General features: G+C 71.9%; 48 protein-coding genes, 3 tRNA genes, 1 other RNA gene and 4 pseudogenes. 30 read left to right on the forward strand and 26 right to left on the reverse strand.

The genetic code is table 11. The features are described 5' to 3' along the window. Nucleotides 1-57 precede the first annotated feature (57 nt). The 6 genes from RNC47_RS06640 to ffs all read right to left on the reverse strand — a co-directional run bounded on the left by RNC47_RS06640 (nucleotide 58) and on the right by ffs (nucleotide 4717). Entirely contained in the window at nucleotides 58-561 is a 504-nt protein-coding gene (locus RNC47_RS06640) for an OmpA family protein (RefSeq protein ID WP_311596392.1), read from the reverse strand. Between the two features lie 110 nt (nucleotides 562-671). Further along, nucleotides 672-1343, reverse strand: a complete 672-nt coding sequence (locus RNC47_RS06645; RefSeq protein WP_311596394.1) for a DUF5063 domain-containing protein — start codon at nucleotides 1341-1343, stop codon at nucleotides 672-674. A gap of 72 nt (nucleotides 1344-1415) precedes the next feature. After that, nucleotides 1416-2015, reverse strand: coding sequence for a recombination mediator RecR (gene recR / locus RNC47_RS06650; RefSeq protein WP_311596396.1), 600 nt, complete (start codon nucleotides 2013-2015; stop codon nucleotides 1416-1418). Between the two features lie 50 nt (nucleotides 2016-2065). Beyond that, nucleotides 2066-2404 carry a YbaB/EbfC family nucleoid-associated protein gene (locus RNC47_RS06655; RefSeq protein ID WP_311596398.1) on the reverse strand — a complete coding sequence of 113 codons (339 nt, stop codon included), beginning with the start codon at nucleotides 2402-2404 and terminating at the stop codon, nucleotides 2066-2068. A gap of 70 nt (nucleotides 2405-2474) precedes the next feature. Further along, nucleotides 2475-4580: a DNA polymerase III subunit gamma and tau gene (locus RNC47_RS06660; RefSeq protein WP_311596400.1), complete on the reverse strand. Its 2106-nt coding sequence runs from the start codon at nucleotides 4578-4580 to the stop codon at nucleotides 2475-2477. A 38-nt stretch (nucleotides 4581-4618) separates the two neighbouring features. Beyond that, nucleotides 4619-4717: signal recognition particle sRNA small type (gene ffs, locus RNC47_RS06665), an RNA gene on the reverse strand. 84 nt (nucleotides 4718-4801) lie between these two features. On the opposite strand from ffs, the gene RNC47_RS06670 reads away from it, so the two are divergent. Then, nucleotides 4802-4889 (forward strand) — tRNA-Ser (locus RNC47_RS06670). A gap of 89 nt (nucleotides 4890-4978) precedes the next feature. Here RNC47_RS06670 and RNC47_RS37755 read toward each other — a convergent pair. Then, nucleotides 4979-6194 (reverse strand): annotated as a pseudogene (locus RNC47_RS37755) (tyrosine-type recombinase/integrase). Nucleotides 6195-6801: 607 nt separating this feature from the next. On the opposite strand from RNC47_RS37755, the gene RNC47_RS06685 reads away from it, so the two are divergent. Next, nucleotides 6802-8133: an SAVED domain-containing protein gene (locus tag RNC47_RS06685; RefSeq protein ID WP_394814726.1), complete on the forward strand. Its 1332-nt coding sequence runs from the start codon at nucleotides 6802-6804 to the stop codon at nucleotides 8131-8133. On the opposite strand, the gene RNC47_RS06690 is transcribed toward RNC47_RS06685, so the two are convergent. Continuing rightward, nucleotides 8045-9799, reverse strand: coding sequence for a ThiF family adenylyltransferase (locus RNC47_RS06690; protein ID WP_311596406.1), 1755 nt, complete (start codon nucleotides 9797-9799; stop codon nucleotides 8045-8047). The two genes, RNC47_RS06685 and RNC47_RS06690, sit on opposite strands and share 89 nt — an antisense overlap. Continuing rightward, complete coding sequence (locus tag RNC47_RS06695) at nucleotides 9796-10785, reverse strand: SMODS domain-containing nucleotidyltransferase (RefSeq protein WP_311596408.1); 990 nt, start codon at nucleotides 10783-10785, stop codon at nucleotides 9796-9798. Before RNC47_RS06695 ends, RNC47_RS06690 begins: the two co-directional genes overlap by 4 nt. Before the next feature lie 164 nt (nucleotides 10786-10949). On the opposite strand from RNC47_RS06695, the gene RNC47_RS06700 reads away from it, so the two are divergent. From RNC47_RS06700 to RNC47_RS06735, 8 genes and pseudogenes are all read left to right on the forward strand, one after another. Then, nucleotides 10950-11750, forward strand: coding sequence for a hypothetical protein (locus tag RNC47_RS06700; protein ID WP_311596410.1), 801 nt, complete (start codon nucleotides 10950-10952; stop codon nucleotides 11748-11750). 24 nt (nucleotides 11751-11774) lie between these two features. Beyond that, nucleotides 11775-12347, forward strand: coding sequence for a hypothetical protein (locus tag RNC47_RS06705; RefSeq protein ID WP_311596411.1), 573 nt, complete (start codon nucleotides 11775-11777; stop codon nucleotides 12345-12347). A 776-nt stretch (nucleotides 12348-13123) separates the two neighbouring features. After that, a pseudogene (locus RNC47_RS06710) lies at nucleotides 13124-13312 on the forward strand (PIN domain-containing protein); the annotation flags it as partial. A 155-nt stretch (nucleotides 13313-13467) separates the two neighbouring features. Next, nucleotides 13468-13701 (forward strand): hypothetical protein, encoded by a 234-nt coding sequence (locus RNC47_RS06715; protein WP_311596412.1) that lies wholly within the window; start codon nucleotides 13468-13470, stop codon nucleotides 13699-13701. Continuing rightward, nucleotides 13701-14093, forward strand: a complete 393-nt coding sequence (locus RNC47_RS06720; protein ID WP_311596414.1) for a type II toxin-antitoxin system VapC family toxin — start codon at nucleotides 13701-13703, stop codon at nucleotides 14091-14093. The genes RNC47_RS06715 and RNC47_RS06720 overlap by 1 nt, the downstream gene beginning before the upstream one ends. A 783-nt stretch (nucleotides 14094-14876) precedes the next feature. Then, nucleotides 14877-15509: pseudogene (locus tag RNC47_RS06725) on the forward strand (response regulator transcription factor); the annotation flags it as partial. 144 nt (nucleotides 15510-15653) lie between these two features. Continuing rightward, on the forward strand, nucleotides 15654-16544 hold the full coding sequence (locus RNC47_RS06730) for a HAMP domain-containing protein (protein ID WP_311596663.1): 891 nt from the start codon (nucleotides 15654-15656) through the stop codon (nucleotides 16542-16544). Next, nucleotides 16439-16767, forward strand: a pseudogene (locus tag RNC47_RS06735) (sensor histidine kinase). The gene RNC47_RS06730 and the pseudogene RNC47_RS06735 overlap by 106 nt, the downstream one beginning before the upstream one ends. Before the next feature lie 42 nt (nucleotides 16768-16809). On the opposite strand, the gene RNC47_RS06740 reads toward RNC47_RS06735, so the two are convergent. Together RNC47_RS06740 and RNC47_RS06745 are read right to left on the reverse strand one after the other, a co-directional pair. Further along, entirely contained in the window at nucleotides 16810-18849 is a 2040-nt protein-coding gene (locus RNC47_RS06740) for a TerD family protein (RefSeq protein WP_311596665.1), read from the reverse strand. 250 nt (nucleotides 18850-19099) lie between these two features. Then, nucleotides 19100-20452 carry an FAD-dependent oxidoreductase gene (locus RNC47_RS06745; RefSeq protein ID WP_311596416.1) on the reverse strand — a complete coding sequence of 451 codons (1353 nt, stop codon included), beginning with the start codon at nucleotides 20450-20452 and terminating at the stop codon, nucleotides 19100-19102. 126 nt (nucleotides 20453-20578) lie between these two features. Here RNC47_RS06745 and RNC47_RS06750 point away from each other — a divergent pair, with 126 nt between their 5' ends. From RNC47_RS06750 to RNC47_RS06770, 5 genes are all read left to right on the forward strand, one after another. Next, entirely contained in the window at nucleotides 20579-21691 is a 1113-nt protein-coding gene (locus tag RNC47_RS06750) for a helix-turn-helix domain-containing protein (protein ID WP_311596418.1), read from the forward strand. 275 nt (nucleotides 21692-21966) lie between these two features. Then, nucleotides 21967-24381, forward strand: a complete 2415-nt coding sequence (locus RNC47_RS06755) for a sensor histidine kinase (protein ID WP_311596419.1) — start codon at nucleotides 21967-21969, stop codon at nucleotides 24379-24381. Beyond that, the gene (locus tag RNC47_RS06760; protein WP_311596421.1) at nucleotides 24378-24803 is read left to right on the forward strand and encodes a roadblock/LC7 domain-containing protein; all 426 of its coding nucleotides are present in this window, start codon (nucleotides 24378-24380) and stop codon (nucleotides 24801-24803) included. The genes RNC47_RS06755 and RNC47_RS06760 overlap by 4 nt, the downstream gene beginning before the upstream one ends. Nucleotides 24804-24814: 11 nt before the next feature. Continuing rightward, nucleotides 24815-25189, forward strand: a complete 375-nt coding sequence (locus tag RNC47_RS06765; RefSeq protein ID WP_311596423.1) for a DUF742 domain-containing protein — start codon at nucleotides 24815-24817, stop codon at nucleotides 25187-25189. After that, nucleotides 25170-25778, forward strand: coding sequence for a GTP-binding protein (locus RNC47_RS06770; RefSeq protein ID WP_311596424.1), 609 nt, complete (start codon nucleotides 25170-25172; stop codon nucleotides 25776-25778). Before RNC47_RS06765 ends, RNC47_RS06770 begins: the two co-directional genes overlap by 20 nt. An 8-nt stretch (nucleotides 25779-25786) precedes the next feature. Here the strand turns inward: RNC47_RS06770 and RNC47_RS06775 are convergent, their stop codons facing one another. The 5 genes from RNC47_RS06775 to RNC47_RS06795 form a co-directional block, all read right to left on the reverse strand. After that, nucleotides 25787-26671 carry a TauD/TfdA dioxygenase family protein gene (locus RNC47_RS06775; protein ID WP_311596426.1) on the reverse strand — a complete coding sequence of 295 codons (885 nt, stop codon included), beginning with the start codon at nucleotides 26669-26671 and terminating at the stop codon, nucleotides 25787-25789. A gap of 34 nt (nucleotides 26672-26705) precedes the next feature. Further along, complete coding sequence (locus tag RNC47_RS06780) at nucleotides 26706-27509, reverse strand: ABC transporter ATP-binding protein (protein WP_311596428.1); 804 nt, start codon at nucleotides 27507-27509, stop codon at nucleotides 26706-26708. Next, nucleotides 27493-28539 (reverse strand): taurine ABC transporter substrate-binding protein, encoded by a 1047-nt coding sequence (locus tag RNC47_RS06785; RefSeq protein ID WP_311596430.1) that lies wholly within the window; start codon nucleotides 28537-28539, stop codon nucleotides 27493-27495. The genes RNC47_RS06780 and RNC47_RS06785 overlap by 17 nt, the downstream gene beginning before the upstream one ends. Nucleotides 28540-28594: 55 nt before the next feature. Further along, on the reverse strand, nucleotides 28595-29473 hold the full coding sequence (locus tag RNC47_RS06790; RefSeq protein WP_311596431.1) for an ABC transporter permease: 879 nt from the start codon (nucleotides 29471-29473) through the stop codon (nucleotides 28595-28597). Between the two features lie 301 nt (nucleotides 29474-29774). Continuing rightward, nucleotides 29775-30791: an AraC family transcriptional regulator gene (locus RNC47_RS06795; RefSeq protein ID WP_311596432.1), complete on the reverse strand. Its 1017-nt coding sequence runs from the start codon at nucleotides 30789-30791 to the stop codon at nucleotides 29775-29777. 405 nt (nucleotides 30792-31196) lie between these two features. On the opposite strand from RNC47_RS06795, the gene RNC47_RS06800 reads away from it, so the two are divergent. Beyond that, entirely contained in the window at nucleotides 31197-31436 is a 240-nt protein-coding gene (locus tag RNC47_RS06800) for a hypothetical protein (RefSeq protein ID WP_311596433.1), read from the forward strand. Nucleotides 31437-31465: 29 nt separating this feature from the next. On the opposite strand, the gene RNC47_RS06805 is transcribed toward RNC47_RS06800, so the two are convergent. Then, entirely contained in the window at nucleotides 31466-33523 is a 2058-nt protein-coding gene (locus RNC47_RS06805; protein ID WP_311596435.1) for a nuclease-related domain-containing DEAD/DEAH box helicase, read from the reverse strand. 116 nt (nucleotides 33524-33639) lie between these two features. Here RNC47_RS06805 and RNC47_RS06810 point away from each other — a divergent pair, with 116 nt between their 5' ends. From RNC47_RS06810 to RNC47_RS06820, 3 genes are all read left to right on the forward strand, one after another. Then, entirely contained in the window at nucleotides 33640-34128 is a 489-nt protein-coding gene (locus tag RNC47_RS06810) for a MarR family winged helix-turn-helix transcriptional regulator (protein WP_311596436.1), read from the forward strand. Between the two features lie 101 nt (nucleotides 34129-34229). Further along, the gene (locus tag RNC47_RS06815; RefSeq protein ID WP_311596438.1) at nucleotides 34230-35708 is read left to right on the forward strand and encodes an MFS transporter; all 1479 of its coding nucleotides are present in this window, start codon (nucleotides 34230-34232) and stop codon (nucleotides 35706-35708) included. A gap of 68 nt (nucleotides 35709-35776) precedes the next feature. Next, nucleotides 35777-36238, forward strand: a complete 462-nt coding sequence (locus RNC47_RS06820; RefSeq protein ID WP_311596439.1) for a pyridoxamine 5'-phosphate oxidase family protein — start codon at nucleotides 35777-35779, stop codon at nucleotides 36236-36238. Between the two features lie 88 nt (nucleotides 36239-36326). Here RNC47_RS06820 and RNC47_RS06825 read toward each other — a convergent pair. Beyond that, a tRNA-Met gene (locus RNC47_RS06825) sits at nucleotides 36327-36400 on the reverse strand. Nucleotides 36401-36491: 91 nt separating this feature from the next. On the opposite strand from RNC47_RS06825, the gene RNC47_RS06830 reads away from it, so the two are divergent. Together RNC47_RS06830 and RNC47_RS06835 are read left to right on the forward strand one after the other, a co-directional pair. Next, nucleotides 36492-37103 (forward strand): DUF4232 domain-containing protein, encoded by a 612-nt coding sequence (locus RNC47_RS06830; RefSeq protein WP_311596441.1) that lies wholly within the window; start codon nucleotides 36492-36494, stop codon nucleotides 37101-37103. 178 nt (nucleotides 37104-37281) lie between these two features. Further along, on the forward strand, nucleotides 37282-39612 hold the full coding sequence (locus tag RNC47_RS06835) for a rhamnogalacturonan lyase (protein WP_311596443.1): 2331 nt from the start codon (nucleotides 37282-37284) through the stop codon (nucleotides 39610-39612). Between the two features lie 820 nt (nucleotides 39613-40432). Here the strand turns inward: RNC47_RS06835 and RNC47_RS06840 are convergent. The 3 genes from RNC47_RS06840 to RNC47_RS06850 all read right to left on the reverse strand — a co-directional run bounded on the left by RNC47_RS06840 (nucleotide 40433) and on the right by RNC47_RS06850 (nucleotide 44897). Next, nucleotides 40433-41293, reverse strand: a complete 861-nt coding sequence (locus tag RNC47_RS06840) for a terpene synthase family protein (RefSeq protein ID WP_311596444.1) — start codon at nucleotides 41291-41293, stop codon at nucleotides 40433-40435. A 23-nt stretch (nucleotides 41294-41316) separates the two neighbouring features. Then, nucleotides 41317-42483, reverse strand: a complete 1167-nt coding sequence (locus tag RNC47_RS06845; protein WP_311596445.1) for a cytochrome P450 family protein — start codon at nucleotides 42481-42483, stop codon at nucleotides 41317-41319. 155 nt (nucleotides 42484-42638) lie between these two features. Then, nucleotides 42639-44897 (reverse strand): terpene synthase family protein, encoded by a 2259-nt coding sequence (locus RNC47_RS06850; protein WP_394814722.1) that lies wholly within the window; start codon nucleotides 44895-44897, stop codon nucleotides 42639-42641. Nucleotides 44898-45121: 224 nt separating this feature from the next. Between RNC47_RS06850 and RNC47_RS06855 the strand changes: the two genes are divergently transcribed. After that, a complete protein-coding gene (locus RNC47_RS06855) occupies nucleotides 45122-46183 on the forward strand; it encodes a hypothetical protein (RefSeq protein ID WP_311596448.1) in 1062 nt (353 codons plus the stop codon). 18 nt (nucleotides 46184-46201) lie between these two features. On the opposite strand, the gene RNC47_RS06860 is transcribed toward RNC47_RS06855, so the two are convergent. From RNC47_RS06860 to RNC47_RS06870, 3 genes are all read right to left on the reverse strand, one after another. Next, nucleotides 46202-47554, reverse strand: coding sequence for a cryptochrome/photolyase family protein (locus RNC47_RS06860; protein ID WP_311596450.1), 1353 nt, complete (start codon nucleotides 47552-47554; stop codon nucleotides 46202-46204). Beyond that, a complete protein-coding gene (locus RNC47_RS06865; protein ID WP_311596452.1) occupies nucleotides 47551-49065 on the reverse strand; it encodes an SDR family oxidoreductase in 1515 nt (504 codons plus the stop codon). Before RNC47_RS06865 ends, RNC47_RS06860 begins: the two co-directional genes overlap by 4 nt. 84 nt (nucleotides 49066-49149) lie before the next feature. Next, entirely contained in the window at nucleotides 49150-50034 is an 885-nt protein-coding gene (locus RNC47_RS06870; RefSeq protein WP_311596453.1) for a MurR/RpiR family transcriptional regulator, read from the reverse strand. A gap of 101 nt (nucleotides 50035-50135) precedes the next feature. On the opposite strand from RNC47_RS06870, the gene RNC47_RS06875 reads away from it, so the two are divergent. Further along, the gene (locus RNC47_RS06875; protein ID WP_311596455.1) at nucleotides 50136-50336 is read left to right on the forward strand and encodes a hypothetical protein; all 201 of its coding nucleotides are present in this window, start codon (nucleotides 50136-50138) and stop codon (nucleotides 50334-50336) included. A gap of 36 nt (nucleotides 50337-50372) precedes the next feature. Here RNC47_RS06875 and RNC47_RS06880 read toward each other — a convergent pair whose 3' ends face one another. Next, a complete protein-coding gene (locus RNC47_RS06880) occupies nucleotides 50373-51296 on the reverse strand; it encodes an AEC family transporter (RefSeq protein ID WP_311596457.1) in 924 nt (307 codons plus the stop codon). A gap of 88 nt (nucleotides 51297-51384) precedes the next feature. Between RNC47_RS06880 and RNC47_RS06885 the strand changes: the two genes are divergently transcribed. The 3 genes from RNC47_RS06885 to RNC47_RS06895 all read left to right on the forward strand — a co-directional run bounded on the left by RNC47_RS06885 (nucleotide 51385) and on the right by RNC47_RS06895 (nucleotide 53948). Next, nucleotides 51385-52800, forward strand: a complete 1416-nt coding sequence (locus tag RNC47_RS06885) for a M28 family peptidase (RefSeq protein WP_311596459.1) — start codon at nucleotides 51385-51387, stop codon at nucleotides 52798-52800. Between the two features lie 43 nt (nucleotides 52801-52843). Next, entirely contained in the window at nucleotides 52844-53140 is a 297-nt protein-coding gene (locus RNC47_RS06890) for a type II toxin-antitoxin system VapB family antitoxin (protein ID WP_132932216.1), read from the forward strand. A 121-nt stretch (nucleotides 53141-53261) separates the two neighbouring features. After that, nucleotides 53262-53948: a LytR C-terminal domain-containing protein gene (locus RNC47_RS06895; protein WP_311596462.1), complete on the forward strand. Its 687-nt coding sequence runs from the start codon at nucleotides 53262-53264 to the stop codon at nucleotides 53946-53948. A 28-nt stretch (nucleotides 53949-53976) separates the two neighbouring features. Here the strand turns inward: RNC47_RS06895 and upp are convergent, their stop codons facing one another. After that, on the reverse strand, nucleotides 53977-54612 hold the full coding sequence (gene upp / locus RNC47_RS06900; RefSeq protein WP_311596464.1) for a uracil phosphoribosyltransferase: 636 nt from the start codon (nucleotides 54610-54612) through the stop codon (nucleotides 53977-53979). 279 nt (nucleotides 54613-54891) lie between these two features. Here upp and RNC47_RS06905 point away from each other — a divergent pair, with 279 nt between their 5' ends. From RNC47_RS06905 to RNC47_RS06920, 4 genes are all read left to right on the forward strand, one after another. Then, nucleotides 54892-55416, forward strand: coding sequence for a tRNA adenosine deaminase-associated protein (locus RNC47_RS06905; RefSeq protein ID WP_311596466.1), 525 nt, complete (start codon nucleotides 54892-54894; stop codon nucleotides 55414-55416). Nucleotides 55417-55471: 55 nt separating this feature from the next. After that, nucleotides 55472-55909, forward strand: a complete 438-nt coding sequence (tadA, locus tag RNC47_RS06910; RefSeq protein ID WP_311596668.1) for a tRNA adenosine(34) deaminase TadA — start codon at nucleotides 55472-55474, stop codon at nucleotides 55907-55909. Nucleotides 55910-55958: 49 nt separating this feature from the next. Then, nucleotides 55959-56045, forward strand: a tRNA-Ser gene (locus RNC47_RS06915). A gap of 141 nt (nucleotides 56046-56186) precedes the next feature. Beyond that, the gene (locus RNC47_RS06920; RefSeq protein ID WP_311596468.1) at nucleotides 56187-56357 is read left to right on the forward strand and encodes a hypothetical protein; all 171 of its coding nucleotides are present in this window, start codon (nucleotides 56187-56189) and stop codon (nucleotides 56355-56357) included. Nucleotides 56358-56388: the final 31 nt, after the last annotated feature.

Below are 56388 nucleotides of genomic sequence, written 5' to 3' on the forward strand. Positions count from 1 at the left end.
CCCCCTATTGTCCTTCGAAATGGCAGCCGCCGGAACCCGGTCGGTCGCCTCCGAGGGTCAGAGAACGGGCGTCTCGGGCGGAAGAAAGGACGCCACCGCGAATTCGACCCGTCTGTTCTGCGGACGCTGCTCCGGAGTGGGAACGGGAAAGAGCAGGTGGGCCGCGCCGCAGGAGACCCGGAAGATATTGACGGACTGCATGGAGTCGAGGTCCGCCGGCACGACCGCTTCGGCGTCCTGGAGCACCTGCTGAATCCGGTCGAACAGCCACAGGAGGGCGCTCTCACCTCTGTCAACGCTCACCTGGAGCTCGTCCGCGCGCGCCTGCTCCGGCGAGGGGGCGTCGTCCACCCGGTCCGAGTGGGCGATGACCGTCACCGAGCAGAACCTGCCCTCCTCCGGAATCATCTCCGCGCGGGCGGCCTCGTTGACCACCTGCTCCAGAATGCGTTTCCGCGCCTCTTCGTCGCTGCGGTCGAACGCGGCCCCGAAGTCCGTCTCGTGGGACTCGAACCCGGAGATGATGAGTTTGTGCAAGTCGGGGGGCAACTGAACGGGCATGGCTCACCCCTTCACCTGGCAGGGAACGCTTGGCGCCTTTCCTTTCCTCACGGTACGACCGTGGCGCCACCGTCGCATTCGGGCCCAGGGCCCCCGCGCGGACGCCGTGCCTAGCGCTCCGGGCCCAACCCCAGCGGGGTCGCGATCTCGGCCTCCATCACGCGGCCGGCCTGCCGCTCCAGGTCGCCGTCCTCGGCGCCGCTGTCCGTGTCCAGGCCGTCGAGCTCGGCGAGCGGGGTGTCGAGACGGACGTGCGCGACGAGCGACTGCAGCGCGCGCAGCGAGGCGCTGGCCGTCGGCCCCCAGTTCGACAGGTAGGAGAACTGCCACCACCACAGGGCCTCGCTGATCCGGCCCTCGCGGTAGTGCGCCATGCCGTGCCGCAGATTGCTGATGATGTCGGCGAGGTCGTCCGAGATGCGGGAGGGCACCGGCTTGCTGTGCGGCACGTAGGGGTCGAAGACCTCCGAGTACACGTCGACCGGCGCCAGCAGCGCGGCGAGGCGCTCGCGCAGCTCGTCCATGTCGGGGTCGGGGCCCGTGTCGGGCTCGTAGCGCTCCTCGGGGACGATGTCCTCGTACGCGCCGAGCCGGCCGCCGGCGAGCAGCAGCTGCGAGATCTGGAGCAGCAGATAGGGGACGGCGCTGTCCGGGTCGTCGCCCTTGGCGACCTCCGTGACCGCGACCATGAAGCTCTCGATCTGGTCGGCGATCTGCACGGCGAAGCTGTCGGGCCCGGAGACCGCCAGCTCATCCTCGCTCGGCACCACTTCGGACGTCACGCGATCGCCTCCCCTGCTGTCCCTACGGACCCAACGGACTGCCCGTGCCGAGCGTTCCCCGCGTTCCCTGCCTCAGACATCGAGCAACCGCCTCCCCTCGAAGGCGCGCCCCAGGGTGACCTCGTCGGCATACTCCAAGTCTCCCCCGACCGGCAGCCCACTGGCCAGCCGGGTGACCCGCAATCCGAGCGAGCTGACCATCCTGGCCAGGTAGGTGGCGGTCGCCTCGCCCTCCAGATTGGGGTCGGTGGCGAGGATCAGCTCCGTGACCGTGCCGTCGGCCAGGCGGGCGAGCAGCTCCCTGATCCGCAGGTCGCCGGGGCCGACGCCGTCGATCGGGCTGATCGCGCCGCCCAGCACGTGGTAGCGGCCCCGGAACTCGCGGGTGCGCTCGATCGCCACCACGTCCTTGGGCTCCTCGACCACGCAGATCACGGTGGCGTCCCGACGCGGGTCCTGGCAGACCCGGCAGTGCTCCTCCTGCGCGACGTTGCCGCAGAGGGCGCAGAACCTGACCTTCGCCTTGACCTCGGTCAGCGCGTTGGCCAGCCGGCGGACGTCGGTGGGCTCGGCCTGGAGGATGTGGAACGCGATCCGCTGGGCGCTCTTGGGGCCCACGCCCGGCAGCCGGCCGAGCTCGTCGATCAGGTCCTGGACCACGCCCTCATACACGGAATGTGCCGCCCTCTCCCTCGGTCCGCCTCACCATAGGCCAGCGAGGCTCAGAACGGCAGCCCGGGAAGGCCACCACCGCCGAGGCCCTGGGCCAGCGGGCCGAGCTTGGTCTTGGCCAGCTCCTGCGCCGCGTTGTTCGCGTCGCGGACGGCGGCCACCACGAGATCCGCCAGCGTCTCGGTGTCCTCGGGGTCCACCGCGCGCGGATCGATCTCCAGGCTCTTCAGCTCGCCGGCGCCGGTGACCGTGGCCTTGACGAGGCCGCCGCCGGCGGAGCCCTCGACCGGCGTCTCGGCCAGCTCCTGCTGCGCCGCGGCGAGGTCCTGCTGCATCTTCTGGGCCTGCTGCAGCAGCTGCTGCATGTCGACCCCACCACCGGGGAACACGGCCGGTCTCACTCCTGGCTCTCGACTACCTGTGACCCCCCTGAGCCTACGGGCTCAGCGACGGTCGGTCTCACTCATGCCGAAACTCCTCAATAACGGTCGCACCCAGCTCCCGAACGATCAGCTCGTATCCGGTGAGCGCCGTGTCGTCGAGATCCGGGTCGTCCTCGGCCGCCACGTCGTCCTCGGCCGCCACCGGGGGCGGCTGCGGGGGCCCGCTCCGCTCGGGCGGGGGCGGCGGCTGGGGCGCGCCGCCCTGCGCGGGCCTGGGCGAGGGCGTGTGTGAGGGCGTGGGCGGCGGGGCGGCCTGCGGCGGCTGCGGCGCGGCGGGCCGCGCGAACGGCGCGCCGCCGCCCATCCCGCCACCGCCGCCACCACCCCCGCTCGGGTCGATGACGGTCTCGATGCGCCACTGCACGCCCATCGCCTCGCTCAGCGCCTGCCGCAGCACGGCCTCGCTGCCGCTGTTGACGAAGCTGTCGCGGGCGCCGGCGGTGGCGAAGCCGAGCCGCAGCGTGGTCCCGTCGAAGCCGGCGATCTGCGCGTTCTGGCTGAGCAGGATCCAGCTGAAGCGGCGCCGCCCCTTCACGGCGTCCAGGATGTCCGGCCACATCTGCCGCACCCGCCCGATGTCCCCACCGCCGCCGCCTCCGCCTCCGGCGGCGACGGGCGGGGGCGCTGGCGCGGGTGCGGGTGCCGGCCGCGCTGGCTGGGCCTGCTGGGCCGTCGGCCAGGCCCCGGCCTGCGGGGCCGCCTGCGGGGCTGCCTGCGGCGCGGCCGCGGGCCGGCTCGCCGTGGGCCAGGCGCCGGCCGCCTTCGGCGCCGGAGCCGGCTCCGGCGCGGGCGGCTCGGGCGCCGCCTGCGGCCGCGCCGCGACGGGCGGCGGCTCGGGCGCCGCCACGGGAGCCGGCGCAGCCGGCGCCGGCGCCGCGGCCTGCTCCCGTACCTGCCCCTGCCCATGCCCCTGCCCCTGGCCCTGGCCCTGGCCCTGGCCCGCCCCCGGCCCCGGCTGGAACACCGCCCCCCGCTCCAGCCGCTCCAACCGGCTCTGCAACGACCGCTCGTCCCCGTACGCCGCCGGCAGCAGCACCCGGGCACAGATCAACTCCAACTGCAGCCGCGGTGACGTCGCCCCCCGCATCTCCGTCAGCCCCCCGTTCACCAGGTCGGCCGCCCGGCTCAGCTCCGCGGGACCGAGCGCCGACGCCTGCGCGCTCATCCGCTCCAGCACGTCCGCCGGAACGTCGATCAGCCCCTTCTCCGCCGCGTCCGGCACGGCCGCCAGGATCAGCAGGTCCCGCAGCCGCTCCAGCAGGTCCGTCACGAACCGCCGGGGGTCGTGGCCCCCCTCGATGACCCGGTCCACCACCCCGAACGCCGCGGCCCCGTCCCCCGCCCGGAAGGCCTCCACGATGTCGTCGAGCAGCGCCCCGTCCGTGTACCCGAGGAGCGACGTGGCCATCTCGTACGTGACCCCGTCCGGCCCGGCGCCCGCGAGCAGCTGGTCCATCACCGACATCGAGTCACGCACGGAACCGCCCCCGGCCCGCACCACCAGCGGCAGCACCGCGCTCTCCACCGCGATCGCCTCGCGCTCACACACCTCGTGCAGGTAGTCACGGAGCGTGCCGGGCGGCACCAGCCGGAACGGATAGTGGTGCGTGCGCGACCTGATCGTCCCGATGACCTTCTCGGGCTCGGTGGTCGCGAAGATGAACTTCAGGTGCTCGGGCGGCTCCTCCACCACCTTCAGCAGGGCGTTGAACCCCGCCGGGGTGACCATGTGCGCCTCGTCGATGATGTAGATCTTGAACCGGCTGACGGCCGGCCCGAAGAACGCCTTCTCCCGGAGCTCACGCGCGTCGTCCACGCCACCGTGCGAGGCGGCGTCGATCTCGATCACGTCGATCGACCCCGGCCCGTTCCGCGCGAGGTCACGGCACGACTGGCACTCCCCGCACGGCGTGGGCGTCGGCCCCCGCTCGCAGTTGAGACACCGGGCGAGAATCCGCGCACTGGTCGTCTTCCCACAACCGCGCGGGCCGCTGAACAGGTACGCGTGATTGACCCTGTTGTTCCGCAGGGCCTGCTGCAACGGGACGGTCACGTGCTCCTGCCCGATGACCTCGGCGTAGGTCTCGGGTCGGTAGCGGCGGTACAGCGCGAGCGAGGACACGCCTTTGACCATATCCGCCCCCACTGACACCCGGCGGACAGCACAGCGCCCCCCACGCACCCGCCAGAGCTCACCTACCCTTGCTGCCTTCCGGCCCTGGGGGAGTTCAGCGAGATAGCGCCGCGTGAGGGGCTGCCGCCAACCCTACCCGATCCCCACCCCCACCCACGCCCCCGCATACGGTTCGCGACCATCCACCGGAGTCTTGTATCGTTCCCCACGGAGGATTCGCCTAGAGGCCTAGGGCGCACGCTTGGAAAGCGTGTTGGGTTCACACCCTCACGAGTTCGAATCTCGTATCCTCCGCCAGCTCTCACCGGGCTGACCGAAGGCCCCCGCCGCCATCCACGGCCGGGGCCTTCGTCTTGTCCGTCTCAGTTTTAGTTGCAGTTGCCGGATCAGGCGCCGCCCGGCGCCTCCCCCGCGCCCCACAACAGGCAGCCGACCTTGTCGGCTGTGTCCTTGAGCACACGTCCGGTCAGATGCTGGTAGCGCCGCCGCTTGCCGGCGGACTTGTCCGGCTCCCAGCCCATGATCGCGTCGACGACCGTCTCCGGGACGCCGAGGATGAGCAGGACGGTGCCAGCGGTGTGCCGTGCGTCGTGCAGGCGGCCCTCGCGTATGCCCGCCGCCTTGAGCAGGGCCTTCCAGCGGTGGTGTTCGGGTTCAGCGGCTCGCCCGTGGGCGACGCGAACACATACCCCTTTTCCACCCACAGATCACCCGCGATCCGGCGCTCCCGTTCCTGCTCCGCCCGGTGCTGAACGAGCAGCTTGAGCAGGGGCGCGGGGATACCGATGGGCCGTCGGCCCGCGCGGGACTTGGTGTTCTTGGTCTCCCGGCGGGTGTTGATCTTCTGGGGGCAGTAACCAGGCTTGCGTCCGCACGTGTCGCCACAGCCATGCTGGTACCGGGGCCGCAGCCGGCCACGGTGGACGACAAGCACTCCGAGGTCGAAGTCGACGTCCGCCCACCTCAGTCCCAGGACCTCGCCCTGCCGCAGGCCCAGGCCAACGCGATCACCCAACGCGCCGCATGGCGCTGCTTGTTGGCCTCAACGAGGAGGCGCTGCACCTCCTCGACCGTATAAGGCTCGACCTCCTCCTCTTCCAGCCGCGGAGCCTTGGCGATCGTGGCCGGGTTCTGGACCAGGTGCCGACGGCGCACCGCCTCGTTGAGGGCGGCGCGTACGGTCCGGTGCACCTGATGCGCCGTTCCGGCGGCACTGCCGCCCGCACGCATCCGCTGGTAGAAGCGTTCCAGATGCTCGGGCTCCAGCCTCTCCAGGCGGTGCGCGCCGAGGCAGGGGATGAGGTGGTGGAAGACCGCTACGCGGTAGCCGTCGATCGTGTTCTCGGAGACGTGCAGAGCGGCGATGTTCTCCACCCAGTGGGTCAGCCACGACGCGACCGTCCAGGCCTGCCCGGCCTTGCGCACAGTGCCGGCATCGCGCTGCTTCTCCAACTCGCGGACGGCCTTGGTCACGTCGGTACAAGTTTTGCGGCTGACGTGACAGCGGTCGGGCCTGCCGTTGCCTTTGACGTAGCCATGCCAACACCCGTCCTTGCCCTGGAAGATCGAGGAAGCGCCGTTGGGCTGGCGAGACTTGGCCATCTCCGCCCCCGTCAGGCCGTGAGCGTGATGCTCGACACGGCGGGCCGGTCGCGATGTAGTCGTCGAGCGCCTGGGCGCGTATGCGGCGTAGACGGCCGAGATCTGGGCAGACCACACCGTCCCCGACCCGATGAGCGCGTACATGGTGGTGCGGCCGACACCGATCCGACGACGAGACCCGCTAATTCCTTGGCGCTCGAGTTCGAGCGATTACATTCGTCCAACTTTCCCGGTTCCAAGCCGCCGCGTCACCAGTCTCGCTTGTGAACAGGATATCGATACCTATCGCGAACGCCGACGCGAACAGTTGAGAGAATTTCTGGTTTCACCCCCACGAGTACGAAGACTCGTACCGCTGACCCAGCTCTCACCGGGCTGAACGGCATGCGCGACCGCCAGCAGCCCAGGCCCTGCCGTGCATGGCGGCATTTCCGGTCGCACCCGTTGTCACCAAATATGCTCCTACCTGGACAAACGGGACTACGCCGTGCGCCGAACGAGACGACTCTGGCTGGTTATGTTCGCCGCGTACTGGTCGGGCACGGCCCACGTGCTACCGGGGGCGTAGCTTCATCCTGGAGCCCGGGTACGGACGAGGATGGACAGCATGGGCGGGACAGGGAGCGGACGGCGCGGTGGGAAGATCTCGCCGAAAGTGCGTCTGGAAGTATGGGTACGGTGTGGCGGCAGATGCGTGATCTGCAACCGCAACCTCCTGGACGGCGGAATGACAGCCAGAACCTTATGGCTGGGCGAGCTCGCCCACATCGTCGGCAGACATGACAGCACTCGCTCCCCCCGAGGGAAAAGTGCGTTGGATCACCGGGAGTCGGCCGACAATCTGATGCTGGTCTGTGCTGACGACCACGCCGAGTTCGACGCACCCGGCGCCCTGGACGTCTACACAGTCAGCACACTCAGGGAACTCAAGAGGTCACATGAAGACCGCATCCGGCACCTGACAGGTCTGAGTGAAGATCGCGCTACCACCGTGCTGCGCATGGTCGGTCAAGTCCATGGGAGGGAGGTTGAGTTATCGAGAGAGGCGGCGATGACCGCCGTGGTTGCAGCCAAGCGATATCCGCTTTTCTTAGAGTCGTACTCCCGGCATGGCATTGAGATTGATTTACGGCACGTACTCGGTGAGTCTGCCGGGCCGACGGACATGATGAGCGACCCTGGAGAGCGGAGCCACTCCTACTTCCGGAACGCCACGGCATTGATCGACGATGTGATCGAACGTCAGTTGAAGCACGGTATCGTCACCAATGCCGTCAGACACCTCAGCGTCTTCGGCTTCGCCAGATTACCGTTGCTGGTCTATCTCGGGTCTCGCCTCGATGACACTGTACCGACCGAAATCCATCAGCGTCAGCGCCACGACGAATCCTGGTGCTGGCAGGAAACCGCTCCGGTAGTGGATTTCACTACCCGCCTCGACCACGCGGCTCCCCACGACCGGGAGGAAGTGGTCGTATTGAGCATCTCGGGCACTGTCAATCCGGAAGAGATACCGGCTGAGCTACGCGGTCTACGCCGTTATCAGATCAGCCCCGCAGGAGTGCCGAGCGCTCCCGATATCATCGCCCACCAGGGTACCCTAAGAAATTTTATCGCTTGTGTTCGCTCCTTTCTTGCAGACCTCGACGCGGCGCCCAAGACCATCCGCCGGCTCCACGTACTCCCTGCTCTACCGCTGTCCGCAGCCATATCCCTCGGGCGTCTCCATCATCAACAGGTGCATCCTGAGCTTGCGATCTACGAGCGGTTGGACGGCAGGTACTGGCGCACGTTGGACATCACTCTGAGTGCCGGCGAGACGAAAGTTGGAGCCGCCCGACGGCCCTCTTTCAGGAGTACGGGAGGAATCGGTGGGCGGGTCCACCATGCGCGTGGGGTAGCGCGCAGAGGTGTGTACCGGAGACCTGGGCCGCCCTGAGGTGATTACCCAGGAAGGTCACCAAACTGCCGGCCACTGCAGCCATGTCGGCCGCCGAACCGTGGTAGGTGGGCACCGAACAACCACGTGTGGGTACCAGTTCGTCGTCCTCCAGCGGTTCCTGCCACAACGAGTGATAGAGCTCCATCCGGGGATCGCCCAGCACCACAGGGCCAACCTGACGGTCGATGGTCGATGGGCCAACGCTGTCGCCGAGGGCTGACACAGCCACGATACCGAGGCAACCGGTTCGTGCATCCGTAGCGATCTGTGCGAGGACAGCTCTGCGATCGGGATTGTCGGCAAGAGCGTCAAGAAGGCGGCCTACGGAAAGACTCACCGTGGCGTCTATGACGACATCGGCCATGGTGACAGCCCGAGTGGCTTCATCGAGTGAAAGCCAGGGCACAACTTCCACCTTGAGGCCGTCACTGATGGCATTCAAGCGGCGAGCTAGTGCATCAGCCTTGGTGCTGCCGATGTCGGTCTCAGTGTAATTCTGCCGGATGAGAAGACCACCAGTGATGTTTGCTGGGTCGCACAGGGTGATCTGGGTGGCGCCGGAGCGGGCTATGAATTCGGCTGCCCAAGATCCGATGCCGCCGCATCCCCAAATGTAAACGTGCTTCCCGCGGAATGACCTGACGGGTCGGCCGCTATCCCGTCGAGTCGTCACTGCAGGGCGTTCGTCAGAAACCGTGCACCACTCGATGGGTGTCTCCACGTCGTCCGCGCTGAGGCTGACAACGGTCGCGGCCACACCGTGCTGCTTCACCTTATGACGAAGGAGGTTGGCCGTAGGCGGGGTCAAGCGGCCCCCCAGCAGATGGTCAGGGCCTCCAGCCGGATTGGGTACGGCTAGAACAAAGTACTGTGGACTGTCGTGTGGCCTCCTGGCAGCACTGGCCGCAAGAGCGGCGAGGAAAGCAGCGGACTGCTCGGCAAGGCTCGAAGCGCCAGGCCTCTCCCCACCCACTGGCTGCGTGGTAAGTAGGGCTAGAAGTTCAGCAAGGGTGGTGCCCGCCCCGTACGGCATATAGGCCGCAGTGGTGAGGACCGGAGCGCGCATTCGGTCCTCACCACTCCCCCCTGAAACTAGATCTAATCGATGAGATGATCTGGTCTCCAGCCATCCGAGCTGGACATGTCGACCGACACCGAATTGACGAACGACGACTGTCGGCGTACCCGATGTCTGGTGGAGAACTCCCCCAACTGCGTGATAGAGCGCGGTGGAGGCATTGAAGCGGCCCTCCGAGGCGTCCGTCAGCCACTGCCAGAGTCTATTGAGGAAAGCGGTGGTGCCGCCCACCGGATCCCACTCGCGCGACGGGTCAAGGTAGAGGCACAGCCTCCGGCCTTGCAGCACGTGCGGGTGGCCTACAAAGCGATCGTGCTCAACTTCCACCATGGGAGCCTGCAGTGAGTCACCCGATAGGATCACGACGAAGTCTTCCTCGTCTTTCAGCGGAAGTCCCGCTTCTTCCATCGGCAATCCCGCGATGAACAGCCGCAACCCGATGGAAACGCGACCGTCTGAGGTTGCCGTCGGCTGGCCTGTGATACGCAGGTCGTGCGGCTGTTGGGCAGCCAGCGTCCGGAGATCGTTCAGGAAACTGGTCTGCCACGGGGACAGGCTCGTCCGAGTCGGTTTCCGCTTGGTCACCCCGCCCGCCCGGTCCTCGTCACTGTCGCCGCAGCAGGCGCCGGTGCGAGGAACTTGGAACGGCCGGATGCGGCTGGTGCCTGGAAGCGGTCGCCGAACACTTGCTGCCACAGCCGAAGGCTCCTCGCCGGGTCAGTCTCCTCGTAGGCGAGCTTGATCTGTGCCGCGTGGGCATTGATACGGGCTCGGAAGTAGGCGTACGTGCTTTGGTCCCATCGATGGTCGAAGGTGACCCCGGAACCGGACGGGTCGGGGATGGAGGGCTTGTAGGGGCGCTGCTGGAGCCAGTGGTCGAGGTCGCTGACGATGTGCAGCAAGGCGGAGGGGACGTTGCCGTAGTAGCCAGGGTCGATGAGCTTAGGAACATCGGAGACCCGCTCGCCGAGCAGGGTGGTCAGAATGATTGACCGGGTACCGGTGAAGGAACGCTTGTGGTCGCGCAGATACTTCATCAGCCTGATGACCTTGCGGAGATTTCCGTCGGCGATCTCGTCCTTCGCCCGCATCCAGGCCGTGAAGCCGGCCGGATTGGTGTCCTCCCACCGGTCCTCGTCCCGGTTCACGATGACCTCGCGACCGCTGGCGAGCCGCACATAGGGAACGATGTCGACGTGCATCTGGCCCGCGTAGCTGAGCTGAACGCAACGGCACTTACGCGTATGGGGCATCTTCTTGTAGGTACTGTGCCGGTGGATCGCGGCATAGACATTCTCGATGTAGAGCTTAGGGCTTTGGGCCCAATCCGGGTTCTCCTTCATCTCCAGCATGAAGTCGGCGTCGAACTCCTTGTCGCCAACCGGGTTGATGATGGTCCGCTGGGCCCAGGATCCCTGGGGCTTCTTGCCGAGGATGTGGCTGCCGAGCTCCTCATCCTTCTTCAGTGCCTCGTAGATCGCTGTAACCCCCCGGTCCAACCGGTCCAACTTGCTCTGGCTGAGGTTGACGACCTCCTTGAGGAAGGCGTCGAAGTAGCTGACGTGCTGCACGAGGGTCTCGCTTTCATTGAGTTCAATGAAAGCGTAGCAGAATGTCGGCTTCGATGCACCACGACAGAAAAGCCCCACGCGACGCGGTCGAGCGCCTGGCATCGTGTCGTGTTGTGCTGTTGGAACTCGCCGGACGTCACCCCTTGCTCCGTAATGACCTACACATGGATGCCGATGTCGGCTCTGACCTCGTGGTGGACGCCCGTCGGCTGCGCTTCGCCAGCCCTCTGGACCTCGCGGCGATAGCCGCGCTCACGCACAAGCAGAGCGCCGCGGGCGGTGAGGTTGAACTGGTATTACCTGCCGACGCCCGAGTGGCTTCGTACGTGCAGCGCATGGACTTGATTGCTCGCCTGCCTGCGGAGGCCCAGGTCGTCGGACATCTGCCGTTCGACGACAGGCAGGATCGTGCGTCCGCGCTGCTGGAGACCAGTCCGTTGACGCCTGAGACCGCCGGAGCCGTAGGGGAACGAATCGGGCAATTGGCCAAGGCGAGCCTCGGCGCCGGCAACGGCGCCCGAGTCTCCAGAAGCATCGGCGAACTGATCGACAATGCGATCAGCCACGGGTTAGGTCCCTCCGGAGCCTTCATCGCCGCGCAGACCTACACCGGTAGGACGACCCGCTACCGGAGGCTTGAGGTGGCCATCTGCGACACCGGCATCGGCGTGCTCAGGCACCTTCGACAGAACCCAGAGCACAAGAATGTCGCCACCAGCACTGACGCTCTACAACGAGCACTCGAACCTGGCGTCAGCGGGACGACTGAGCAGAGGGGCAACGGCCTGCCTGACCTGCTGGCTCACGCTGGCGCCCGGGGGCCCGCGCGGCTCGTGCTGCGCAGTGGCGACGGGCTGCTCCATGCTGGTCGACAACCGCGCAGCGCCTCCGTGCCTCGCCGACAGTCATCCCCCACTTGGGTAGAAGGCACCTGGGCGTGGCTGAGAGTGTCGTTCACACCGTAGGCCGCCTATGCTTCAATGCCTTCAATGAAACCGAGGAAGAACGGGGCCTCGCTCAGGTTCGCCGTTCAAGATCACGGAAGCTTCCTGTTCACTCGCACCAGCGGCATCACCGTGCGCAACGCGTTGGAGGCCCAAGTCCACGAAGCCGCGCCCGTTGCCCTCTTGACCATCGACTTCGTCGGCGTGGACGCGATGACGAACAGCTTCACCGACGAGTTCCTCGGCAAGTTCTACCTGTCGTTGGCTGCCGGGGACAGCGACGTCCAGGGAGTCCAACTGGTCGGGCTGAGCGAGGAGACGCGTGACGCGGTCACCGTGTGTCTAGAACGACGCAAGCAGATCGCTGTGGACGGTGATGATGGCGTCCTTCTCGGAGACGCAGCGCTGCTCGCCGATACCTACGAGCAAGCGCGTCAGCTCGGCAGATTCCGAACGACCGCTCTCGCGGACGCCCTTCGAATTTCCCTGCCCAACGCCAACAACCGCCTCAAGCGCCTGGTCGAGGCAGGAGCGCTCGTGCGCAACCGCACAGCCGGCCCCGAGGGTGGAGGCAAGGAGTTCGTGTACTCGCTGCCCGGGGCCCCAGGGAACGAGTAGGTCCCCTGGGCAGGTTGCAGGTGCGGTGGTACGCAGCCACCAGCGAGACGCTCTCCGGCAACGCCAGACACCACCAGCCGACCCAGCCGCGGCCCAGAGTCTCCTATAGATCGATAACGCCCCAGGCGAGGCCTCACATCGACGGCGTCCGCCAGTTGCACTTCCAGTTGCATTCGCCCTCCTTCAGTGGGGTCCGGAGGTCTACTCGAGAGACTGCATCGCTGGCCAGGATGGCGGCGAATCCGCCTGGACGACGGGACGAACAGTTGGAAAGCGTGTTGGGTTCACACCCTCACGAGTTCCAATCTCGTATCCTCCGCACCCTGCCTCAACAGGCAAATCGAGGGGCCCGTTGATCACCAGCGGGGCCCTTCGTCATGCGGCGCTACCCCTCGTTGTCCTGGTTCTTGCCCACAGAGGGTGTGCCCAGGGCTCCCCAGAGGGCATCGGCGATCTTCCGGGCCAGGTCCTTGAGCATGGCGTCTGGCACACGGGCCGCCGGTCAGCAAGGCGCGGACATAGTCCGTCCCCTGCCAGGCCGCGCCGGCCGCCTACCGCTCGGCGTCCCGCCCCTCCCGGTGCTTCCGTAGCAGCTTGACCACCGGCTCGGGCAGCCCGATCGCGTGACCGCCCGCACGGCACTTGGCAGAGCGGCCGGCGCCGGAGGGGCTGCTACTCACCCCGTGACCAGCCGCTCCGCCGGTGCGGTGCGGTGCGGTAGGGGGAGCAGGGGCTCACCGCCAGGCCGTGGCATCCGAACATCATCACCGTTCACGGTCGACGAGCGGGCGTACGACCGCGCCTGGCGGGTCCAGGACGCCTTGCCCCAGCGCGGGCGACCCCGCGGCGCAGGACCGGTAGACCTTGTCGTGGCCGCGACCGCCGAGCTGCGAGGGCTGCCCCTGCTGCACCGTGACCGTGACTTCGAGTGCGTCGCAGCTGTCACCGGCCAGGCCCTCCAGTAGTACGGCCCCGAAGCCGGTAAGCAGACCGAGGCCCCCTGGAGGAATCCACGAGGCGGCTGGCGCGCCCTGGCCGCCGGCCAGCCGCGCGCACTGACAGGTGGACGCTCTCGCGGCCCACCCTTGCCATGTAAGACGTTTCGTCTTACATTTGGCGTATGGCTGACACCATCACGATCCGCAGCGATTCGGAGACCGAGCACGCCCTGGACATCCTCACCCACGATGGCAGCTCGCGCTCGGCCGCCATCCGCCAGGCTGTGCTGGAGACCGCCATGCGCAGGGAGCGCGCCGCCGCTATGCGACGCGCGGTTCTGCGAGTGCCGCTGGACGAACCGGATGGCGTCGATGTCGCCGCGGAGATCTCCCGGGAGCGCGGGGAAGAACGCTGATGATCTATCTCGACTCCGCCGCGGTCGTCAAACTCGTCCACGCCGAAGCAGAGACGCAGGCACTGCGGGACTGGCTGGACGAGCGGGCGGAGACGGGCTGGACCAGTTCGGTCCTGGTAGAAATCGAGTCGTTCCGGGCCCTGGCCCGTCACGCCCCGCGGTCCGTTACGCGGCTCCCCTCGATCTTGGACCTGATCGACATGGTGGACATGGCCCCGGGCATCCGCATCCTGGCTCAGACCGTGAGGCCGGCGACGGTGCGGAGCCTGGACGCCATCCACCTGGGCACAGCCTTGTGGATCCGTCCACGACTGACCTCATTCATCACCTACGACAAGCGGCTGGCCGACGCCGCACGCGTCGCGGGGCTGCCCGTCGACATCCCGTCGTGACAGCCCTTCCACAGATCGCCACTCCCAGTCTTCCCCAGCGGTTTCCGACTGGAGGGACGGCCGGGCCGTCGCGGTAGTGCCCTCGCTCGTATCCTCCGCACCCGCCCACCGGGGTCGGCATCGCCGCTCCCTCGATCCACCCGCACTTCTCCGACCAGCCGGCCATCATGTTGGCCATCATGCGACGGGAGTTCGGCGGCCTGTGGACGCCTCACCAGCACTGATGTGCCGCCACGGCCACGCCACCAGCGTCGTCGCCCCCGGCCTTCCCCCTGGCCCGAGGACATCCCCGAAGGCGTCATCCCCCCCGGCTCGCCCACCTGACTGGAGCCTGAGCCCCTCCAGGACACAGCCCGGCGTACAGCCCGACTCAACGTCCTTTCAAAGACCAGTGGTTGGCGCCACGCGCGTAACGGTGAGTTAACAGCTGAGGCTGTTGCATCTCTCAGTTCCGGCCTCGAACGACCCGGATGCCGGCAACACATCACTGAGAGGAAAGTCATCATGAAGAAGCGCGGGAAGCTGATCGTGGCCATCTCGGCCTTTGCGGCCCTGGCGATGGGCGGCGCCGGGGCGGCCTTCGCCTCCGACGGCGGGGCCGACGCCAGGGAGTCGCAGGAACAGCGGTGGGAGTCCAACAGGACGGAGCCGCACACGGGGCCGGAGGAGAGGGGCCAGACCGACGTCACGGAGGACGACGGGCAGCCCAGCTTCGACGATGACGGCACCCCGCCGAGTGACCAGAGACGCACTACCAGGAGGGCTGAGCACGGCCCGGGGGTACTGGTGGTAGAGGACGAACGGCGGCTCGCCGACACGATCGCAGAGTGGCTGCGCCAGGAGACGCACGCCGTCGATATCGTCTACGACGGCGCGGCGGCCCTGTAGCGCACCAACGTCAACGACTACGACGTCGTCGTCCTCGACCGCGACCTGCTGCGGGTGCACGGGGACGACGTGTGCCGCCGCCTCATCGACGGCGGTTCCCCGGCGCGTGTGCTCATGCTCACCGCTTCCACCACCGTCACCGATCGCGTCTCTGGCCTCTCCCTCGGCGCCGACGACTATCTGACGAAACCGTTCGCGCTCCCCGAACTCGCCGCCCGGGTCCTCGCCCTGGGCCGCCGCACCCGAGCCACCTCCGCGCCGGTGCTCCGGCGCGCCGGCATCACCCTCGATCCCACCACCCGCGAGGTGACCCGTGACGGGCGGGGCATCGCACTGACCAACAAGGAGTTCGCCGTGCTGGCCGAGCTGCTGGCGGCGGGCAGTGCCGCCGTCTCCGCCGAGCGGCTGCTGGAGAAGGCCTGGGACGAACACATCGACCCCTTCACCGGAGTGGTCCGCGTCGCCATCCTCAAGCTGCGCCGCAAGCTCGGCGATCCGCCCGTCATCGAGACCGTCACCGCGGTGGGCCCCCCGCATCCGGTGACGCACGCCGACGCACGCGCTCCCCGCACTCTCCGCGGCTGTGGCCGACTCCGGCTCAGGCCCGGCCGACTGACCCTGCGCACCCGTCTGACGCTGGTCTACGGCGGCCTGTTCCTAGCCGTCGGGATCGTGCTGCTCGGAGTCACCTATGTCCTGTTCAGTCAGCAACTGGGCAGCGGCGGCCCGCTCAGCGTCAACTCCGACGGCATCGAGGAAGCACCTTCACCGGCGCCGCGCGGCGATGCTCAACCATCGCCCGAGCTCTCGGCGTTCGAGGAGTCGGAGCGGGAACGGCTCAACGACGCCGCTGTCACCTCGCTGCTCACGCTGGGCGGCATCGCCCTCGCCGTCGTCGCCACCGCGGCCGGCGGGCTGGGCTGGCTCATCGCGGGCCGTGTCCTGGCCCCCCTCCGCCAAGTCACCGATACCGCCCGCCGTATCGCCGCCGCCCCGACCGCGGACCGCAGCCTGCACGAGCGCATCACCCTCGCCGGCCCCAGGGACGAGGCGAAGGATCTGGCCGACGCCTTCGACACCATGGTCGAACGCCTCGACCGCTCCTTCGACGGCCAGCGCCGCTTCGTCGCCAACGCCTCCCATGAGCTGCGCACCCCCTCGCCCTCGGCCACGCACTGGCGGAGATGGCCATGCACCGCAAGACCGCGTCCGAGGACGTCAAGGAGCTCGGCGAAGAACTCCTGCAGACCAACGACCGGCATGAGCGGCTCATCTCCGGCCTGCTGCTGGCCGGCGCGGAGAACCACGTCCCGGAGCCGGCACCGGTCGACCTGGCAGACGTCGTCACCCATGCGGTCACCCAGAGCACCGCGGAAGCGGAGCGGGCCGGCGTCACCCTGTATGCCCAGCCCGGCACCGCCCGGACGGCCGGTGACCCGCTGCTCCTCGAACGCGTCGTGCAGAACCTCGTCGACAACGGCATCCGGCACAACACCGCCACCTCCGACGGATGGGTCCGCATCACTAGCCGTACCCGCGAGGAGCACGTGGAGATCGAAGTGAGCAACACCGGACCGAGGTACCCCACTACGACATCCCGGCCCTCTTTCAGCCCTTCCGCCGCCTGCGCACCGAACGCCTGGTCACCGCCAAGGGATCCGGCCTCGGTCTGTCCATCGTCCGCGCCGTCACCCACGCCCACCGGGGAGAAGTGACCGCCCACCCCAACCCGGCAGGCGGCCTCACCGTCGTCGTGACCCTCCCTCGCCGGGCCGGCTCCTACTGAGGCTGAACTCGAGATGTCGCGGAGTTCAGCCGGGTCGGCTGGTCAGGCCGCCTTGGCGACGGTCCGGCGCGGTGTCGGTCGGTCGAGGTGGACGACCACGCCCGTGTAGAAGCGGTGGATGGCGTCGTCCACGCTGCGGATGAAGCCGGTCTCGGCGTTGCCTCGGCTGCTGCCCATGCCCTTGGACAGGGTCAGCCGGAAGCCGGTGATCGGGCCGCCGTTGTTCTTCGGGAGCAGGTCCGCGGGTTCGGGGCGCAGCTTGTCGAGCGTGCCTCGGGGGCCTATTCCCTCGCCCTCGACGAGGGTCTCGATGTGCAGGTCCGCCGGGGCTTCGGAAAGCCGCTTGATGAGTCGCTTCGCCCAGGACAGGGGATAGCCCTGTTCCTGCGCCGCGATCTCGATGGAGGTACGCAGCTTGCCGGTGCGCAGGTCGGCGCTGATGGCGAGGACGCCGGGGCTGCCATCGATGCGCAGCTCGGCCTGGAGCCGCCCGTCCAGGCACAGTTGGTCGGCGAGACGGTTGCGGCGGGCTCCCGGATCGTCTCCGCGCTTGGCGCGCTGCACGGGGAGTACCTTCTGGCCGAGTTCGCCTCCCAGCCGCAGGCAGACCTGCCGGATGAGCCGCTCCCAGCTCTCCACGACCTCCAGCGCGCGTGGATCTCCCTGGCACAGGGTCTCGTCGTCGATTCCGTTTCGCACGGGTACCCAGGCGGGGCCCATGTTCTGGAAGCCGTGGCAGCCCGAGTTCTCGTGTTGGAGGTAGTGCAGCAGCTCCCTCAGCAGCCAGGCGTGCGCCGCGTTCCCGACGCCCTCGTGCTGAATCAACATCTGGGCCTGGTGGGCGACTTCGGCCCAGGACAGATGCCAGAGAGCGACCTTGTGCTTGCGGCGACCGTCGATCTTGACGTCCACGAGGGGGCTGCCCTCCAGAGCCACGTCGTTCGACAGGGTGATCACGGCCTCGTAACCGCGACGTGCGGCGATGTCGACGTACGCCTGCACCTGATCGGACTTGAGGGCGTTGCCGTTGGTCTTCGTCTCGACGAGCGCGGTCCACAGTTTGCCGGCGCGTTCGACGCGGATCACGCCATCGGGACGCCGTGGGGTGTCGCCGTGCGGTAGCGCCACCTCGGTGAACGTCTCCATGCGACCGGCCGGCGCGCCGAACGCGGCGGTGAGTCTTCGACCGAACTCCGGCACCTGCCCCATCACCGAGAGCAGTACCGAGGTGGCTCGGGCCTCCCTGTCCCGGTCGGTCCTGAGCACCGAGACCGGGAACAGCCTGGCCTCCTTCCAGGACTCGTTCTCAGCCAGGGACTTCTTGGCCAGTCTGGGGAGGGTGACCTTCTTACGGGCGGTCCTGGGGCGTGCCGCCGGCTTCTTCGGTGTGGTGCCGGCCTCGCCGGCACGCGGGGCGGGCACGCTCGCCTCGGCGACGGCAGGAGCAGGGAGCGGCTCGGCCGACGGGACGGGGGTGGGTGCGCTCGAAAGGTGCTCGCTCGGGAAAGCCTCGGTTGAGGCGACCGGTTCTCCCGCTTCCTCCGAGTCGTCCTGGATGTCGACGCCGAAGTCCGTGGCCAGGCCGGCGAGGCCACTGTCGTAGCCCTGCCCGACCGCGCGGAACTTCCAGTCCGTGCCCCGGCGGTACAGCTCCCCGAAGATGACCGCGCTCACCGAGTCGACGTCGTCTATGGCGAAGCGCAGCAGGCTCTCACCGGACGCGTCGGCCAGCGAAAGCCGCAAGTCCTCCAACTCGCCGAAACGCGCGCCGTTGTACCTGCTGGCGGCCACGACGACTCTCTCGATCCCGGCGGGAACGGCCGTCAGGTCGAAGCTGATCCGGTCCTCGTTCCCCTCCGCGGTGGGCGTCTTGCCCAGCAGTTGCACACTGCCGTCCGCGGCGACCGGGTTGTTGTAGAAGTAGAAGTCCGCGTCGCCGCGTACCTTGCCGTTCTCGTCGAGCAACAACACCGAGACGTCGGCGTCGCCGTCGCCGGCGGGACTGACCCAGCCGAGACTGACGATCACGGAACCGACGCTCTCACTCAGGGCCGCCAGAGATACGTTCGAGCCCTTGACCATGTCACGCACAAAGCCCCCACGAAAATGCGCACAGGGTGCCCCCGGTCACCCGCCCAGCCGTCGAAGAACGACCCGCCGTGACGGGTCGCTCACGGAGAACTGTAGTGCGCATCGGCCACTTCGGTGCCTTTCGGTCGCGATTCCCTCGACCGGGACGGCACGATGTACGCGTGGTGTGAAGGCCGCGATCGCGCGTCGGCTCCTCCTGCGACGGCGCGCACCACCCCGCCGCGGGTCGCCCGCCACGGCGTCACACCGCCGCGTCGACCCGGCCGGTGTCCCGCTGGCGGGTCGCCCACGCCGCGCGGAGCAGGGTGCCGGGGCGCATCAGGGTCTTCGCCGAGGACCGCATGTGCATCACGTCGAGGAAGCGGCGGTGTATCACCGGGTCGGTCACCGAGGCGCGGACGATAAGGTCGCTGAGGCGGGAGGCGACCGTGAAGCCGCGGGGGCGGGGGCCGGTGACGTGCGGCAGTTTCAGGTCGTTGAGGGCGGAGGTCTGCCACGCGTCGTCCACGACGGTGCGGGCCTGCCTGAAGTAGGACCAGGCCGGGTCGCGTGGGGACTGCCCGGATTCGAGGTAGGTCGCCAGGCAGGAGGCGTGCGACGTGGCCGAGGACATGCCCTGGCCGTAGATGGGGTTGAACGAGGCCAGGGTGTCGCCGACGGCGACGAGGCCGGCGGGGAACCGGTCGAGCAGGTGGAAGTCGCGGCGTCGGTTGTCGGGGTGCCGGTAGGTCACCGGCTCGCCGATCGGCTCGCCGTCCTCGGCCAGTTGGCGGAAGGGTGCCGCCGGGTCCTCCTTGCAGCGGAGCAGGAACTCCTCGACGCCGCGGCCCGGGCGGTCGTCCGCGTAGCCGGCCACCAGGACGACCCAGCGGTCGCCCTCGACCCGGCCGAGGGTGCCGAGCCGCAGCCGGCCGTCCGGCAGGTTCGCCAGGGACTGCGCCAGCGTCGCGTCGTGGGGTCCGGCGGGGCGGCGGAAGAGCGCGGTGGCGTAGCCGAGGTCCACCGGCATGCGCCGCATCCCCGGCTCCGGCCAGCCGCCCTCCCGCAGCCAGGTGCCGATCCGGCTGGCCCGGCCGGTGGCGTCGACCACCAGGTCGGCGGTCAGCACGTCCTCCGCGTCGGCGGCGTCCGCGTACCGCACCCCGCTCACCCGGTCGCCGGTGAACGCCAGGCCCCGCACGCGGCCGTTGACCAGCCGCACGTTGTCGAACGCCAGCACCCGGCGGCGGAGGTGGGCCTCCAGGAAGGGCCGGGTGGCGCTGACCATCTCGATGTCGCCCGTCAGCACCTTGCGTCTGCCGTCGAGGAAACTGTGCACGTCCGTCCCGGTGTCCGCGAGCGCGGCACCGGCGGCGACGAGTTCGGTGGCGAAGCCGGGGAGCCAGTGGTCGATCCGGCGGCGGCCGGCGTCGAGCAGCGCGTGCATCTGGGTGCCCTGCGGGACGCCGGGGCGGGGTTCCCGGTCGCCCCCGAAGTCGCCGGCGGGGGCGACGTCGTCGCGTTCGAGCACCACCACCTCGTCCGCGTGGTCACTCAGCACCCGGGCGGCCAGCAGCCCCGCGATACTGCCCCCGAGTACGGCGGCCCTACGCATCTGTACCTCCTGGTTCGGCAGCGGCGGGGAACATGGTGAACCGTCAGTCGTGACCTGAACCGACCATCCGCGCACCCGGTCTGTACATTTCTGGAGGTCCGCCCCCTACGAAGGAAGGGCCGTGCGATGAGCCTGCCGCCCAGGACCTCGCGGCCGTACGGGAGAGGGGCTGCCTCCCGTGCCCTGGGCGCCGCGCCCGGTGCGGCGCTCGGCGCCGACCCCGGCACGAGCCGGTCGCACCTGGTGGGCGGCACGTCGCCCGACGTCGACACCTGGCGGGGGATGCTGCACGACTGCCTGATCGAGCTCGACGCGATCCCGATCGGCGGCACCGGGAAGGGCACCGGTTACACGGGCTGGCTCCGCCAACTCGACCTGGGCTGCCTGACGCTGACGGACGTCGGGACCGATCCGGTGCGCGTGGTGCGCACGCCCAGGATGCTCGCCGGGAACCAGGACGACTTCTTCCTGCTCTCGATCGCCCAGGAGGACAGCGCGTCGCTCAGCGGGAACGCGCTGTCCCGGCTGCGGCGCGGGGACGCGGTGCTGCTCGACAGCACGGCGCCCTTCCAGCTCAGCGCCAACGAGTTCGGCCACCACCTCGTGCTGACGTTGCCGCGCGCCGACGTGACGCGGGTGATGCCGGTCAGCGGCGAACACGTCGGTCGCCGCATCGCCGCCCAGAACCCGGTGTTGCGGGTGCTGCGGGCCACGATCGCGGAGGTGCACTCCGGCGGTGAGCGGTTCGATCCGGACCTGCTGCCCGAACTCGGGCACGTCCTGCGTGAGTTGATCTTCTCGGTGCTGCGGTCCGACGAGCTGGGCGACCAGTCGGGGGTGAACGGGCTGCTCGGCCACCACGCCCAACTCCTGCGCATGCGGGACTTCGTGCGGCGGCATCTCGCCGAGCCCGACCTGTCCGCGAAGGTGGTGGCGGCGGCGTTCGGGGTCTCCGTGCGCTACGTCGAGCTGGTCTTCCGGGAGGGCGGCACGTCGCCGGCCAGGTACATCCGGGAGAGCCGCATGGAGGAGGCGCGCCGGAACCTGGCGAGCCCGCGGCGCAGGCAGCGCCCGATAGCCGCGATAGCCAGGTCCGTCGGGATCGAGAACCCGACCGTGTTCACCCGGGTGTTCCGCACCTTCTACGGCATCACGCCCAGCGAGTACCGGCGGTCCCAGGCCGGGGGGCGGGGCGACGGGGAAACCCCGGTGCGGGAAGTGACGACTCCGCGTTCGTGAATCGTCGACAGCGGCGCGCCGGGCTCCAGCATCCTGGGCGCCGATGTCGTACGGGGTGTCACGACTGGTGCTCCGGTTGTCCACCGTTCAGGGGAATTTTCGACTTGCTGTCAGATTCACCGCATGACCCCGAGACAGCCCCCACCGTGAGTGCCCCCGGCACCGGGAGGCGGGCGAGACGGGGCCGGGCCGGGCAGCACGCCGGCCGGCGGCCCCTGCTCCGGTCGCGCGGGCGGCGGGGCCCCTGGTCGATCCGGGCCCGCGTCCTCGTGCTGGTGCTGATCCCGAGCCTGGCCCTGAGCGCGCTGTGGGGCACGTACACGATCGCCGGGTTCAACGAGGCGCTCGACCTGCGGCAGACCGTGCGCGACGTGGAGGCGGTCGGGGTCAACGGCGTGACCGCGATGGTGGCGCTCCAGGAGGAGCGTCGGCTGTCGATGAGCTACCTGGCCCATCCCGAGGCCGATCCGGGGCCGCTCCAGGAGCAGCGCGCGGAGACCGACCAGAAGCTCGCGGCGATGAGTCAGGCCGCGGAGCCGGTGGTCGAGAACAACCCGCCCGCGCTCCAGGAGATCTTCGGGCAGATCAGCCAGGGCCTCGCGATGCTGCCCGACTTCCGGCAGCAGGTCGACGCGCGCGCGGTCGACCACGCCCAGGCGTTCGAGTTCTTCACCGGCGCGGTGAGCACCGGCATGACGTACTTCGAGGCCGAGGCCCGCCTGACCAACGACTCCGAGGCGCTCAACGAGGGGACGACCGCCGCGGCGATGTTCCGCGCGCTGGAGAGCCTGGCCCGGCAGAACGCGGTGCTGTCCACGGGCCTGTCGTCGCCCGACGGCATGTCGACCACCGAGCAGCGACAACTCACCGCGCTGGTCGGCGTGCAGCGGGAACAGTGGGGGGTGGTGGCGCCGGCGCTGCGGGGAGCGCAGGCGGACCGCCTCCAGGAGATCACCGCCGGACCCGAGTGGTCGGTGCTGGTCGCCGCGGAGGACGCGGCCGTCGGGACCGGCGGGATCCCCGGCGACTTCGAGGAGTGGCAGACCTCGATGCTCCAGGTCGCCGAGAGCCTCCAGCAACTCACCCTGGACCAGGTGGACTTCGCGGTCGGCTTCGCCAACGACCGGGTGGACGACCTGATGACCTCGGTGATCCTGACCAGCGTGGGGGCGCTGCTGGCCATCGCGCTGGCGGTGTTGATCTCCGTGCTGGTGTCCCGGGCGCTGATCCGTCGGCTCCGGGACCTCCGCGGCGCGACGCTGCGGCTGGCCGAGGAGCGGCTGCCCGACGTCATCACCCGCCTGCAGAGGGGCGACAAGGTCGAACTCGCCGAGGCCGTCCCCGAGATGGAGCAGGGCTCGGACGAGATCGGGCAGGTGGCCGGCGCGTTCGCCATCGCGCAGCGCATCGCCGTCCGCGCGGCGATCGAGCAGGCCGAGACGCGCGAGGGCATCAGCCGGGTGTTCCTGAACCTCGCGCAGCGCAGCCAGGGCCTCGTGCACCGCCAACTGGCCCTGCTCGACCGTCTGGAGCGGGACAGCGAGGAGGATCCCGACCTGCTGGCCGAGCTGTTCCGGGTCGACCACCTCGCCACCCGGATGCGGCGCAACTCCGAGAACCTGTCCATCCTCGGCGGCGCGATGCCCGCCCGCCGCTGGCGCCGACCGGTGCGGTTGACCGAGATCCTGCGCGCGGCGGCCTCCCAGACCGAGGACTACTCCCGGGTCAAGCTGGCCGGCATCCCCGAGGTCACGCTCGCGGGCCCGGTGGCCGGCGACATGATGCACCTGCTCTCCGAACTGGTCGAGAACGCGACGACGTTCTCCCCGCCGCACACCAGCGTGCAGATCCGCGCCGAGGTGGTGCCCAAGGGGCTCGGGATCGAGATCGAGGACCGGGGCATCGGCATGTCCGACGAGGTGCGCGAGGAGGCCAACCGCCTGCTGGTGGCGGCGCCCGAGTTCAACGTCATGGGCTTCACGGAGGACACCCGGCTCGGCCTGTTCGTCGTGGCGCGGCTGGCGGCCCGCCACAACATCATGGTGACGCTGCGTCCCTCGCCCTACGGGGGGACCTCCGCCATCGTCCTGGCGCCGACGGAGCTGCTGAAGGACACCGAGCCCGACGCCCAGGCCCAGGCCCAGGCGCAGGCGCAGGACCAGGACCGCGTCGAGGCGATGGCCGGGGCGCAGGCACCGGCACCGGCACAGACCCGTGTGCAGGCGCCGGAGAGCGCGCGGCCGGCGGTGGGCGCACCCGCCTGGGCGCGCGACACCGGGCAACACGCCCCGGTGCCGCCGTCCCCGGAGCCGACGCCGCCGCCGCGCCGCGTGGAGACGGTGGTGGCGCCGTCCCGCTGGGAGGAGCCGCGCATGCCCGACAACGTCGAGCCGATCCGCGACGGCCTCCAGCGCGGCGCGGCACGTCAGGAACCGCCGAGGCGCACGCCGAAGCAGCTGCCGCGCCGGATCCGCCAGGCCAGCATGCAACCGGAGCTGCTCCGCCCCACCACCCCGACGCCCGACGCGGCGCCCGGTGACCGGTCGGCCGAGGAGGCGCGCCGCCTGATGTCGACGTACCAGCGCCAGTCGTACCGGGGCCGCGTCGACGCGGAGCGGGAACGTGACGGCGGACAAGACGACGTGGCCGGGAACTGGCCGGCCGGAGAAGGGCAGTGGGACCCGCGATGACGCAGATGCCGAACCAGGCCACCGACCTCAACTGGATGCTGGACGACCTCGTCCGGCGGGTCCCCAGAACGCGGCACGTCCTCGTCCTGTCGGCCGACGGTCTGGTGATCGCCCACTCCCGCGACCTCGGCCGGGAGGACGCCGAGCACATCTCGGCGGTCGCCTCCGGGTTCCAGAGCCTGGCCAGGGGCTTCGGGCACCGCTTCGCCGGCGGGCACGTGCGGCAGACGATCGTCGAACTGGAGAACCTCTTCCTGTTCGTGACCGGCGCGGGGCAGGGCGCCTGCCTCGCCATCCTCGGCGAGGACGACATCGACGTCGGCCTCGTGGCCTACGAGATGAACCTGCTCGTCAAGCGCGTCGGTGAGTACCTCGCCGCGGCGCCCCGGCACGCGGCAGCGGTCTCGCCCACGTCCCCCTGAGATGAGGCCCCATGTCCGGACCGGATGAATCATGGTGGGACGTGGACGCGGGTCCCATCGTGCGCTCGTTCGCGAGGACCGGCGGCCGAACCCGGCCGAGCCGGGACGAGTTCAACCTGATCACCCTGATCGTCGCCACCAACCCCGACACGGCACGCCCCGGTTACGAGCCGGAGCACGTCGCGATCCTGCGCATGTGCGCGGGCAGCCCGCTCTCCGTCGCCGAGATCTCCGCTCGGCTGGACATGACCGTGACAGTGACCAAGGTCCTGCTCGGAGACCTACTCGACATGGGGGCCATCCAGACCCGCGCGCCGATCGCGCTGGCCGAGGCCCCCGACATCCAGCTTCTTCAGGCGGTACTCGATGGAATTCGCAGGCTCTGACGCGGGCTCCGCGTCGTATCCCGGTCACGGCGGTCTCCCGACGGCGGTCAAGATCCTGATCGCCGGCGGGTTCGGCGTCGGGAAGACCACGATGGTCGGCGCCGTCAGCGAGATCTCCCCGTTGCGGACCGAGGAGGTGATCACGAAGACGAGCGAGGGCGTGGACGACCTCAGCGGCGTCGAGGCCAAGACCACGACGACCGTGGCCATGGACTTCGGCCGGATCACGATCAGCCGCGACCTGGTGCTGTACCTCTTCGGCACGCCCGGGCAGAACCGTTTCTGGTTCATGTGGGACGAGTTGGCGCTCGGCGCGCTCGGCGCCATCGTGCTGGCCGACACCCGGCGGCTGGAGGACTCCTTCCCCGCCGTCGACTACTTCGAGCACCGCGGCACGTCGTTCGTCGTCGCGGTCAACCGCTTCCACGGCACCTGCGACTACACCATCGAGGAGGTCCGCCTCGCGCTCGACCTCGACCCGCGGGTGCCGGTCGTGATGTGCGACGCGCGCTCCCGCGAGTCCGGCAAGCTCGCCCTGATCACCCTTCTCGAACACACCATGGCGCGGCGGATGACCGCCGCGCGCTGACCCCTCCCCTACGGGCGGCCGCCGGCCGTCGCCGGGCCGAAGGGAACGTCGCCGCGGAGGGTGACGCGGTGCATGACGCGGCGGAAGTCGCCGTAGTCGCGGTTGGCGTAGTGCAGGGTGGCGCGGTTGTCCCACATCGCGACGTCGCCGGCGCGCCAGCGGTGGCGGACGAGGTGCTCCGGCTTGGTCAGGTGGGCGTAGAGGAGGTCGAGGACGCCGCGGCTCTCGGCCGCCGAGAGGCCGACGACGTGCGAGGTGAAGCCGGGGTTCACGAAGAGCCCCTTGCGGCCGGTCTCGGGGTGCACCCGCACCACGGGGTGTTCGACGGGGTCGAGGCCGCGGTAGCGCTCGCCGTCCCACTCGTTGCCCTCGCCGCCACGGCGTTGCGCCAGGTAGTAGCCGAACTCGCGGCTGCCGTCGTGCACGGCGGTGAGCCGGTCGGCCAGGTCCCGCACCGGCGCCGAGAGCGACTCGTAGGCGAGTTGGCTGTCGGCCCAGCTGGTGTCGCCGCCGGTGGGCGGCACCTGGACGGCGCGCAGGATCGAGCCGAGCGGGGGGCGGCGCACGAAGGTGACGTCGGTGTGCCAGACGTCGGCGAAGCCGTTGTCGGCGGCGTCGAGCGCGTAGATCTCGGGGTGGTCCTCGTCGACCCCGGGCACCACCGGGTGGGAGGCGGTCAGTTCGCCGAGGCGGCGGCCGAGCGCCACCTGGCTGTCCGGGTCGAGGCGCTGGGCGGGGAAGAACAGCACCTTGTGCTCGACGAGCGCCGCGCGGACCGCGGCGAGTTGGGCGTCGGTCGCGGTGGTCAGGTCGAGGTCGTCGATCCGGGCGCCGAAGCCGGGGCCGAGGACGGTCAGGGCCAGCGCGAGGGGCGTGGTGTCGGTGGTGGTCATCTCGGTCTCCTCCGTGGGTGGTGGTACGGGTGGCTCAGGCGGCGGCGCGGACCGCGGCCCCCGTCTCGGCGCGCAGCGCCGCGTACTCCGGCAGGCCGCGCAGCTCGTCGGGGTCGAGGCCGGTGCGCGGCAGGTCGACGGGCAGGTCCAGGGTGACCACGCCGGGACGGCGGCTCAGCACGACGATCCGCGTCGCGAGGAACACCGCCTCGTCGACGCTGTGCGTGACGAAGACGGACGTGGAACCCGTCTCGTGGCCCACCCGCCGCAGGTCCTCCTGGAGTCGCTCCCTGGTCAGCGCGTCGAGCGCGGCGAACGGCTCGTCGAGCAGCAGGAGGTCGCGGTCGCCGGCGAGGGCGCGGGCCATGGCCACCCGCTGCTGCTGGCCCCCGGAGATCTCCCAGACGCGGCGGCCCGCCGTGCCCGACAGGCCGACCCGGTCCAGGAGTTCGGCGACCCGGGCGGGGCGCTCGGCGCGCGGCACGCCCGCGTAGCGCAGCGCGAGACCGACGTTGTCGCCGACGGTGTGCCAGGGGAAGAGCCGCGGCTGCTGGAAGACGACGCCGGACTGCCGCCCCGGCTCGGGAACCTCGCCGCGCACGGTGACCGCGCCGGACGTGGGTCGGTCGAAGCCGGCGATCAGCCGCAGCAGGGTGCTCTTGCCGCAGCCCGAGGGGCCGACCAGCACCAGGAACTCGCCCGCCGGCACGTCCAGCGAGATCGGTCCGAGCGCCCGCACGGCGGACCCGCCGCGCCCGTACACGTGCGCCACGTCGCGGACCGAGACGGCCGCCACGGTCGCGGTGCCGGCGGCCCCGGCGTCAGGAGCCGTCGACATCGGCCAACCCCTCCGCGTGGACGGCCTCCTGGAACACCGCGAGGTCGGGCGCGCTCTCGATCTGGTGCTGTTCGGCGAGGAACTCGGCGGCGTCGTGGAGGTTCACCGCCACGTCCCCGATCTCCTCCGGCGTGCCGAGCCACTGGGGGCTCGACTGGTCGGCGGGCCGGAGGAACACGCCCTGTTCGAGCTGGGCGGCCGCGGCGTCGGCGTCGATGCCGAGCTGCCGGCCGACGGCCTCGGCGGCCGCGGCGGGGTCGTCGTGGATGAGGTCGAGCGCGCGGGCCTGGGCCTCCCGCCAGGCGGCGATGACCTCGGGGTGTTCCTCGACGATGGCGGTGGACGCGACGCCGAGGTCGAGCGTCGGCTTGCCGGCGGCCGCGACCTCGGCGCTGGTGGTGAGGGTCCGGCCGGTCTCCCTCAGTTCGTCGAGCGTGGGCAGCCAGACGTAGCTGGCGTCGATGTCGCCCCGCGTCCAGGCCGCGACGATGTCCTGCGGCTCCAGGTCGACGATGTCGACGGACGCCGCGTCGAGACCCGCCTGTTCGAGCGCGGCGAGCAGGCTGTAGTGGGACGTCGACGCGAACGGCACGCCCACCGTGCGGCCTTCGAGGTCGGCCACGGACCCGATGCCCGCGTCCTCGCGCGCCACCAGCGCCTCGTTCTCGCCGGCGACGTCGAGCACCCAGGCGACCTGGTACGGGATGTTCAACGGCGCCGAGAGGCCGCGCGCGACGGGGCTGGAGCCTATCGCCGCCAGGTCGACCGACTCCGCGACGAACGCGGTGTTGATGGTGGCGCCGGAGTCGAACCGCGTCCACTCGATGTCCCATTCGGGCAGCGCCTCCTCCAGCCAGCCCTGGTCCCTGACGATCAGGTCGCCGCTGGGGAACGCCTGGTAGGCCAGGCGGAGGGTCCGGTCGCCGGCCCCCGACCCGCCGCCGTCCGAGCCGCAGGCGCTCAGGGTGAGGGAGACGGCGAGGGCGAGGGTGAGGGCGGCGGCGCGGGTGGCGCGCGGGGATCCGGGCATGGGGGTTCTCTCTCTCGATGGTCGTTCCGGCGGGGCATGGCGCCGTGGCGTTGCCTCAGGTGCGGCCGCGCCACGGCGCGAGGCGGCGTTCGAGGAGCCGCAGGCCGCTGTCGATGAGCAGGCCCGAGACGCCGATGGCGAAGAGCCCGAGGATGACGACGTCGGACTGGTTGTAGCGCTGCGCGTCACGGACCATGCCCCCGATGCCGGGCAGCCCGTTGACGGTCTCGGCGGCGACCACCGAGGAGTAGGCGATGCCCACCGCGAGCCGCACGCCGGTGAGGATCTCCGGCAGCGCGGCGGGCAGCACGACCGAGCGGATCACCTGCCGGCGCCCGGCGCCGATGGCCTGCGCCGCCTCCACCAGCGCGATCGGCGCCGAGGCGGTGGCGGCGGCCGTGGCCACCGCGACCGGCGGCATGGCGGCGATGGCCAGCAGCCAGATCTTGGGGGACTCGTCGATGCCGAACCAGATGACGAGCAGGCTGAAGTAGGCGAGCGGCGGCAGCGTCCGCAGGAACGCCACCCAGGGTTCGACCACCACCCGCACCCAGGCGAGCGTCCCCATGAGGAGCCCGACGGCCAGGCCGACGCCCACCCCGATCAGCGCGCCGACGGCGATCCGGCGCAGGCTGACGCCCAGGTGCTCGACCAGGTAGTGGCCCTGGTAGCCGCGGACGCCGTCGTTCTCCGTCGACGTCCGCACCAGCGCGTCGACGACGTCGGCCGGCGACGGCACCAGCACCGGCGGCCACAGCTCCAAAACGACGACGGCCTGCCAGGCGCCGAGCAGGACGGCCAGCGCCAGCAGCCGCAGCCCGACGCGGCGCAGCGGGCCGGCGACCGCCCCGCGACGGCGTCCTTCGGCGGGGGGAGGGGCGTCCTCGGCGGACGCGGGGGCGGTTTTCCTGCGTGCTCGGGCGAGCGAGGGCATGGTGCGCTCCGTTGGGGACGGCACGGAACCGACAGCACGACAGCCGAACGCGCCGCGCGGGCACGCGGGAACGGGAGGGGGTGCCGGTCTCGTGGAGAAGGACGCTCTCGGCAGGGTCCGTCGTCAGGACCGCGCTGCCGCGGAAGGGGATCCGGTCGGGATCAGGGCGTCAGGCGCAACAGGAGGCGCTGGTGGACCGGCGGAGATCGATGTGCCGACGAGCCACGCGGAAGGTAAGCACGCGGCATTTTTACACGCCGTCCAGGCGCCGCCAAGGGGGCGGAACCCGGTCGGCGCCGGTTCAGCCGCTGAGCGTCTTCGAGGGCGGCTGGCCGTACCGCTCCCGGTAGTAGGCGGCGAACCGCCCCAGGTTGGAGAAGCCCCAGCGGTAGGCGATGTCCGAGACGGTCGCCGAGCCGTCCCGGCCGGCGGCGAGCAGGTCCTGGTGGGCGCGCCTGAGGCGGACCTCGCGGAGGTAGCCGAGCGGGGTGGTGTCCAGGTGTTGGCGGAACGCCTCCTGGAGGGCGCGCGGGCTGACCCGGGCCGCCGCGGCCAGGTCGGCCAGCGTGTGCGGCTCGTCGGCCCGCTCCTCGACCAGGGCCATCGCGCGGCGCACGGCGGCGTGGCCGACGACGCCGGTGCGCCGGATGTCCGCGCCGTTCGGGACGATCAGCCGCTGGGTCCCGACGAGCAGGGCCGCCGTCGTCCGGGTCAACTGCGCGGCGACGAGCGGGTTGTCGCCCGCGATGCCCTCGCCGAGGATCTCGCGGCGCACCGCGCCCGATATGCCGGCCCACGTCCTGGCGGCCCGCGGCGACACGGCTCCGCCGAGCGCGAACCTGGCCGGCACCGGCTCCTCGAGCCCCAGCGCGTCGGCCGCGGCCCGCTCCACGTCCTCCCGGGCCAGCCGCACGGTGAACATCCGTGCGCCGGGCGACCAGCGCACCTGGAACGGGCGGTGCGCGTCCAGCACGTAGGTCCCGCCGGCGCCGACGTGGCACTCCTCGCGCCCGGGCGAACTCACCGTCACCCAGCCGTGGGTGACCTCGCACATCAGCAGGTAGGTGCCGAGCGGCTGCGGCCTGATCAGCGTCTCCGCGTTCAACCGCGGCGACCCGTACCGCAGGTCGGAGAGCGTGACCCCGGGGAACCCGCCCTCGGCGTACCAGGCGGAGAACTCCCGCGCGTCGCCCAGGCATTCCAACTGGTAGGGACTGTACGCGCGGCTGATGATGTCCCGGGTCTCCTCCAGGTCACCGCTGTCGACGAGCGTCGTCAGCCTGCTGAGGTCGCCGGGTACGGCACTGAGCCGTGCCATCAGGAACGTCTCCCTCGTCTCCGCGTTTTCCGGCCGAGCACCGCGTTCGGCGGGTAGTCGACCGGTGACTCCACGGGTAGCGTCGCACATGTCCGAGGTCCCGGTGGCGACTCTTCCAAGTCGGTCTGGGATCTGACCATCCGGACACGGACCGTCCTGCGTTCACGGGGGAAGTTCAGGGCGGTTCGCGGGGGAATCAGGGGGAAACCAGGGGGGAACAGGACCCCGCCACGCGACCGAGCGTGGGCGGGGTCCGCACCTGTGCGCGGCCAGCGACAGGGACACCAGCCCGGTCGGCGTGGTCGTCCACCGCGGGCGCCCGTGCGGGAGGTCTTGCCGGGTGGGGGATTCTGTCCTTGAATCCCGAGGCGCGAGCATCGGACGCGTCAAGGGGAGGACTGGATCGTGCGAACACGCATACGCATGGCGGTGGTCGGAGCGGCCGCGGCGGTCGGGGTGGCGATGGCCGGCGGGACCGCCGAGGCGCTGGACTACTACCAGCTCCACGGCCACTACGCGACACACGAGGAGTGCGTCGCGGTGGGCGAGGAGTACCTGTGGCCCAACAACCCGGGGGGTGCCGACGCCTACGAGTGCCGGGAGAACGCCCCGGGTTGGGACCTCTGGCTGATCTTCGCGACCTGACGCCGGGCGGCCGGGCGGCGGCGCGTGTCTCAGGCGACGCTGCCCAGCCACAGGGTGTCGCGCGCGCGGGTGACGGCGACATAGAGCTGACGCAGGGACAACTCGACGTGTTCGCCGACCAGTTCCTCGGGCATGCCGGTGGCGTGGTGGAGGGTGGCGTCGTGTTCCGGTAGGAAGACGTGCTTGAACTCGAGACCCTTGGCGCGGCGGTAGCTGCCCAGCTTCACGGCGTTCACCGGGTTGCCGTCGTACTGTTCGAGGGTGCGGACCGGGATGCCCCGCCGGTCGAGCAGGCGCTGGTAGTGGTCGAGGGCTCGACGGGTCGGGCAGAGCACCGCGGCGTCACCCCAGTGGTCCGGGGCGGCCCGGGCGGTGAGTGCCTGGACCAGGGCGTGGTCGTGCGCCTCGCGGGTGGGGTGCGTGGCGCGGGTGACCTGGCCGCCGTGGTGGACGAGTTCGATGTCGCGACGGCCGGGGGTGCGGACGCCGTCGATGTCCTCGAAGGGGTGGTCGGCGACGAGCGCGAGGCCCGCCTCGATGATCTCGCGGGTGTTGCGGTAGTTGGTGCGCAGCACCTGTCCGCGGTCGCCGCGCACGTCGACGCCGGCGTCCGCGAGCCGGAAGCCGCCCGGGTAGACGGCCTGTTGGCCGTCGCCGATGAGCAGCAGGCCGTTGCGGCGGTCGCCCACCAGGGCGTGCAGGAGCCGGACGCCGACCAGGGTCAGGTCCTGCACCTCGTCGGCGATCACCGCGTCGTAGGGGCCGGGTTCCTGACGCGAGGGCGAGGTGGCCTCACGGAGCGCGAGGGTGAGGATGTCGTTGAAGTCGTGCACTCCGCGCTCGACGCGCAGCCGTTCGTACTCCTGGTAGAGGGCCCAGACGGCCTCGCGCTGGGCCCTGGCCAACCGCGCCCGGCCGCGCCGCGACACGGTCAGGTACTCGGCGAGCGTGGTGAGGCCCCGCCCCTTGATGACGTAGTCGATCTCCTCGCGCCAGTAGCGGGAGTCGGGGGCGACGGCGCCGAGCGGCCCCTCTCTTCCGGTCCGCTTCCAGGCCAGGCTGAACGCGGTCGTCGCCTTGTCACCGTGCAACTGGGTGGGCACGCCACGGTCGTTGAGGTACTTCTGCGCGAAGCCGTGCAGGCTGTGGAACTCCACCCGGTTCGCGACCGCGGGGGCCATGGCACGCAGGAAGGTGGCCTGCACCCGGGGCAGGTTCTTGGCGAAGGTGACGTAGAGGACCCGGCCCGGGACGCGGCGCGCGAGGTGGGCGGCCCGGTGCAGTCCGACGACGGTCTTGCCGGTGCCGGCGGGGCCGCTGATCCTGGCGGGGCCCGACCAGTCGCGGCGGACCAGGGCGACCTGTTCGGGATGCAGGAAGGTCATCCACTGCTCGATCGGCCCCTGGCGGGCCGCGTCGAGGGCCGCCTCGTGCAGGCGCTCGGGCTCGAAGAGGCCGTCGGAGGCCGGGGGTCGGGGCGAGGCGCGGGGGGTGGCCGGGGGTTCGTCGGCGGGCTGGCCGTACTCGGGGAAGGCGTCCGCGAGGTGGTCGGCGACGGCGCGGACCGCCGCCGGGAGCAGCCGGCGGCGCTCGGCGGTGAGCGCGCGGCCGACCTCGTACTCGCCGAGCAACCGCACGCGGCCCGCGGTGGCCGACACGCGGTGCCCGGCGAAGACCATGACGGGCTGGACGGCCACGGGTGACATGCCGAGGGCGGTCACGGCACGCTCGGTGGCCCGGGTCACGGCGAGCAGCTTGGCCACCTCGCGCGACAGCCGGGGGTCGTCCCGGCCCTCGGGCGCCCGGGCCCAGTTCTTGACGTCGACGACGTACACGCCGCCCGGGCCGACCAGCAGCATGTCCACGTTGGCCGCCGCGGTGCCCGGCCAGCGGCGGTCCATCAGCAGCCGCCAGCCGCGTTCGGCCAGCACCAGCAGCTGGGCGGCGACCAGCCGTTCCCCCTCACTCGCGGCCTCCCACCGCGCGGCGCGCCGGCGTGCCTCCTGCCACTGCTCGCGCAGCAGTCGTTCCTGCCGCCGAGCCTCCTGGGCCCTGCGCGACGCCGAGTCCCCCGCGGCCATCCTCATACCCCCTCGTACGCGGAGTGATGATCATAGGACGGAGTGCCACGTCACGGGAGGGGGGCGATTGGGTCGGTTGCGGATCATCCGCGACGGATCGTCTGCTTGTTACGCTGGCCGGCATGACCGCCATGACGCCGCAGACGCGCTCCGAGCCCGACCTGTCGTTCCTTCTCGACCACACCAGCCATGTGCTGCGCACCCGGATGGCCGCCGCGCTGGCCGAGGTCGGGTTGACCGCGCGGATGCACTGCGTGCTGGTGCACGCGCTGGAGGAGGAGCGGACCCAGGCGCAGCTGGCCGAGATCGGGGACATGGACAAGACCACGATGGTGGTGACCGTGGACGCGCTGGAGGAGGCCGGGCTCGCGGAGCGGCGGCCGTCGAGCGCGGACCGGCGGGCGCGGGTGATCGCGGTGACGGAGGAGGGCGCGCGGGTGGCGCGGCGGAGCCAGGAGATCGTCGACAGGGTGCACCGGGAGACGCTGGCCGCGCTGCCGGAGGACGAGCGGGAGGCGCTGCTCTCGGCGATGAGGCGGCTGGTCGGCGGGGTGCTGGCGGAGCCGGTCGAGAGCCCGCGGCCGGCGCGGCGGGCGCGGCAGAGCGGGTAGTGGGGCCATCACGGGCAATCTTTGACCCGAGATAGATAGTCTGCAACAGAACCATCTGTTAGTGTCCTTCCTGTTGCCTGATCGACGACAGGAGAGGTCCCATGGCATCCGAATCCGCCGCCCGCTCACGCTGGGTCGCACTCGGGGTGATCGCGTCCAGCATGCTGGTGATCGTCCTCGACGGCAGCATCGTGACCGTGGCCATGCCCGCCATCCAGGAGGACCTCGGCTTCTCGGCCACCGGCCTCAGCTGGGTGGTCAACGCGTACCTGATCGCCTTCGGCGCCCTGCTGCTGCTCGCCGGCCGGCTCGGCGACCTGCTGGGCCGCCGGCGGATGTTCGCCGCCGGCACCGCCCTGTTCACCGGCGCCTCGCTGCTGGCCGGCCTCGCCACCTCGCCCGGGCTGCTGGTCGCGGCCCGGTTCGCCCAGGGCGTCGGCAGCGCCATGGCGTCCTCCGTCGCGCTGGGCATCCTGGTGACGCTGTTCACCGAGCCGCGCGAACGCGGCCGCGCCATCGCCGTGTTCAGCTTCACCGGCGCGACCGGCGCCGCCATCGGGCAGGTGCTCGGCGGCGTGCTGACCGACGCCCTCAGCTGGCACTGGAACTTCTTCATCAACGTGCCGCTCGGCGTCGCCGTGCTGCTCCTGACCCGGCGCCACCTGCCGGACGACACGGGGCTCGGGCTGCGGGCCGGCGCCGACGCGGCGGGCGCGGTCCTGGTCACCGGCGGACTGCTGCTCGGCAGCTACGCGGTGGTCAACGTCGAGCGGCACGGCGGGACTTCGGCGCACACGCTGGGCGCGGGACTGGTCGGTCTCGCGCTGCTCGCCGGCTTCCTGCTGCGGCAGGCGACGGCCCGCACCCCGCTGATGCCGCTGCGGATGCTGCGGCCGCGCGCGGTCTGGGCGGCCAACCTGATCCAGGTGCTGCTGGTGGGCGCGATGTTCTCGTTCCAGGTGATGTTCGCGCTCCACCTGCAGAACGTGCTCGGCTACGGCGCCGCCGAGACCGGACTCGCGATGCTGCCGGCGGCCGTCGCCATCGGCGCCGTGTCGCTGGGCCTGGCAGCCCGGTTGAACGCCAGGTTCGGCGAACCGGCCATGCTGCTGGTCGGCCTGGCGATGCTCACCACGCTGCTGGTGCTGCTCTCCCGGCTGCCGGACGACGCGGCGTACGCCACCGACCTGCTGCCCCTGCTGCTGCTCGGCGCCGGATTCGGCCTCGCGCAGCCGGCGTTGACCACCTTCGGGATGTCGGCCGCCAGGTCCGAGGACGCCGGCCTCGCCTCCGGGCTCTTCAACACCACCCAGCAGGTCGGCATGGCGCTCGGCATCGCGGTGCTCTCCACGGCCGCCGCCGCCCGCACCGAGGGACTGCTCGGCGAGGGCGCCGAGCGGGCGGAGGCGCTGGCCGCCGGCTACCGGCTGGCGTTCGGGATCGGCGCGGCGCTGCTCGGCGTGGCCCTCGTGGTCGCGGTGGCGGCGCTGGCCAGGCGGCGGCCGGGAGCCACGCCGACGCCGCAGCGGGAGCGCGAGCGGGAGTCGAGGCGGGCGGGCGCCGTGCCGGCCGGGCTCTGAGGCCGGCGAGCGGCGGCGGAGCGTGCGAGAAGAAGACCGAAGAGAAGACGAGAGGAACGGAGCGGGCGATGAGTGAGAACGAGAAGCCGAGGCCGCGGGTGCTCGACGAGACGGAGGCCTCGCGGCTGCTGGGCCAGCGCGGGTTCGGCGTGCTGGCGAGCGTGCGGGCCAGCGGGCATCCACACCTGACCACGGTGCTCTACCACTGGGACGAGGACCGGCGGCTGCTGCGGGTCTCCAGCACCGCCGACCGGGGCAAGCCACGGCAGCTCAGCCGCGATCCGCACGCGGCGCTGCACGTGAGCACGGCGAACCACCTGGCCTTCGCGGTCGTCGAGGGCACCGCCGAGGTGTCCGAGCCGACGCGGGAGCCGGGGGACGCGGTGGGGCGCGAACTGCTGTCGCTGCTGCCCGAACCGCCCGCGGACCAGGCGGCGGAGGCGGAGTTCCTGCGGGAGCAGGTGGCCGAGCGGCGGGTGGTGATCCGGATCCGGGCGGACCGGCTCTACGGCACGGCCCTCGACGCGTAACGCGGGCGAACGCGGGCGAACGCCGCCGAACGCGACGGCGAAAGCGTTCGGGCCCGGCATCCTCACGGATGCCGGGCCCGAACTCTCGTAGCGGGGACAGGATTTGAACCTGCGACCTCTGGGTTATGAGCCCAGCGAGCTACCGAGCTGCTCCACCCCGCGGCGGTGAAATGAACTCTACGCTACGAAAGAGGGTGGTCGCACCTCACTTTCGTCCGTTCCCCCCGGCGAAGGCGCGTGCGAGGATCGCGGCATGAGGTGGAGGAGAACGAGAGGGCCGGCGCTGAGCCTGGCGGCGGTGGGGGCGTTGCTCGCCGGCTGCGGCACCGAGGTGGCCGGCGGAGGCGACGGCGCGGAGGGCGCGGGCGCGCCGGCGGTGGTGTCGCCGCAGCCCGAGCCACCCGAGGTCACGGCCCCTTCGACCGAGTGCCCCGAGTCCGGCGCCCGGGTCTCCCCCGGCCTGATCGACGCCGCCATGGGCCTGCGCGCCGGCACCATCCAGCTGACCAACTGCGGCGACCAGCCGTACACGGTGGAGGGTTACCCGCAGCTCACCCTCATCGACGACGAGCTCGAGGCGCTGGATGTCGCGATCGAGCACGACGAGACGAAGATCACGTCCTCCGTCGCCGGCTTCGACGAGCCCCAGCCGGTGACGCTCGCGCCGGGCGAGTCGGCCACGGCGTCCCTGGTCTGGCGGAACACGACGGACACCAGCGGGCCGGCGCTCGACGCGCGCTACGTCGAGGTCGTGCCGGCGCCCGGCGAGAAGTCGCAGACGATCACCCCGGACGGCGGCATAGACCTGGGCACCACGGGCCTGCTCGGCGTCGGGCCGTGGACGCGGGCCGCCGTCGAGTCGTAGCGGTAGCGAGTCTCAAGCGCCACAGCGCCCGGTGCGCGGGGTATTGACCGGCGTTCCGCGTCGCCCTACTGTCACGCCCGCTTGATTGAAACGAATCAAGAACCCACGGAAAGCGGATTTGAAACGACTCAATCGAGCGTCATCGAACGATACAAGACGGAGGAAGGGCGACCTCACGATGAGACCACCTGACGGCACCCGAGCGACGCGGCGCCGCCTGCCGTACGGCCCCCTGGTCATCCCCCTCGCCGGGCTGATGCTGCTCACCGCGGGGCCGGCCGACGCGGCGGCACCCGAGCGGGCCGCGGGCGGCAGGCCGGGCGCGGTCCAACTCGAGGACCTCGACCGCGGGCTCGTCGCCGTCGCCTCCGAGGAGGGCGTCTTCCTCAGCTGGCGGCTGCTGGGCTCCGAGGCCACCGGGCACACCGAGACCGGCGTCTCGGGCACCGACTTCGCCGTCTACCGGGACGGCCGGCGGATCGCCACCGTGACCGACAGCACCAACTACCTCGACGAGAACGCCACCTCGGGCGCCGAGTACCGGGTCGCGCCCATCGTGCGCGGCCGCGAGGGCCGCCGCAGCGACCCCGTCTCCCCCTGGGCCGACGGCTACCACGACCTGCCGCTGCGCCGGCCGGCGGACGGCGTCACCCCCGCCGGCGAGACGTACACCTACCGCGCCAACGACATGAGCGTCGGCGACGTCGACGGCGACGGGAGCTACGAGTACGTCGTCAAGTGGGACCCGTCCAACTCCAAGGACGTCTCCCAGGTCGGCTACACGGGCAACGTCTACCTCGACACCTACGAGCTCGACGGCACCCTGCTCAGCCGCGTCGACCTCGGCCCCAACGTCCGCGCCGGCGCGCACTACACGCAGTTCCTGGTCTACGACTTCGACGGCGACGGCCGCGCCGAGATGATGCTCAAGACGGCGCCCGGCACCACGATCACCCGCTACCGCCCGGACGGCCGGGTGGCCGGCACCGAGTACGTCACCATGCCGCGCGCCGACGTCCGCGCCGGCTACTCGCACCAGGACGACTACCGGCTCAGCGCCGAGGGCTACTTCGACCACCTGGTCGAGATGTTCCAGGGCTGGCAGGACCACCCCGAGGTGCGCGCGGGCAACTGGCCGGCCACCCTCGAGGAGGCGTTCGGCATCGAGCCGGCCTACGACTACCCGCTGTCGCGCGCCGACGCCGAGGCCCTGGCCGACCACTTCGTCGACGTGTACGCGCCGAGCCGCTCCGCCCGCAACAACCTGCGCGCCTTCGAGGGCTTCATCCTGGAAGGCCCCGAGTACCTGACGGTCCTCGACCCGGGCGCCGGGCGGGAGCTACAGACCGTCCGCTACGAGCCGGGCCGGTACGACGACGGCCTGATGTGGGGCGACTACGCGATGGCCAGGATCGAGCCGGGCAACCGGGTCGACCGCTTCCTCTCCACCGTCGCCTACCTCGACGGCCGCCACCCCTCGGCGGTCTTCGCGCGCGGCTACTACACCCGCTCCACGCTCGTCGCCTACCGCTGGGACGGCCGCCGGATCCGCCAGGACTGGACGGTGGACAGCGGCTGGACCCCGATGTCCAACCCGTTCAACGACTCGCCGCACGGCGTCGACGGCACCGACCCGGAGTTCGGCTCCCTCACCACCCAGGGCTTCCACTCCCTCTCCTCGGCCGACGTCGACGGGGACGGGCGGCAGGAGATCGTCTACGGCTCCGCCACCATCGACGACGACGGCAGCCTGCTCTACAGCTCGTTCGGCGAGGCACCGCCGGAGGCGGCGCAGCCGGGCGAGAACATCAGGCTGGGGCACGGCGACGCGATGCACGTCGCCGACATCGACCCGGACCGCCCCGGCCTGGAGATCTTCACGGTCCACGAGGGCGGCCGGTACGCGCCCTACGGCTTCGCGCTGCGCGACGCCGCCACCGGCGAGGTGCTGTACGGCGGTTACACGGGCGTGGACACCGGGCGCGGCATGATCGGCGACGTCGACCCCGACCAGCGGGGCATCGAGACCTGGGCGTCCCAACCGCAGTCGGTCTCCGAGACCGGCCTGTGGACGGCGCGCGGCGACTACCTGGGCGCGGAGACGCCGGGCACCAACATGTCGATCCGCTGGTCCGCGGACCTGACCACCCAGATCGTCAACGGCTCGATCGACCAGACGCCGACCGTCGACGACTGGCGGCGCGGCACGCTGCTGACGGCCGAGGGCACGCTGACCAACAACCACACCAAGGGCAACCCGTCGCTGGTGGCCGACGTGTTCGGCGACTGGCGCGAGGAGCTGATGGTGCGGACGGCGGACAGCTCCGCGATCCGCTTCTACGTGTCCACCGAGGTGACGGACCACAAGCTCTACACGCTGATGCACGACCCGCAGTACCGGGTCGAGGTGGCCCGCCAACAGACCACCTACAACCAGCCGGCCTACCCGAGCTTCTACCTGGCCTCGGACACGGACTGGTCCCAGGTCCCACTCCCTGGCCGGGCCTGACCGGCGGGCCTGAGCGGAGGCCGGGCCCCTGCGACGCGGCTGCCGCCGGCGGGGCGGCCTTACGCCCCGGCCGGCCGGCGGCACGGCCCGGCGGCCGGCCGCCACGGACCGGGAGCCGCACCGCCGCGCTCCGAAGCCGAGCGCCACGCCGCCGCAGGCGGCGGCCAACAGGCCGGCGGCACGGCCCGGCGGTCGCTGAGGTCACACGGCTCCGGGGTGCCGCGCCGCAGGCGCGGCCGCGCCGGAGCCGTTGCCTGGCTGGCCCGGCGCAGCCGGGCCACACGACGCGGGACCCGAGCCGCACCGCCCGCACGCCGGTCCCCGGTGTCCGCGGCGCCGACGAGGCGGCGGAGAGACGGCGGCCGCGCCAGCTCCGACCGGCCGTGGACCGGTGCCGGCAGTGTGGCCGGGCCGTACGCCACGGACCTGAGGCGCACACCGCCCGCCTCCCTGCGCCGCAGCAACTACCCCGGCAGCGCTGGGACCTGGGCCGCCGGGCCGTACACCGCAGGCCGCCAGACACACCGCGCTCCGGCCCCAGCGCCAGCGCCGCCGCGGCGCGGTCGGCTCGCAAGGCATGCCACCAGAGCAGCCAGACGGTCAGCCCGCGCCCACGGCGCCGTGACCGTTGCCGAGGCGCCCGGGCCGGCCGGCACCCCCCACCCGGCGGTCGGCTGCCACGGACCGCGAGCCGCACCGCCGCGCTCCGAGGCCGAGCGCCACGCCGCCGCAGGCGGCGGCCGACAGGCCGGCGCACCGGGGCGTACGCCTCAAACCGGGAGAGCTGCCGCCGTACCAGCCGGGCCGGTTCATCCGGCGCCTACGGCGCCGTTGGCGCCGCCGCGTAGCGGGTGCTGTGGTGGTGCCAGTCCCAGGCGCCGCGGACGGCGGTGGTGACGCGGTCGCCGAGGAGGTGCGCGTCGGGGCCGAGGCGCCGCAGGGCGCGGCGGGCGGCCAGCAGGTGGTCGATCCGGTCGGCGACCATCCGTTGGACGGCGGCGGTGGCGGCCGCCTCGTCGAGGTCGAGGCGGTCGCGGACGAGGAGCACCAGGTTGGCGCGCTCGCCGGCCGCGAGGTCGCGCCGTAGGGAGCGCACGTCGTTGGTCCAGGCCATGACGTCGCTGGCGGCGGCCGTCAGCTCGCGGGCCGGGGCCGCGTCCAGCAGCGCGGGGGCGAACTCGCGGCGCTCGACGAACTGGATCAGCTCGAAGATCGGGTGGGCGCCGAAGGAGAGCCGGCGCCAGGCGACGTACTGGGCGAGGGTGGGCGTCGGGCGCAGGCCGAGGCGGACGGCGGCCTGCCAGTGGTAGCCGGCGAGGCAGTCGCGGAGGTGGCGGGCGAAACGGCGGCGCCAGGCGGCCGACATCGGCTCGGCGGTCGGCGGCCAGAGCTCGTGGGCGAGAGCGCGTCGGAAGACGGCCCAGGGCGCGGGGGCTTCGGTCGTGCCGGCCCGGTCGAACCAGTCGTCGGCGGCGAGCAGCCAGACGTACCAGCGGGCCAGCAGCGCCATCTCGGGGTAGGGCGCGGTGCGGTAGTAGCTGGTGGCCAGGGTGACGACGCGGGAGGCGGCGAGGCGGCGGTGCCCGGCGGCGTCGACGAGGCCGTGGCGGGCGGCCCAGTCGTAGGCCTGCTCCTCCAACTCGGGTGAGCGCGGGTGGAGCGGCTGGCTCGGGATGGGCATGTGCACGAGGGGTGGTCCAGGGGCTAGAAGGTGACGGGAAGGGATTCGAGGCGGCGGGTGCGGTGCGTCGGCCGCCAGGTCAACCGGCTGGCGGGCACCGCGAGTTCGATCTTGGGGGTGCGGCGCAGCAGGGTGGCGAAGACGACGTCGGCCTGGAGCCTGGCGAGTGGGATGCCGAGGCAGAGGTGGGTGCCGCGGCCGAAGGAGAGGTGGGGGTTGGGGGTGCGGTCGAGGACGACCTCGTCGGCGCAGGGGAAGTGCGCGGCGTCGCGGTTGGCGGAGGCGAGGGAGAGCAGCACGGAGTCGCCGGCGCTGATCCGGACGCCGCCGAGCTCCAGGTCCTCGGTGACGAAGCGGCGGATGGCGAGCGGCAGCGGCCCCTCGTAGCGCAGCAGCTCCTCGATGGCGGTGGGCAGCAACTCCGGGCGCGCGAGCAGCCGTTCCCAGTGCATCCGGGGGTCGAGGAGGGCGAGGATGCCGTTGCACACCATGCTGGCCGTGGTGTCGTGGCCGGCGGCGAGGAGGATGAAGGAGAGGCTGACCAGCTCGTCCTCGGTGAGCCGGTCGTCGGCGTCGCGGGCCTGGATCAGGGTGCTGAGCAGGTCGTCGGCCGGGTGGCGACGCTTGTGGGTGATGACGTCGCGCAGCTGGGCCTCGGCCTGGCGCATGGCGTCGAGGATGGCGTGCGGCCGGCCGGGGATCAGCAGGGCGTCGGTCCAGGAGGCGATCTGGGCGCCGGCGGAGGCGGGCAGGCCGAGCAGGCCGCAGATGACGCGGAGCGGCAGCGGGAGGGCGAGCGCGGCGAGCAGGTCGGCCTCGCCGGCCGGGTAGACGGCGTCGATCAGGGTGTCGGTGTGGGCCTGGACGGTGGGGCGCAGGCGCTCGATGGCGCGGCGGGTGAAGGCGGGCGCGACGAGGCGGCGCAGCCGGGTGTGGTCCGGCGGGTCGAGGTGGAGCAGGTCGTTGCGGAGCGCGGGCGGCAGCGGGAGGCCCTGGTAGTCGCCGCCGTGGCTGGTGGCGGCGTTGGTGGACAGGCGGGGGTCCTGGAGCGCGGCGCGGACGTCCGGGTAGCGGGTGACCAGCCAGGCCGCCGCGCCGCCGGGGCCGGTGACGCGGTGCACGGAGCGGCTGGCCCGCAGCCGGGCGTACATCCCGTGCGGGTCCGCGAAGAAGGACTCGTCGATGTGCACACCACCTAACGTACATGTGCGATTACGGAATGCAGTAGCGGGTGCGGGAACCTTTCTCCTGCCCCGGCCGGGTGATACCTGGGGCCGTTCGGCGGGGGCGGGGGCCGGGGCTGGGTGCCGGCCCGCGGCCGGCCTGGGTCGCGGGCCGGCCCCGGTCAGTGGGGTACGGCGGTCCGGTGGCGGACGGCGGCGGCCAGCCGGACGGCCGAGGTGCCGAGCCCGGTGGGGGCGAGGAAGCCGGGGGGCGTGACGTCGGCGAGCAGGTGCTCCTCGCGGTAACGGCGGCACTCGCGGTGCCAGTTGAGGACGGCGGCCAGCCAGTTCCCCAGCTGTTCCACATAGCCGTCGAGCGTCGCGCGCGCCGCCGCGTCCAGGCCCAGGTCGTCGGCCAGTACCGGGAGTTCGTTGGCGGCCACGTGCTGGAACTGGCGCAGCCGGGAGCGCATCAGGTCGTCCACGATGCGCAGCGCCCTCGGGTAGTCGCAGGAGAAGAAGTTCTGCACGACGAGGACGGCGTTGTGGATCTCGCCCTCGAACTCGATCTCCTTCTGGTACGAGAAGACGTCGTTGATCAGCGCCCCGTAGTCGGCGGCGGCGTTCTCCAGGGAGCGGAACGGGCCGCTCTCGTAGACCTCTTCGGGCAGCGAGCGGTCGAGTCGCAGGCGGCACAGGCTCATGGTCAGGTCGGACCCGAAGGTGCGGCGGCGCATCTCCAGGTAATCGACCGGTTCGGGGATACGGTTCTGCGCCTGGTTGACGAGCTCCCACAGCCAGCTGTCGATCATCTCGACGATGGTGGTGCGGAACGCCCGGCGCGCGGCCGGGGTCATGCCGCCGGCGGTGCGCGCCCAGAGGTCGGCGAGGCCGCGCTCCAGCGCGTTGGTGAGCGGCGGGGGCGGGGTGGCGGGGTCGTCGAGCGGCAGCAGGGCGGTGAGACGTTCGGTGCAGGCGCGGGCCGCCGCCAGGTTCCTGGTGCGGCCGAAGACCGCGGGGTAGTAGTCGTCGCCGTAGGTGCCCCAGGCCAGCCAGCAGCTGGCCAGGTCGAGCTCCTCCTGCCCGACGGTGGGGCTGATGCCGGCGGCGCAGAGCGCGAGGTCGTAGCCGCGCGTCTTGTCCTCGGTCCAGACGACGGGGGTGTCGGTGAAGACGCCGACCCGGTCGCACCAGTCGACGACCTCGCGGCGGGCGGCGGGCAGCAGCGGGTTGAGCCGGAGCGGGAACGGCAGGTCGAAGTCGGGCAGCAGGGAGGGCCCGACGTGCTGGTGCGGCACGTGCGCGAAGCCGCGGGCCCTGGCCCGCTCGGCGCGCGGGGTGGTCGACACCCCGAGGCCGCCGCCGAGCCCGCCGAGGCCGGCGAGCCCCGCGAGCGCGGTGAAGGGGCCGCTGAGGCCGAGCCGGGCGGCGGGTGCGGCCTCGGGCTCCGCCGGCTTCATGTAGCGGCTGGAGCGCAGGTGCCACTCGTGGCCGCCGGACTGCCAGTCCTGGAGGCCCTTGGCGTAGGCGAGCACGGCGGCGCACTCCTCGGGCGTCAGGCCGTGCTCGACGAAGAGCGGCGGGAGCTCGGTGAGCGCGGTGTGCTCGAACTGCTGGAGCCGCGCGGTCAGCAGGTCGTTGACGGCGTCGGCGGCCTCCTGGGTGGTGCAGCCGAGGAAGGTCTCCAGGGCGAGCACGCCGTTGCTCAGCTCGCCTTCCTCCTCGGTCTCGCGCTGGTAGGAGAACAGGTCGTTCCGCAGGTGGACGGCGTCCGCGAAGGTGTCGCGGAGCACCGTCAGCGGCCGGGCGGCGGCGACGGCGGCCGGCACCTCGGCGCGCGCCGCGTACTCGACGAGTCCGGCGGACCAGGGGGCGCCGCCGACCTTGCGGCGCATCTCGATGTACTCGACGGGGTTGGGGACGCGGCCGATGTTGATGTTGGCGAGCTCCCACAGCGACTCGTTGAGCAGGTGCTCGGTGGCCTTGGCGAACCTGGCCCGCCAGGCCAGCGACATGGCGGGCACGGTGCGGGCCCACAGGTCGGCGAGGCCGGCCTCGACCGGGTTGGCCGGCTCGGGGATGCCGGCGGCGAGGTCCATGGGCATGAAGGCCGGCAGCCGGTCCAGGTACGCCTTGCCGCCGGCGCGGTCCTGGCCGCGCTTGAAGGTCTCCAGGAAGTGGTCGTCGAAGAAGAAGACCCACACGTACCAGTCGGTGACCAGCGCCAGGTCGGACGCGGTGGTGTCCGGGTGCGTGTACGCGCAGAGCAGCGGGTAGTCGTGCGCCTCCAGGTCCTGCTGGGTCCAGATCCCCGAGCCCTCCAGCATCCCCATCTCGCGCGCCCACCGGGTGGAGTGGGCGCGCACCTCCTCGAGGTGCGGGCTCAGCCGGGCTGGGTAGGGGGTGTAGAAGTCGGGCAGGCGGAAGGGCTGTTGTGCCACCGTCGCGTCATCTCCTGGGTTAGCCGGGCGGCCGGATGGCCGGACACGGGCCGGTTGTCGGCCGGACGTGGCGGGTCCGGCCTGCTCGGTCCAGCCAGCATTACCCGACTTCGCCCCGTTGCCCCGTCAAACCACTCTTCCTGGTGAACCGTTGGCCCTCGCCCTGACGTCCTGGCTGGCAGCATGACGGTGTTCGGCAGATGCTCACGGGGGGTTGTCGATCGATGTCCCAGTCACGGACGCTCTACTCCGACAAGACCAGGAACCCGTTGGCGGGTTCCGTCGAACTCGACGAGGGGCAGCTGCGGGCCCACGGCAGGATCATGCCGCTGGTCGAGCTGAACCTGGTGGCGATGGCCGACGCCTACCTGCGCGGCCGGTGGCTCGGCGGGGGCGGGACCGAGCGGGCGCTGGCCGCGATCGGCCCGGGAGCCGGGGTGGTGCCGGTGATCAGGGTGTCCGGCTCGGCGATGCCGGTCAAGGTGCGCAGGGCCGCCGAGTTCGCCGCCGCGCTGGGCGAGCTGTCCGTGCGGATGGCGGGCGGCCGGGACGTCGTCGCCGGCTACGCGCGGCTGGCCGCCCAGGAGGGGGTGCCGCTGTGGATCGCGCGCCGGATCACGTTCGGCCCCACGGGCGGCCCGATAGCGGTCGCCGTCGACCGGCGCCTGGCGCGCGCCGACGTGTGGGCGCCGGACGTCGCGTCGGCGCGGCTGCGCGGCCCGCTCGGCCTACGGGCCGGCCAGGAGAACCTGGCCCAGCTGCTGGCGGTGACGATCGGGAGCGCACCGGCCGCCCTCGCCATCGAGCGGGGCTGGCGCAAGTCCCAGCGCTCGGTGACGGTGCACTCCCCGGTCGGCCGGTGGGAGCTGCGCCGCGAGACCTGGAACACCTCGCGGCTGCTGCGGGACGGCGGCTCGGTGGCGCTGCTCGGCCGGCCGGATCGGCGCCGGGCCCTGACCGGCAATCTGCGGCCGCTGGCGGACGTCCAGTACCACACGAGCTATCCGGTGGACGCGGTGCTGGCGCACTTCTTCGGGGCCTGCTTCGGGCTCGGTGACGACACGGGCAGGGTGCGGTTCGGCATGCGCCGGCCGAAGGACGACGGGGAGATCGCCGACTCACTCTGGGAGGAGCCGTGGTTCACCGGCCTCGGGAAGGGCTCGGCGGACAACGGCCCCGGTGGCAGCGCGGACGGCTGGTTCGGCGACGGTGGCGGTGAGGGCGGTGGAGGAGACGGCGGCGGGGACGGCGGCGGTGGAGACGGCGGTGGCGGTGGCGGGGAGTGATCCCCGGGCCGCCCGGCGTCAGCCGTGCCTGGCCCGGCGGAACCGGTCGGCGGCCGCGTCCAGGTCGACGATCGGCGCCGGGTAGTCGACGCCGTCGAGGCGCCACGGCCGGTGCACCGCCGGGCCGGCCACCGCGGCCAACTCCGGCACCCAGCGCCGCACGTAGTCGCCGCGCGGGTCGAACCTGCGGGCCTGGGTGAGCGGGTTGAGCACCCGGTTGGGGCGGGTGTCGGTGCCGGTGCCGGCCACCCACTGCCAGTTGAGCTGGTTGTTGGCCAGGTCCCCGTCGACCAGCAGCGCGAGGAAGTGCCGGGCCCCGATCCGCCAGTCCTGGTAGAGCGACTTGGTGAGGAAGCTGGCCACCAGCAGCCGGGCCCGGTTGTGCATCCAGCCCTCCGCGCGCAGTTGCCGCATCGCCGCGTCCACCAGCGGGAAGCCGGTGCGGCCCGCGCGCCACGCCTCGACGGCGTCCGGGGCCCGGCGCCACCGGTCGTGCCGGGGCCGGTAGTCCGCCCAGGCCGCGTCGGGCCTGGCGGCCAGCACCTGGTGGTGGAAGTCCCGCCAGGCGAGCTGCCGGACGAACGCCTCGGCGCCCGCTCCCCCGTGCCGCTCGGCGCGTCGCCGCAGCTCGGTCGGGGAGAGGCAGCCGAAGTGCAGGTAGGGGGAGAGCCGGGAGGTGGCGTCGCCGGCCAGGTCGTCGTGGCGGTCGGCGTATCCGTCGAGGCCGTCGCGTTCCCAGGCCCGCATCCGGCGCCGCGCCGCGCCCTCGCCGCCGGCCGGCAGTCCCGGCGACCGCTCGCCCCCGCCGCCGAGGTCGGCCGCCGACGGCAGCCGCTCGGACCGCACCTCGGGCACCTCGATGACGCGCGGCGCGCCCCGCACGGCGCGCGGCTCGGCGGCCAGCCAGCGGCGCAGGTACGGGGTGAAGACGGCGTAGTGGTCGCGCCCCGCCGGCACCAGGGCGCCGGCCGGCAGGGTGGTCAACGAGGCGTCGTGGACACGGAGTTCACGCCGGTCCTCGGCGAGCGCGGCGCGCAGCCGGCGCTCCCTGCGGGCCGCGTAGCCGCTCACCCCGGCGGCCAGGTGCACGGTCCCGGCGTCCGTCTCGGCCGCGACGCGGCGGGTCTCCGCCACCACGTCGCCGCGCCGCACCACCAGGCGCCCGCCCCGTTTCCGCAGCTCCTCGTCGAGGTCGGCGAGGCAGTCGGCGAGGAACGCGGCCCGGTTGGGCGCGACGAAGCCGGCCGCGCGGATCCCGGAGTCCACCACGAAGAGCGGCACCACGCGGGACGCGCCGTCCGCCGCGGCCCGCAGCACCGGGTTGTCGTGGACCCGCAGGTCCGCGGTGAAGAGGGCCACCGAGGCGGTCATGCCCGCTCCAGGTCCCGGGGGTGCGGCGGCCGTTCCCCGGCGGCGCCGGACTCCGCCCCGGCGCGCTCGGCGATGGTGCGCGTCATGCCGCCGAACACCCAGGCGTGGAACGGCGAGATGGCCCACCAGTAGGCATGGCCGAGCAGCCCGCGGGGGCGGAACACCGCGCGCTGGCGGTACCGGGTGCGGCCCTCGTCGTCCCGCTCCACCCGCAGTTCGAGCCACGCGTCGCCGGGCAGCCGCAGCTCGGCGCGGAGCCGCAGCAGCCGTCCCCGGTCCAGCGCCTCGACGCGCCAGAAGTCCACCGGGTCGCCGCGCTCCAGGCGGGTCGGGTGCGGTCGCCCGCGCCGGCCGCCCGCCCCGCCGAAGAGCCGGTCGAGCCAGCCGCGCACGGTCCAGGCCAGCGGCGCCGAGTACCAGCCGGTGTCGCCGCCGACGGCCTCCACGACGCGCCACAGCGCCTCGGGCGAGGCGTCGACCGGCGTCGACCGCTCGTCGACGTACCGGCTGGCGCCCGCCCAGTCCGGGTCGGCGCGCAGCGAGTCGGCGGGCAGCGCCGCCTGGTCCGGCTGGTCCTCGCCCGCCCGCTCGAGCGCCGCCGCGAGCGCCAGGTCGAGCCCGAGCCAGCCCCCGGCGGGCGGCGGCACGTACCGCTCGATGTCCCGCTCGTGGCACACCACCTCGTGCCGCAGCGACTCGGCGAGCGGCCTGGCGAGGTCGCCCGGCACCGGCGTCACCAGGCCGATCCAGAGGCTGGACAGCCCGGGCGTCAGCACCGGCACGGGCAGGATCAGCCGCCTGGGCAGCCCGGCCCGGCGGGCGTAGCTCCGCATCATCTCCTCGTAGGTGACGACGTCGGGCCCGCCGATGTCGAAGGAGCGGTTGACGTCCGCCGGCAGGTCGGCGCAGCCCACCAGCAGCCGCACCACGTCGGCGATCGCGATCGGCTGGACGCGGGTGCGCACCCAGCGCGGCGTCACCATGACCGGCAGCCGCTCGGTGAGGTGCCGCAACATCTCGAACGAGGCGGATCCCGAGCCGATGACGACGGCCGCCCGCAGCACGGCGGTCGGCACCCCGGAGGCGAGCAGCAGGCGCCCGACCTCGGCGCGGGAGCGCAGGTGCGGGGAGAGCTCACGCTCCGGCACCCCGGCCGGGGTGAGGCCGCTCAGGTGGACGACGCGCCGCACGCCGGCGGCGCGGGCCCGCTCGCCGAAGATCCGCGCGGCGCGCCGGTCGCGCTCCTCGAAGTCGGCCCCGCCGCCGATCGAGTGGACCAGGTGGTAGGCGATGTCGACGTCGCGCGTCGCCTCGGCCACGGACTCCGGGTCGAGGATGTCGCCCCGCACCACCTCGACCTGCCCCGCCCAGCCGTGGGCGCGCGGCTTCGCGGGGGAGCGGACCAGGCACCGCACCCGGTGGCCGGCGGCCAGCAGGGCGGGCACCAGCCGGCCGCCGACGTATCCGGTGGCGCCGACGACCAGGCACCTGGTGTCTCGCTGTGGGCTCATGCCGTCCTCCGCACGCCGTGGCCCCGCCCGCTGCCGCCAGCCACTCTTGGCGCCCCGGCGCCGGGCCGCAACCGGAGCGCGCGCCTACCGCCGGTGCTCCGGGTCGTAGACGCTGAACTCCTCCAGCAGTTCCTCCTCGCGCAGCAGCGCCGAGCGCGCGTCCTGGCCGCGGTGGCGGGCCACGTCGGTCGCCAGGGACTGGACGAGCGCGGTGAAGGCGGTCAGCGAGCGCAGCACCGAGGGGCCCGAGGCGTCGACGTAGAAGACGTGCTCGGCGGAGGCGGCCAGCGGCGACGCCGGGTTGTCGGTGAGCGCCACGCAGCGCGCGCCGCGCGCCCGCGCCCAGGAGGCGGCGCGCACCGTGTCGGCCGAGTAGCGGTGGATGGCGATGGAGACGAAGCAGTCGCCGGCCCGCACCCGCCGCAGCTCGTCCGTCAGGGTGCCGGCGCCCGGCGTGACGGTGGCCACCTCCTCGCGCAGCATCCGCAGCAGGTAGCCGAGCAGGTAGGCCGGGGCGTGGCACTTCCGCAGCCCCATCACGTGCACGCGCGGCGCCTCGGCCAGCGCCTTGACGGCCTCCGCCCAGGTGACTCTGTCTATCCGCGCGAAGCTGCGGGTGATGTTGGCCCGGTCGAGCGCCACGGCCTGGTCGAGCAGGTCGCCCTCGCCGCCGCCCAGCTGTTCGAGGGTGCTGTAGCGGCGCAGCAGCTGGGCCTGCTCGCGCAGCCGCTCGCGGCAGAGCCGGGTGAGCCCCGGGTAGCCCTCCAGGCCGAGGCTGGTGGCGAACCGCACCACGGTCGCCTCGTTGACGCCGACCGCCGAGGCGAGCTCGGAGACGGTCATGAACGCCACGCCCTCCGGGTCCGCCATCACGCGCTCGGCGAGCAGTCGTTGGGAGCGGGTGAGCGTGCCGCGGCGCTGCTGGAGCAGGGCGAGCAGGGCGTCGAAGTTCCCGGGTGCGAGGGCCATGCAGGGGATTGTGCCCCGTACGGGCGGTTCGCCCTTCGCCGCTCGACGCTCCCGCGCCACCCACGGACCGGCGGGGCACGGCGAGGGCCTAGGCTTCGCGTATGCGAGCCGATGCTTCGGAACTGGTGCTGGCAGGGGTCATTCTCAGCTTGGCCTTCATCGCCCTCGTCGCCTACGTCGCCCGCGTCCTCCATGGTTCGCACCATCGGCTGCCGCGCGTCATCGTGGCCTCCGGGGTGCTGGTGGGGACGCTGCCCGCGGTGGTCTACACGCTCTACCGTTCGCTGACCATCACCGCCTGAGCCGCCTCGGCCGTCTGGCCGTCGGACCGTCCGGCCCTATCCCAGCAGCGCGGCGATCACGGTGAGCGTCGGCACCGCCAGGATCGTGGAGAGCAGGATGGACTCCCGGGCCAGACGGACGCCGGTGGCGTAGCGGGAGGCGTAGGTGAAGAGGTTCTGCGCGGCCGGCAGCGCCGCCGTGACCACGACGTTGAGCTGCTCGGTGGCGTCGAGCCGGAAGACGCCGGCCGCGATGACCCAGGCGATCAGCGGGTGGACCACGGACTTCAGGGCCACGGAGGCCAGCACCGGCCACCGCTCGGGCCCGCGGCCGGGCAGCGCGGAGCCGCGCAGCGAGATGCCGAACGCCAGCAGCACGGCCGGCACCGCCATGTTGCCGATCAGGGTGGCCGGTTCCAGCAGGGTGACGGGCACCGACCAGCCGCTGGCCGCGACCGCGACGCCGCTGAGCGAGCCGGCGACCACCGGGTTGCGGAACGGGGTGGTGACCCGCTGCCAGACGGTGCGGCGCTGGGCGGCGGGCGCGGCCAGGTCGAGCACGGTCAGGGCCACGGGCGTGATCGTCAGCTGCTGGAGCAGCAGCACGGGCGCCACGAGCGAGGCGTCGCCGAGCACGTAGACGGCGATCGGAATGCCGAGGTTGCCGGCGTTCACATAGCTGGAGCAGAGGGCGCCGATGGTGGTGCGGCCCACGCCCCAGCCGCGGAGGACGCCGAGGGTGACGAAGATCGCGGCGACGGCGAGCGTGCTCAGCGCGGTCACCAGCAGGGAGGGCGAGAAGACCAGGGTCAGGTCGGCCTGCGCGAGGGTGACGAAGAGGAGCGCGGGGGTGGCGACGTGGAACGCGAGTTTGGTGAGGACCTCCCGGCCGTTCTCCCCGAGGGAGCCGCGGCGGCCGAGGAGGTAGCCCGTGCCGATGACGCTCGCGATGATCGCGAACCCCGTGATCACCCCGCCCATATATCGAACCCTCGGACGAATCTTCCGATCGGTCAATATGATCTCGGATCCCGAGATCGGGCCATACCCTGCGCTAACGTCACATTTTGTGACAGGAATCACCGCCGCCGCGCTGGCCGCGGCCACCGCCCTCACCCTCGCCTTCCAGCCCTCCTCGCCGGCCGCCGCCGAACCCTCCCTGCCCGACCTCCTGGTGGCCGCCACCACGGCCGAGGGCGCCACCCGCCACCTGGCCGCCCTCCAGCGCATCGCCGACGGGGCGGACGGCAACCGCGCCGCCGGCACCCCGGGCCACGAACGCTCGGCCCGCTACGTCGGCGCGCTGCTCGCCGACGCCGGCTACGACGTCACCTACCAGCGCTTCGCCTTCCCCTACCGCGAGCCGGTCACCGAGCGGCTCACCCAACTCACCCCGGGTGAGCGCGACATCCCGCTGCGGCTGCTGTCGTACACCGCCAACACCCCGGCCGGCGGCGTCCAGGCGCCGCTCGCCGACGCCGGCGACGGCTGCGAGCCGGAGGACTTCGGCGCCGGCTTCCCGGCCGACGCGCGCATCGCGCTGATCGAGCGCGGTGGCTGCACCTTCGCGCGGAAGGTCGCCAACGCGGCGGACGCCGGCGCACTGGGCGCCGTCGTCCACAACAACGCGCCCGGCGCGCTCTCCGGCACCCTCGGCGAGCCGGCCGCCGGGCTGATCCCGGCCGGCACGGTCTCCCAGGAGGACGGCCTCGCCCTCGCCGCCGAGCTCGCCGCCGGCGAGGAGGTGACGCTGCGCCTGGAGATCGAGGAGCTGGCGGAGGAGCGCGAGACGGTGAACGTGGTGGCCGAGTCGCCGGTGGGCGACCCGGACTCCGTGGTGATGGCCGGCGCCCACCTGGACTCGGTGCTCGCCGGCCCCGGACTCAACGACAACGGCTCGGGCTCGGCCGGGCTGCTGGAGACCGCGCTGCGCCTGGCCGAGGTCGACCCGGCCGGCGAGCTCACCGAGCACCGGACGCGCTTCGCCTTCTGGTCCGCCGAGGAACTGGGGCTGCTCGGCTCGGAGCACTACGTCGCCGCGCTCCCCGAGGCGGAGCGGGAGCGGATCGCGCTCTACCTGAACTTCGACATGATCGCGTCACCCAACCACGGCCTCTTCGTCTACGACGCGGACGCCGAACGCGACGACCCGGTCTCCGCGGCCATCGCCGACGACCTCACCGCCTTCCTCGGCGACCGCGGCCTGCCGGCCCGCCCCACCCCGTTCGACGGCCGCAGCGACTACGGCCCCTTCCTCGACGCCGGCATCCCGGCCGGCGGCACCTTCACCGGCGCCGAGGGCCTGAAGTCGGCCGCCGAGACCGAGCTCTGGGGCGGCACCGCGGACGCCCCGTACGACCCCTGCTACCACGCGTCCTGTGACGATCTCGACAACATCGGCCGAACCGCGCTCGATGCGAACGTGAAGGCGATCGCCCACTCCGTCGGCCGCTACGCGACGCGATTGCCCGATACGTCACCCTGACACGAGGCTGCGGGGGAAGGGCCCTGCCCGGTAGGCTCTCCGTGTGATCTTCAAGCGCATCGGCAACGGACGGCCGTACCCTGACCACGGCCGGGACAACACCCGGCAGTGGGCAGACGTCGCCCCGCGCCCCGTGCGTCTTGACCAGCTCGTCACCACCAAGCAGCAGCTCGACCTCGAGACGCTGCTCGCCGAGGACTCCACCTTCTACGGGGACCTCTTCGCGCATGTCGTGAAGTGGCAGGGCGACCTCTACCTGGAGGACGGGCTGCACCGGGCCGTGCGGGCGGCCCTCCAGCAGCGCCAGGTGCTGCACGCCCGCGTGCTCGAACTCGACTGACCCCTCCCCACCCGATCCGTTCGCGACTGCGCCGTTCGGGACTGCGCCGTTTCAGGGAGGCGCGATCCTTTCAGCAGATCATTTATTGGGCTCGGGTCGCGCGCGTGGCTACGCTGCGGCCATGAGCATGCTGACGCCCCCTGGCATGGGCGGCAAGAAGTTCCGCGTCACGGGCAACCATTACCCGCGGATGCGCCGCCCGCGCCGCCGCCGGAAAGCTCTCGCCGCCCTCACCGTCACCAGCGTGCTCGGCCTGCTCGGCTACGGGACGCTGCAGCTCGTCGACGTCTTCTCCGGCGACGAGGACACCGAACGCACCTCCCCCGCCACCTCGGGGCGCCCCCAGTCCGGCGCCAACTGCGCGCCCGAGCAGCCGGAACAGCCGCGCGTCGACCTGCCAGAACCCTCCGCGATCACCGTCAACGTGCTCAACGCCACCTCGCGGACCGGCCTGGCCCAGGCCACGGCCGACGCGCTCGCCGAACGCGGCTTCACCATCGGCGAGGTCGCCAACGCGCCCGAGGAACTGGACGGCAAGGTCGAGGGCCCCGGGCTGCTGCTCGGCACCACGGCCGCCGAGGAGGCCGGCGCGCTGACCGTCCTCGCCACCCAGCTCGAAGGCGCCGAGACCGACCAGAACCGCCCGGGCCAGCGGGCGAACACCCCCGAGTCCGTCGACCTGGTGATCGGCGAGGACTTCGAGGAGCTGACGGCGGAACGCGAGGCGGAACGCCGCCTGGCCGAACTCGCTGAGCCCCGGCCCACCCCCACCGAGGAGTCGGACGAGGCCGAGGCACCCGCCTGCTAGGAAACGGCCCGCCGCCGCGGCCGGCGGGTCAGGACACCGTGCCGTACATGCGGTCGCCCGCGTCGCCGAGGCCCGGGACGATGAAGCCCTGCTCGTTCAGCCGCTCGTCGAGGGCGCCCGTGACCACCGTCACCGGCGCGCCCGACAGCTCCGTCTCGAGCCGCTCCACGCCCTCCGGCGCCGCCAGCAGGCACAGGACCGTCACATCGTCCGCGCCGCGCCCTATCAGCTCGCGGATCGCCGCGACCAGCGTGCCGCCGGTGGCCAGCATCGGGTCGAGCACGTACACCTGGCGCCCCGACAGGTCCTCCGGCATGCGGTTCGCGTACGTCGAGGCCTGCAGCGTCTCCTCGTCCCTGATCATGCCGAGGAAGCCCACCTCGGCCGTCGGCAGCAACCGGACCATGCCGTCGAGCATGCCGAGACCGGCCCGTATGATCGGCACGACCAGCGGACGGGGATGGGAGAGTCGCACGCCCGTGGTCTCCGCGACCGGCGTGGTGATGTCCACCAGCTCGGTGCGGACGTCACGGGTCGCTTCGTATGCCAGCAAGGTGACGAGCTCGTCGGCCAGCCGCCGGAACGTAGGGGAGTCGGTACGCGCATCGCGCAGCGTGGTCAGCTTGTGCGCCACCAGCGGGTGGTCGACGACATGGGTCCGCATGCCGTCGACAGTACCGAACGCCTCCGACACCCCGGGACTGACCGGCGGGTTTCCCGTTGTGACCCCCCGGTGGACAAAGGACGGCGGCGACGTGGAGAGTGGTGCATGGAGGAAGGCGGGGGCATATGCCCGCACGCCAGCCGCGCCGCGTCCGTATCCGTCTGCGCTGAGCCCAGCGCAAGCGAACATTCCGTTGGTGAACTGTCGAGTTACCCGACAGCTCACCCCTTTTCTGCCACGATGCAGGTGGCACTGCCGAACCGAGTGGGGAGAGTCACGGTGTATTTCGCCGCACTGCTCGCGCGGACCGATGATGGTTGGGAAGCGAGTGATACAGAGCTCGACGACGTCGAGACCCTGGACGAGTTGGCCGAGTTGGCCCGCGAATCCGCCGCCAGTGACGACGACACGGTGCTCGTCTACGTCGGGCAGGAGGGCGCCTGGTTCGGCCTCGTCCGCGTGGACGGCGAGGACGACCCGCGCGTCTTCGTCTCCGACGGCACCCGCGCCAAGCGGAGCGCCTACGGAGAGATCCTGCTGACCGACGAGCTCCTCGGCCGCGAGCCGGAGGCCGCGGACGCCCTCGATCAGCTGGACCTCGACGGCACGGAGGACGGCCCCGCCGAGGACGACGACGACTCGGTGAGCACCGACGCCGTGCCGAGCGGCCCGGTCGGCGAGGCCGGCCTGCTGGCCGACTTCGGCATCGACGCCGTCACCGTGTTGAAGCTCACCCCGGACGACGCCCTGGGTGACATCGCCGACGCGCTCGGCTGCGCCGACCTGCTGGAGGCCATCAGGTGACGCGGACGACGACCGGGACGTGACCGATCCGCTGCGCGACCCGTGGCGGCCGGCGATGCGCCAGGCACTCGCCCAGGCCGCCGCGGCGCTGGAGACGGGCGACGTGCCGGTCGGCGCGGTGCTGCTCGGCCCGGGCGGCCCCGAGGGCGAGCCGCTCGGCCTGGGCCGCAACGCGCGCGAGGCCACCGGCGACCCCACCGCGCACGCCGAGGTGCTCGCGCTGCGCGCGGCGGCCGCCACCACGGGGGACTGGCGTCTTGCCGGCTGCACGCTGGTCGTCACGCTGGAGCCGTGCACCATGTGCGCCGGCGCCAGCGTGCTGGCCCGCGTCGACCGCGTGGTCTACGGCGCCGTCGACGCCAAGGCCGGCGCGGCCGGCTCCCTCTGGGACGTCATCCGCGACCGCCGCCTCAACCACCGCCCCGAGGTGATCGGCTCCGTCCTCGCCGAGGACTGCGGCCGGCTCCTCACCGACTTCTTCCGCACCCGCTGACCCGTATCCCGTTTCGGCCCAGCGCCCCGAGTGGGATAGGCTTCCTCCCGGTAGCGTGTCCGAGCGGCCGAAGGAGCTCGCCTCGAAAGCGAGTGTGGGGGTGACTCCACCGAGGGTTCAAATCCCTCCGCTACCGCTCTTGTCACACCGCCGAGGGGCGGGCCCACCGGGCCCGCCCCTCGGGCGTTCCCGTGTCACCGAGGGCTGGCTCGCCGCCCGCATGGGCTATCTTCCGTCCCTGAGACGGACGGCACCGAGACGGAAGGCGGGCAGGCACATGACGTTGGCGCGGGCGCGCAAGGGCGCGCTGTTCCTGTTGAGCGTGCTGGTGTTCTACTCGATCGTGAGCTACCCGAGTCGCTCGGCCGACTTCGCCGAGCTGGCGTTCACCGCGGTGGCGGACGCGGCGACCGGGGTCGGGGATCTGGTGACCGGTTCGGCCGACTAACACGGGGTTTGCCGGTGCTTGCACACGACGG

The sequence above is a fragment of the Streptomyces millisiae genome (genome assembly GCF_031845425.1).
GTDB classification, from domain to species: Bacteria; Actinomycetota; Actinomycetes; order Streptomycetales; family Streptomycetaceae; genus Streptomyces; species Streptomyces millisiae.

Bases quoted from the DNA above. Each gene is read 5' to 3' on its own strand.
- RNC47_RS06640 (WP_311596392.1), bottom strand. From the start codon at position 561: ATGCCCGTTCAGTTGCCCCCCGACTTGCACAAACTCATCATCTCCGGG.
- RNC47_RS06685 (WP_394814726.1), top strand. From the start codon at position 6,802: ATGGGCGGGACAGGGAGCGGACGGCGCGGTGGGAAGATCTCGCCGAAA.
- RNC47_RS06700 (WP_311596410.1), top strand. From the start codon at position 10,950: ATGGATGCCGATGTCGGCTCTGACCTCGTGGTGGACGCCCGTCGGCTG.
- RNC47_RS06705 (WP_311596411.1), top strand. From the start codon at position 11,775: ATGAAACCGAGGAAGAACGGGGCCTCGCTCAGGTTCGCCGTTCAAGAT.
- RNC47_RS06715 (WP_311596412.1), top strand. From the start codon at position 13,468: ATGGCTGACACCATCACGATCCGCAGCGATTCGGAGACCGAGCACGCC.
- RNC47_RS06720 (WP_311596414.1), top strand. From the start codon at position 13,701: ATGATCTATCTCGACTCCGCCGCGGTCGTCAAACTCGTCCACGCCGAA.
- RNC47_RS06740 (WP_311596665.1), bottom strand. From the start codon at position 18,849: ATGGTCAAGGGCTCGAACGTATCTCTGGCGGCCCTGAGTGAGAGCGTC.
- RNC47_RS06745 (WP_311596416.1), bottom strand. From the start codon at position 20,452: ATGCGTAGGGCCGCCGTACTCGGGGGCAGTATCGCGGGGCTGCTGGCC.
- RNC47_RS06750 (WP_311596418.1), top strand. From the start codon at position 20,579: ATGAGCCTGCCGCCCAGGACCTCGCGGCCGTACGGGAGAGGGGCTGCC.
- RNC47_RS06760 (WP_311596421.1), top strand. From the start codon at position 24,378: ATGACGCAGATGCCGAACCAGGCCACCGACCTCAACTGGATGCTGGAC.
- RNC47_RS06765 (WP_311596423.1), top strand. From the start codon at position 24,815: ATGTCCGGACCGGATGAATCATGGTGGGACGTGGACGCGGGTCCCATC.
- RNC47_RS06770 (WP_311596424.1), top strand. From the start codon at position 25,170: ATGGAATTCGCAGGCTCTGACGCGGGCTCCGCGTCGTATCCCGGTCAC.
- RNC47_RS06775 (WP_311596426.1), bottom strand. From the start codon at position 26,671: ATGACCACCACCGACACCACGCCCCTCGCGCTGGCCCTGACCGTCCTC.
- RNC47_RS06780 (WP_311596428.1), bottom strand. From the start codon at position 27,509: ATGTCGACGGCTCCTGACGCCGGGGCCGCCGGCACCGCGACCGTGGCG.
- RNC47_RS06785 (WP_311596430.1), bottom strand. From the start codon at position 28,539: ATGCCCGGATCCCCGCGCGCCACCCGCGCCGCCGCCCTCACCCTCGCC.
- RNC47_RS06790 (WP_311596431.1), bottom strand. From the start codon at position 29,473: ATGCCCTCGCTCGCCCGAGCACGCAGGAAAACCGCCCCCGCGTCCGCC.
- RNC47_RS06795 (WP_311596432.1), bottom strand. From the start codon at position 30,791: ATGGCACGGCTCAGTGCCGTACCCGGCGACCTCAGCAGGCTGACGACG.
- RNC47_RS06805 (WP_311596435.1), bottom strand. From the start codon at position 33,523: ATGAGGATGGCCGCGGGGGACTCGGCGTCGCGCAGGGCCCAGGAGGCT.
- RNC47_RS06810 (WP_311596436.1), top strand. From the start codon at position 33,640: ATGACCGCCATGACGCCGCAGACGCGCTCCGAGCCCGACCTGTCGTTC.
- RNC47_RS06815 (WP_311596438.1), top strand. From the start codon at position 34,230: ATGGCATCCGAATCCGCCGCCCGCTCACGCTGGGTCGCACTCGGGGTG.
- RNC47_RS06820 (WP_311596439.1), top strand. From the start codon at position 35,777: ATGAGTGAGAACGAGAAGCCGAGGCCGCGGGTGCTCGACGAGACGGAG.
- RNC47_RS06830 (WP_311596441.1), top strand. From the start codon at position 36,492: ATGAGGTGGAGGAGAACGAGAGGGCCGGCGCTGAGCCTGGCGGCGGTG.
- RNC47_RS06835 (WP_311596443.1), top strand. From the start codon at position 37,282: ATGAGACCACCTGACGGCACCCGAGCGACGCGGCGCCGCCTGCCGTAC.
- RNC47_RS06840 (WP_311596444.1), bottom strand. From the start codon at position 41,293: ATGCCCATCCCGAGCCAGCCGCTCCACCCGCGCTCACCCGAGTTGGAG.
- RNC47_RS06855 (WP_311596448.1), top strand. From the start codon at position 45,122: ATGTCCCAGTCACGGACGCTCTACTCCGACAAGACCAGGAACCCGTTG.
- RNC47_RS06860 (WP_311596450.1), bottom strand. From the start codon at position 47,554: ATGACCGCCTCGGTGGCCCTCTTCACCGCGGACCTGCGGGTCCACGAC.
- RNC47_RS06865 (WP_311596452.1), bottom strand. From the start codon at position 49,065: ATGAGCCCACAGCGAGACACCAGGTGCCTGGTCGTCGGCGCCACCGGA.
- RNC47_RS06870 (WP_311596453.1), bottom strand. From the start codon at position 50,034: ATGGCCCTCGCACCCGGGAACTTCGACGCCCTGCTCGCCCTGCTCCAG.
- RNC47_RS06875 (WP_311596455.1), top strand. From the start codon at position 50,136: ATGCGAGCCGATGCTTCGGAACTGGTGCTGGCAGGGGTCATTCTCAGC.
- RNC47_RS06880 (WP_311596457.1), bottom strand. From the start codon at position 51,296: ATGGGCGGGGTGATCACGGGGTTCGCGATCATCGCGAGCGTCATCGGC.
- RNC47_RS06895 (WP_311596462.1), top strand. From the start codon at position 53,262: ATGAGCATGCTGACGCCCCCTGGCATGGGCGGCAAGAAGTTCCGCGTC.
- upp (WP_311596464.1), bottom strand. From the start codon at position 54,612: ATGCGGACCCATGTCGTCGACCACCCGCTGGTGGCGCACAAGCTGACC.
- tadA (WP_311596668.1), top strand. From the start codon at position 55,472: ATGCGCCAGGCACTCGCCCAGGCCGCCGCGGCGCTGGAGACGGGCGAC.
- RNC47_RS06920 (WP_311596468.1), top strand. From the start codon at position 56,187: ATGACGTTGGCGCGGGCGCGCAAGGGCGCGCTGTTCCTGTTGAGCGTG.